57 protein-coding genes and 3 pseudogenes (2 of these 60 cut by a window edge) are annotated in these 55,956 nt (G+C 62.5%); 34 read left to right on the forward strand and 26 right to left on the reverse strand.

The genetic code is table 11. From position 1 onward, the window contains the following. On the reverse strand, positions 1-387 hold the 5' end (the start) of the coding sequence (locus K426_RS10985; protein ID WP_066556854.1) for an MFS transporter. It extends 1,590 nt beyond the left edge of the window; the window shows 387 of its 1,977 coding nt (coding positions 1-387); the start codon lies at positions 385-387; its stop codon lies beyond the left edge, outside the window. An 84-nt stretch (positions 388-471) separates the two neighbouring features. Between K426_RS10985 and K426_RS10990 the strand changes: the two genes are divergently transcribed. The 5 genes from K426_RS10990 to K426_RS11005 all read left to right on the forward strand — a co-directional run bounded on the left by K426_RS10990 (position 472) and on the right by K426_RS11005 (position 3,463). Continuing rightward, positions 472-1,200: a dienelactone hydrolase family protein gene (locus tag K426_RS10990; protein WP_066556863.1), complete on the forward strand. Its 729-nt coding sequence runs from the start codon at positions 472-474 to the stop codon at positions 1,198-1,200. Positions 1,201-1,234: 34 nt separating this feature from the next. Continuing rightward, positions 1,235-1,792: an NADPH-dependent FMN reductase gene (locus K426_RS10995; RefSeq protein WP_066556865.1), complete on the forward strand. Its 558-nt coding sequence runs from the start codon at positions 1,235-1,237 to the stop codon at positions 1,790-1,792. A gap of 200 nt (positions 1,793-1,992) precedes the next feature. Next, positions 1,993-2,517: a Dps family protein gene (locus tag K426_RS11000; RefSeq protein ID WP_066561677.1), complete on the forward strand. Its 525-nt coding sequence runs from the start codon at positions 1,993-1,995 to the stop codon at positions 2,515-2,517. Between the two features lie 29 nt (positions 2,518-2,546). Then, a complete protein-coding gene (locus K426_RS31815; RefSeq protein WP_158511738.1) occupies positions 2,547-2,687 on the forward strand; it encodes a hypothetical protein in 141 nt (46 codons plus the stop codon). Positions 2,688-2,812: 125 nt separating this feature from the next. Next, complete coding sequence (locus K426_RS11005; protein ID WP_066556867.1) at positions 2,813-3,463, forward strand: GNAT family N-acetyltransferase; 651 nt, start codon at positions 2,813-2,815, stop codon at positions 3,461-3,463. 19 nt (positions 3,464-3,482) lie between these two features. Here the strand turns inward: K426_RS11005 and K426_RS11010 are convergent, their stop codons facing one another. From K426_RS11010 to K426_RS11035, 6 genes and pseudogenes are all read right to left on the reverse strand, one after another. Then, the gene (locus K426_RS11010; protein ID WP_066556870.1) at positions 3,483-3,743 is read right to left on the reverse strand and encodes a hypothetical protein; all 261 of its coding nucleotides are present in this window, start codon (positions 3,741-3,743) and stop codon (positions 3,483-3,485) included. A 137-nt stretch (positions 3,744-3,880) separates the two neighbouring features. Beyond that, positions 3,881-4,045, reverse strand: a pseudogene (locus K426_RS30300) (tyrosine-type recombinase/integrase); the annotation flags it as partial. Between the two features lie 201 nt (positions 4,046-4,246). Continuing rightward, positions 4,247-4,555 carry a hypothetical protein gene (locus K426_RS11020; protein ID WP_066556876.1) on the reverse strand — a complete coding sequence of 103 codons (309 nt, stop codon included), beginning with the start codon at positions 4,553-4,555 and terminating at the stop codon, positions 4,247-4,249. Positions 4,556-4,557: 2 nt separating this feature from the next. Then, a complete protein-coding gene (locus K426_RS11025) occupies positions 4,558-5,268 on the reverse strand; it encodes a glutathione binding-like protein (RefSeq protein ID WP_066556879.1) in 711 nt (236 codons plus the stop codon). A gap of 55 nt (positions 5,269-5,323) precedes the next feature. Beyond that, complete coding sequence (locus K426_RS11030) at positions 5,324-5,965, reverse strand: peroxiredoxin (protein ID WP_066556882.1); 642 nt, start codon at positions 5,963-5,965, stop codon at positions 5,324-5,326. A 43-nt stretch (positions 5,966-6,008) separates the two neighbouring features. Continuing rightward, a complete protein-coding gene (locus K426_RS11035; RefSeq protein WP_197672700.1) occupies positions 6,009-6,596 on the reverse strand; it encodes a hypothetical protein in 588 nt (195 codons plus the stop codon). 293 nt (positions 6,597-6,889) lie between these two features. On the opposite strand from K426_RS11035, the gene K426_RS11040 reads away from it, so the two are divergent. Both K426_RS11040 and K426_RS11045 read left to right on the forward strand, forming a co-directional pair. Beyond that, complete coding sequence (locus tag K426_RS11040) at positions 6,890-9,523, forward strand: TonB-dependent receptor plug domain-containing protein (protein ID WP_066556885.1); 2,634 nt, start codon at positions 6,890-6,892, stop codon at positions 9,521-9,523. After that, positions 9,523-10,635, forward strand: coding sequence for a pyridoxal phosphate-dependent aminotransferase (locus tag K426_RS11045; protein WP_237229773.1), 1,113 nt, complete (start codon positions 9,523-9,525; stop codon positions 10,633-10,635). Before K426_RS11040 ends, K426_RS11045 begins: the two co-directional genes overlap by 1 nt. Positions 10,636-10,691: 56 nt before the next feature. Here the strand turns inward: K426_RS11045 and K426_RS11050 are convergent, their stop codons facing one another. Further along, a complete protein-coding gene (locus K426_RS11050) occupies positions 10,692-10,967 on the reverse strand; it encodes a PepSY domain-containing protein (protein ID WP_066556888.1) in 276 nt (91 codons plus the stop codon). A 292-nt stretch (positions 10,968-11,259) separates the two neighbouring features. Continuing rightward, positions 11,260-12,438: a helix-turn-helix transcriptional regulator gene (locus K426_RS11055; RefSeq protein ID WP_066556890.1), complete on the reverse strand. Its 1,179-nt coding sequence runs from the start codon at positions 12,436-12,438 to the stop codon at positions 11,260-11,262. 155 nt (positions 12,439-12,593) lie between these two features. Between K426_RS11055 and K426_RS11060 the strand changes: the two genes are divergently transcribed. Genes K426_RS11060 through K426_RS11080 form a run of 5 tightly spaced genes read left to right on the forward strand, consistent with a single transcriptional unit; the run spans position 12,594 to position 17,407 of the window. Continuing rightward, complete coding sequence (locus K426_RS11060; protein WP_066556899.1) at positions 12,594-14,612, forward strand: TonB-dependent receptor; 2,019 nt, start codon at positions 12,594-12,596, stop codon at positions 14,610-14,612. 11 nt (positions 14,613-14,623) lie between these two features. Then, positions 14,624-15,775 (forward strand): PepSY-associated TM helix domain-containing protein, encoded by a 1,152-nt coding sequence (locus tag K426_RS11065; protein ID WP_237229775.1) that lies wholly within the window; start codon positions 14,624-14,626, stop codon positions 15,773-15,775. Then, positions 15,775-15,969, forward strand: a complete 195-nt coding sequence (locus K426_RS11070; protein WP_066556901.1) for a hypothetical protein — start codon at positions 15,775-15,777, stop codon at positions 15,967-15,969. The genes K426_RS11065 and K426_RS11070 overlap by 1 nt, the downstream gene beginning before the upstream one ends. Then, positions 15,966-16,667: an O-methyltransferase gene (locus tag K426_RS11075; protein WP_066561681.1), complete on the forward strand. Its 702-nt coding sequence runs from the start codon at positions 15,966-15,968 to the stop codon at positions 16,665-16,667. The genes K426_RS11070 and K426_RS11075 overlap by 4 nt, the downstream gene beginning before the upstream one ends. A 2-nt stretch (positions 16,668-16,669) precedes the next feature. After that, positions 16,670-17,407, forward strand: coding sequence for a DUF6796 family protein (locus K426_RS11080; protein WP_066556904.1), 738 nt, complete (start codon positions 16,670-16,672; stop codon positions 17,405-17,407). A 230-nt stretch (positions 17,408-17,637) separates the two neighbouring features. On the opposite strand, the gene K426_RS11085 is transcribed toward K426_RS11080, so the two are convergent. The 4 genes from K426_RS11085 to K426_RS32125 form a co-directional block, all read right to left on the reverse strand. Further along, a complete protein-coding gene (locus K426_RS11085) occupies positions 17,638-18,303 on the reverse strand; it encodes an O-methyltransferase (protein ID WP_066556907.1) in 666 nt (221 codons plus the stop codon). Beyond that, on the reverse strand, positions 18,300-19,526 hold the full coding sequence (locus tag K426_RS11090; RefSeq protein WP_145907282.1) for an FAD-dependent monooxygenase: 1,227 nt from the start codon (positions 19,524-19,526) through the stop codon (positions 18,300-18,302). Before K426_RS11090 ends, K426_RS11085 begins: the two co-directional genes overlap by 4 nt. Positions 19,527-19,560: 34 nt before the next feature. Then, the gene (locus K426_RS32120; RefSeq protein ID WP_197672701.1) at positions 19,561-19,983 is read right to left on the reverse strand and encodes an SIP domain-containing protein; all 423 of its coding nucleotides are present in this window, start codon (positions 19,981-19,983) and stop codon (positions 19,561-19,563) included. Between the two features lie 72 nt (positions 19,984-20,055). After that, positions 20,056-20,304: a hypothetical protein gene (locus tag K426_RS32125; RefSeq protein WP_197672702.1), complete on the reverse strand. Its 249-nt coding sequence runs from the start codon at positions 20,302-20,304 to the stop codon at positions 20,056-20,058. A gap of 87 nt (positions 20,305-20,391) precedes the next feature. On the opposite strand from K426_RS32125, the gene K426_RS11100 reads away from it, so the two are divergent. After that, entirely contained in the window at positions 20,392-21,072 is a 681-nt protein-coding gene (locus K426_RS11100) for a TetR family transcriptional regulator (RefSeq protein ID WP_066556909.1), read from the forward strand. Between the two features lie 41 nt (positions 21,073-21,113). Here the strand turns inward: K426_RS11100 and K426_RS11105 are convergent, their stop codons facing one another. After that, positions 21,114-21,518: a hypothetical protein gene (locus K426_RS11105; RefSeq protein ID WP_066556911.1), complete on the reverse strand. Its 405-nt coding sequence runs from the start codon at positions 21,516-21,518 to the stop codon at positions 21,114-21,116. A 281-nt stretch (positions 21,519-21,799) separates the two neighbouring features. Continuing rightward, positions 21,800-23,119: an MFS transporter gene (locus tag K426_RS11110; protein ID WP_066561682.1), complete on the reverse strand. Its 1,320-nt coding sequence runs from the start codon at positions 23,117-23,119 to the stop codon at positions 21,800-21,802. Positions 23,120-23,292: 173 nt separating this feature from the next. Here K426_RS11110 and cyoA point away from each other — a divergent pair, with 173 nt between their 5' ends. Next, the gene (gene cyoA, locus K426_RS11115) at positions 23,293-24,396 is read left to right on the forward strand and encodes a ubiquinol oxidase subunit II (RefSeq protein WP_082748580.1); all 1,104 of its coding nucleotides are present in this window, start codon (positions 23,293-23,295) and stop codon (positions 24,394-24,396) included. A gap of 73 nt (positions 24,397-24,469) precedes the next feature. Here cyoA and K426_RS11120 read toward each other — a convergent pair. Further along, positions 24,470-25,237, reverse strand: a pseudogene (locus tag K426_RS11120) (IS110 family transposase); the annotation flags it as partial. Between the two features lie 139 nt (positions 25,238-25,376). On the opposite strand from K426_RS11120, the gene K426_RS11125 reads away from it, so the two are divergent. From K426_RS11125 to K426_RS11135, 3 genes are read left to right on the forward strand one after another with little or no spacing between them, the layout of a single operon-like run. Beyond that, positions 25,377-26,609 (forward strand): site-specific integrase, encoded by a 1,233-nt coding sequence (locus K426_RS11125; protein WP_048574961.1) that lies wholly within the window; start codon positions 25,377-25,379, stop codon positions 26,607-26,609. After that, positions 26,606-28,033 carry a tyrosine-type recombinase/integrase gene (locus K426_RS11130; protein ID WP_237229777.1) on the forward strand — a complete coding sequence of 476 codons (1,428 nt, stop codon included), beginning with the start codon at positions 26,606-26,608 and terminating at the stop codon, positions 28,031-28,033. Before K426_RS11125 ends, K426_RS11130 begins: the two co-directional genes overlap by 4 nt. Further along, positions 27,972-28,976 carry a site-specific integrase gene (locus tag K426_RS11135; protein ID WP_048574814.1) on the forward strand — a complete coding sequence of 335 codons (1,005 nt, stop codon included), beginning with the start codon at positions 27,972-27,974 and terminating at the stop codon, positions 28,974-28,976. The genes K426_RS11130 and K426_RS11135 overlap by 62 nt, the downstream gene beginning before the upstream one ends. A gap of 111 nt (positions 28,977-29,087) precedes the next feature. On the opposite strand, the pseudogene K426_RS11140 reads toward K426_RS11135, so the two are convergent. Together K426_RS11140 and K426_RS11145 are read right to left on the reverse strand one after the other, a co-directional pair. Beyond that, a pseudogene (locus K426_RS11140) lies at positions 29,088-29,345 on the reverse strand (IS110 family transposase); the annotation flags it as partial. A 78-nt stretch (positions 29,346-29,423) separates the two neighbouring features. Further along, positions 29,424-29,681, reverse strand: coding sequence for a GlsB/YeaQ/YmgE family stress response membrane protein (locus K426_RS11145; RefSeq protein WP_066556913.1), 258 nt, complete (start codon positions 29,679-29,681; stop codon positions 29,424-29,426). A gap of 319 nt (positions 29,682-30,000) precedes the next feature. Between K426_RS11145 and K426_RS11150 the strand changes: the two genes are divergently transcribed. The 4 genes from K426_RS11150 to K426_RS11165 all read left to right on the forward strand — a co-directional run bounded on the left by K426_RS11150 (position 30,001) and on the right by K426_RS11165 (position 32,783). Next, complete coding sequence (locus tag K426_RS11150; RefSeq protein ID WP_066556915.1) at positions 30,001-30,585, forward strand: DUF4142 domain-containing protein; 585 nt, start codon at positions 30,001-30,003, stop codon at positions 30,583-30,585. Between the two features lie 59 nt (positions 30,586-30,644). Then, complete coding sequence (locus K426_RS11155; protein ID WP_066556918.1) at positions 30,645-31,091, forward strand: ferritin-like domain-containing protein; 447 nt, start codon at positions 30,645-30,647, stop codon at positions 31,089-31,091. A gap of 69 nt (positions 31,092-31,160) precedes the next feature. Then, positions 31,161-31,550 (forward strand): PRC-barrel domain-containing protein, encoded by a 390-nt coding sequence (locus tag K426_RS11160; protein WP_158511739.1) that lies wholly within the window; start codon positions 31,161-31,163, stop codon positions 31,548-31,550. Positions 31,551-31,742: 192 nt separating this feature from the next. Further along, the gene (locus K426_RS11165) at positions 31,743-32,783 is read left to right on the forward strand and encodes a sensor histidine kinase (protein ID WP_066561683.1); all 1,041 of its coding nucleotides are present in this window, start codon (positions 31,743-31,745) and stop codon (positions 32,781-32,783) included. 381 nt (positions 32,784-33,164) lie between these two features. Here K426_RS11165 and K426_RS11170 read toward each other — a convergent pair whose 3' ends face one another. Both K426_RS11170 and K426_RS11175 read right to left on the reverse strand, forming a co-directional pair. Then, the gene (locus K426_RS11170; RefSeq protein WP_066556923.1) at positions 33,165-33,404 is read right to left on the reverse strand and encodes a hypothetical protein; all 240 of its coding nucleotides are present in this window, start codon (positions 33,402-33,404) and stop codon (positions 33,165-33,167) included. Between the two features lie 106 nt (positions 33,405-33,510). Next, the gene (locus K426_RS11175) at positions 33,511-33,873 is read right to left on the reverse strand and encodes a hypothetical protein (protein ID WP_066556927.1); all 363 of its coding nucleotides are present in this window, start codon (positions 33,871-33,873) and stop codon (positions 33,511-33,513) included. 164 nt (positions 33,874-34,037) lie between these two features. On the opposite strand from K426_RS11175, the gene K426_RS11180 reads away from it, so the two are divergent. Continuing rightward, the gene (locus tag K426_RS11180; RefSeq protein WP_066556928.1) at positions 34,038-34,292 is read left to right on the forward strand and encodes a hypothetical protein; all 255 of its coding nucleotides are present in this window, start codon (positions 34,038-34,040) and stop codon (positions 34,290-34,292) included. Between the two features lie 40 nt (positions 34,293-34,332). Here the strand turns inward: K426_RS11180 and K426_RS11185 are convergent, their stop codons facing one another. Beyond that, complete coding sequence (locus tag K426_RS11185) at positions 34,333-35,109, reverse strand: MucR family transcriptional regulator (RefSeq protein ID WP_082748894.1); 777 nt, start codon at positions 35,107-35,109, stop codon at positions 34,333-34,335. Positions 35,110-35,689: 580 nt separating this feature from the next. Here K426_RS11185 and dnaG point away from each other — a divergent pair. After that, positions 35,690-37,324 carry a DNA primase gene (gene dnaG, locus K426_RS11190; RefSeq protein WP_066556930.1) on the forward strand — a complete coding sequence of 545 codons (1,635 nt, stop codon included), beginning with the start codon at positions 35,690-35,692 and terminating at the stop codon, positions 37,322-37,324. Positions 37,325-37,585: 261 nt separating this feature from the next. On the opposite strand, the gene K426_RS11195 is transcribed toward dnaG, so the two are convergent. From K426_RS11195 to K426_RS11205, 3 genes are all read right to left on the reverse strand, one after another. Next, positions 37,586-39,976, reverse strand: coding sequence for a phosphoketolase family protein (locus K426_RS11195; RefSeq protein ID WP_066556931.1), 2,391 nt, complete (start codon positions 39,974-39,976; stop codon positions 37,586-37,588). 104 nt (positions 39,977-40,080) lie between these two features. Continuing rightward, entirely contained in the window at positions 40,081-40,752 is a 672-nt protein-coding gene (locus K426_RS11200) for an NAD(P)H-dependent oxidoreductase (RefSeq protein WP_158511740.1), read from the reverse strand. Positions 40,753-40,811: 59 nt separating this feature from the next. Beyond that, complete coding sequence (locus K426_RS11205) at positions 40,812-41,471, reverse strand: NAD(P)H-dependent oxidoreductase (RefSeq protein WP_066556937.1); 660 nt, start codon at positions 41,469-41,471, stop codon at positions 40,812-40,814. 921 nt (positions 41,472-42,392) lie between these two features. On the opposite strand from K426_RS11205, the gene K426_RS11210 reads away from it, so the two are divergent. The 11 genes from K426_RS11210 to K426_RS11255 all read left to right on the forward strand — a co-directional run bounded on the left by K426_RS11210 (position 42,393) and on the right by K426_RS11255 (position 53,880). Next, entirely contained in the window at positions 42,393-42,890 is a 498-nt protein-coding gene (locus tag K426_RS11210; protein ID WP_066556940.1) for a winged helix DNA-binding protein, read from the forward strand. A 324-nt stretch (positions 42,891-43,214) separates the two neighbouring features. Further along, positions 43,215-44,141, forward strand: coding sequence for a DUF7146 domain-containing protein (locus tag K426_RS11215; protein WP_066556942.1), 927 nt, complete (start codon positions 43,215-43,217; stop codon positions 44,139-44,141). A 125-nt stretch (positions 44,142-44,266) separates the two neighbouring features. Further along, the gene (locus K426_RS11220) at positions 44,267-44,563 is read left to right on the forward strand and encodes a type II toxin-antitoxin system Phd/YefM family antitoxin (protein WP_066556944.1); all 297 of its coding nucleotides are present in this window, start codon (positions 44,267-44,269) and stop codon (positions 44,561-44,563) included. Beyond that, on the forward strand, positions 44,560-45,072 hold the full coding sequence (locus K426_RS11225) for a type II toxin-antitoxin system VapC family toxin (protein ID WP_066556946.1): 513 nt from the start codon (positions 44,560-44,562) through the stop codon (positions 45,070-45,072). Before K426_RS11220 ends, K426_RS11225 begins: the two co-directional genes overlap by 4 nt. 56 nt (positions 45,073-45,128) lie before the next feature. Then, entirely contained in the window at positions 45,129-46,118 is a 990-nt protein-coding gene (locus K426_RS11230) for a nucleotidyltransferase and HEPN domain-containing protein (protein ID WP_082748582.1), read from the forward strand. Continuing rightward, the gene (locus tag K426_RS11235) at positions 46,115-47,038 is read left to right on the forward strand and encodes a HEPN domain-containing protein (protein ID WP_066556948.1); all 924 of its coding nucleotides are present in this window, start codon (positions 46,115-46,117) and stop codon (positions 47,036-47,038) included. The genes K426_RS11230 and K426_RS11235 overlap by 4 nt, the downstream gene beginning before the upstream one ends. A 75-nt stretch (positions 47,039-47,113) precedes the next feature. Further along, complete coding sequence (locus tag K426_RS31820) at positions 47,114-47,269, forward strand: hypothetical protein (protein WP_158511741.1); 156 nt, start codon at positions 47,114-47,116, stop codon at positions 47,267-47,269. Positions 47,270-47,576: 307 nt separating this feature from the next. Next, the gene (locus tag K426_RS11240; protein WP_158511742.1) at positions 47,577-48,110 is read left to right on the forward strand and encodes an RNA polymerase sigma factor; all 534 of its coding nucleotides are present in this window, start codon (positions 47,577-47,579) and stop codon (positions 48,108-48,110) included. A 26-nt stretch (positions 48,111-48,136) separates the two neighbouring features. Next, positions 48,137-49,105, forward strand: coding sequence for a FecR family protein (locus tag K426_RS11245; protein ID WP_145907286.1), 969 nt, complete (start codon positions 48,137-48,139; stop codon positions 49,103-49,105). A 117-nt stretch (positions 49,106-49,222) separates the two neighbouring features. Then, on the forward strand, positions 49,223-51,769 hold the full coding sequence (locus K426_RS11250; protein WP_158511743.1) for a TonB-dependent receptor: 2,547 nt from the start codon (positions 49,223-49,225) through the stop codon (positions 51,767-51,769). Positions 51,770-51,801: 32 nt separating this feature from the next. After that, the gene (locus tag K426_RS11255; RefSeq protein WP_257721816.1) at positions 51,802-53,880 is read left to right on the forward strand and encodes an Atxe2 family lasso peptide isopeptidase; all 2,079 of its coding nucleotides are present in this window, start codon (positions 51,802-51,804) and stop codon (positions 53,878-53,880) included. Here the strand turns inward: K426_RS11255 and K426_RS33070 are convergent. Both K426_RS33070 and K426_RS33075 read right to left on the reverse strand, forming a co-directional pair. Continuing rightward, a complete protein-coding gene (locus tag K426_RS33070) occupies positions 53,789-55,189 on the reverse strand; it encodes an asparagine synthetase B family protein (RefSeq protein ID WP_082748584.1) in 1,401 nt (466 codons plus the stop codon). The genes K426_RS11255 and K426_RS33070 overlap by 92 nt on opposite strands. A gap of 352 nt (positions 55,190-55,541) precedes the next feature. Further along, a protein-coding gene (locus K426_RS33075; RefSeq protein WP_082748585.1) for a lasso peptide biosynthesis B2 protein crosses the window boundary here: on the reverse strand, positions 55,542-55,956 show its 3' portion. It continues 290 nt past the right edge of the window; the window shows 415 of its 705 coding nt (coding positions 291-705); the start codon falls outside the window, past its right edge; it ends in the stop codon at positions 55,542-55,544.

The raw sequence follows: 55,956 nt of genomic DNA on the forward strand, positions 1-55,956 counted from the left end.
AGTCGTCACCATCAGCCCGCCCCCGCCGAGTCCCTGAAGCGCGCGGAACGCGATCAGCGCGCCCATGGAGCGGCTGAGCCCGCACAGTGCCGAGCCGGCCAGAAACAACAGGATTGCGCCCTGGAGCACGATCTTGCGCCCGAACAGGTCGCCCAGCTTGCCATAGAGCGGGGTGACGATGGTGGTCGCCAGCATATAGGCGGTGACGATCCACGAAAGGTGCGCGAGCCCGCCAAACTCGCCAACGATCGTCGGCAGCGCCGTCGACACGATCGTCTGATCGAGTGAAGCCAGCAGCATCACCAGCATCAGCGCCCCGAAAATCAGTCGCACCGATTGTGGCGGCGCTGCGGGCGCCGTCGGCGTGACCGATGTCTCCTTGAGCATGCGAACGCGATTCCCTCTCCGTTGCTACGCTCTTCCTCGGGGTCTACCGCTTGTCCTTCAAGAGCAAGTTGGGAGACAAACCGGATGCCCACAGAAACCCTGACCTATTCGGCCGATGGGCTCAAGATGAAGAGCGACCTTTATATCGACGCTTCACGCGCCGGGCCTCGCCCTGGCGTGCTTGTGTTTCCCGAAGCCTTCGGGCTCGGCGATCATGCGAGGTCGCGCGCAGAGCGGCTTGCCGCGCTTGGCTATGTCGCCTTGGCCTGTGACCTTCACGGCCAGGGCAAGGAGTTTGACGCCCTGGACGCCGTGATGGGGCTGATCAATCCACTGCGCGATGATCCGAGTCGAACGCGCGCCCGCGCACGTGGCGGGCTGGACGCGCTGCTTGCGCGGCCGGAGGTCGATGCCACGCGGGTGGCTGCGATCGGCTATTGCTTCGGTGGCACGATGGCGCTCGAGTTGGCGCGGGACGGCGCCGCCATCGTCGGTGCCGTCGGCTTTCACAGCGGGTTGGCGACCGTCGCGCCGGAGGATGCCAAGGCGATCAAGGGCAAGGTGCTCGTCTGCATCGGTGCCGATGATCCCGGCATCGACGCAGCGCAGCGCGCGGCCTTCGAAGCGGAGATGCGGGCAGGCGGCGTCGACTGGCAGATGAACCTTTATGGCGGCGTCGTCCACAGCTTTACCAACCCGGCGGCCGATCGCCTCGGGCGGCCGGACTTCGCCCGCTACGATCCCAAGGCGGATGCGCGATCCTGGGCCGAGATGCGCGCATTCTTCGACGAGATATTCGGCGAAGCCGCATGACCTTTCAAAACACCGCTGGCCGGGAGTTCCTAAAATGACGGCGATCGCAGTTTTCGTCGGAAGCATTCGCAAGCAATCCATCAACCAGCGCCTCGCGCGCGCCGTCGAAGCGCTGGCGGGCAAGCGGTTCGAATTCAGCTATGTCGATATCGGCGGCCTGCCGCACTACAATGAGGATTTGTGGTCGGACCCGCCGGAAAGCGTCCAGACGCTCAAACGAACGATCGAGGCGAGCGACGGCGTGCTGTTCGTCACGCCCGAGTACAACCGGTCGATACCAGGCATCCTCAAGAATGCGATCGACTGGGGATCGCGACCGACGGGTAAGAGCAGCTGGATCGGAAAGCCGTCCGCGATCATGGGCGCCTCGCCAGGCGCGGTCGGCACCGCGGTAGCCCAGTCCCATCTGCGCAACACGCTCTTGGTTCTCGACGTCGTGCTGATGGGCCAACCCGAGGCTTATCTGCAGCTCAAGCCGGACGCGATCGCCGACGACCTCACCATCGCGGACGATCATTTGCGCATCTTGCTCGAGCGGCAGCTGGACGCCTTCGAGGCGTGGATCGGGCGCGTCCGGCGCTGGCACGGCTGAGACACTATCGTTACGAATGGAGGCTCGCCGCGCGTTTCAATACAGCCCGCAGCCAAGCTCATGGACACCCTCCTCGCGTTCGGCGGAGCTGCCGCCACCGATGATCCGCGCGGTCGCAACGCGCGCGCTTCCAATGACTGATCCTCACGCTATGGTCTGATGGCGGGAGGGTGCGAGTCAAAAACTGGAAGGACAAGGACATGGCCAGAGCCGCCAGATCGAAAGCAACGCCACAAACGGTGGAAGGCGACGGCAATACGCTCAATACGAGCGTGGACAGCAATGTCCGCGAAAAGGTCGCCGAAGCGCTGACGAAAGCAGTCGCCGATAGTTACACGCTGTACGCCAAGACCTTGGGGGTTCACTGGAATGTGCAGGGCCCGAGCTTCTACGGCCTCCATAAACTGACTGACGCGCAATATAATGAGCTGCACCAGGCGGCGGACGCGCTGGCGGAACGCATCCGTGCGTTGGGCAAGCTTGCCCCGACCGGCAGCGAGACATTCCGTGCGCTCACGGTGATCGAGAACGAGACGCCGCACAGGCCGACCCCGGAGATGATCGCGGAGCTGGCCAGGGACAATGAGACGGTGGCGCGGCGGATGAGCGAGTTCGCCGAACTCGCCGACGAGGCCGGCGATCTGTTCACCCATGACATGCTCGTGGCGCGCATCGGCGTTCATGAAGAGAATGCATGGATGTTGCGCTCAAGTCTCGGCGAATAGTCCTCGGGCGGCGCGGGCGAGCGAGGCGCATGGTCATCGATCCCGACCGGTTCGACGAGGCGGTGCTCGCACTCCGGTGGCCGAAGCTGCTGCCGCTTCCGTGGTTCGCGATCATCCTGCTTATGGCCGCGTCCGCCGGAGGCGGCCTGACGGCAGCGCGGCCAGCCTGATGCTGCGCTTGATGCGATCAAAGGCAGGAGAAAGCTGGGTGCTGCGTCGTTACGGGCGGCCTCGCGCCGTCTGGCGCTAATGTCTCGGCCCACCTCTCGGCCATTGACGCATGTCAGGATGGGGCATGGCTGACGAAGACCTGGTGGCCGATCCCCGCATCGTGGCGACATGGATCAAAGGATGGACGCTCGCCCGTGAAACTCCACCCCCCGTCGAGGATCACGGCGGATTCCGTGTGGATGTCGGCTGGCCGCAACAGCGGGTCCGCTACGTCTTTCCCCGCATCTCGCCAGCGATGCGCGAGCTAGCGGCGGGGATCACTGAGCCTTGGGTCTTTGTGAAAGCCTGTGCCACCCCAAGCGCGATGCGGGCCGCGCTGCCAAACCGCTGGGCCATTCAGCCGCCGGGCTTCATGATGACCTGTTGCGGCCAGATGGCCGGCGGGGCCCCGCCTGATGGCTATTCGCTCGATGCGACGGACCCTATGCCGCTCGCGGTCGTGAAGGCGCTCGCTTCAAGCGGCGAGCTGGCGGCGATCGGGCGCGTCGTCCGCGTCGGCGAGTTCGCCATATATGATCGGATTGAAACCACCGCGGCGCATAGACGACGCGGGCTCGGCCGCGCTGTCATGAAGAAGCTCGAAACGATCGCGCGAGGTGCCGGCGCGACGCGGGGCGTATTGGTCGCCACGGCTGATGGCCGGGGCCTCTATGAAGCTTTGGGCTGGGAGCTACTTTCGCTTTACACCACCGCCGTCATTCCACCGCCGGCATGAGCCGATCGCGCTGCGAGCGTCAGCGCTGGCTGCATTTGAGGTCCATGGCTCGCCGATCAAGGTCGGAGAGGGTGCCGCCGATCCTCGCCGACTCGTCATCCAAACAACGCTGCTTAGGCGTGCGATCGTCCCGCTCCACTGGCACGACATACACGCCGTAAGGATATGCCGGCGTGGTGATGATGCGCCCTTGCGGCTTGGCATCGTGGCCGACCGTCATCGTCGAGCTGACGGGCGGTTTTGCGGAAAGCGGCGTGGCCGCGATCGCAAGCAACGTCATTACTATCGCCTGAGCGGTCGATCTATTCCGTGACATAGGCAGCATATTGCCCCGAGTGGGCCTCGTATCAAGTTAACGAGCGAATCCAGTTCAGCACGCGCGCCACCGCGCCCGGCCTCCCGTCACCGGGCCGCGGGTCATAGGGGCGGCCGGTCATACGGGTGGGTAGTGCGGGTCGAATAATGATGCGCCTTCGTCGCGGCGGTCTCCAGCGTGCCGCCATTTTTCGAATAGGTGCTAATGCCGGTCGCGCGGAGCGAAGGGTTGCCGATCGCCCTCGCAATCCCGGCCGCGCCTGTCTGCCCAACCGAAGGGGGCAGCCATGAGGTATCCATAAAAGGATTGCGCTCCCGTCAGTTGACCTCGCCCAAGCTCGGCATCGGGATCCTCGCGCGGGATGAGGACCCACATGGGTCGTATGCGGCCGGGTGGCCCCAGGCGACCCCGCTCGTCGCACCAGCAGGCCGACAGATCGCGGAGTACGAGAAAGTCGCCGGCCATCGCTAGAGGCTCTCGGCACAGGCAGCGGATTCGACCTCCAGGGTACCGACACCGCGAGACTGCGAGAACGCGGCGGGACGGGTCCGGCCAAGCGCCTGGCGATAGAGCGTGCTGGCCCCTTGGCTGATCGCCACGGCGCGTTCGGGCGGGCATGCGCGCAAGGGTAGGGGGCAGCGATCATGCGTTGCGATGCGGATGGGCGCCTCCGACGGTGGCTCTAACCCAAGGGCGGGCGGCCGACCGACCATTGGGCGCAGGGCGCCTGGCTGGATCTCCATCGCAGCGCCGACGATGGCGTGGCGACCGGGCATGGCTATCTTCCCCGCACCACGGCCGCGGTCTGGCCGTAGAGGATCCGCCGTGCTTCGTCGCTCTGCGGGGCGTTCGCGTCAGGGTTGATCCGCTCTACCAGCGCATAGGCGCGTTCGGTCGCTGGCCGCGCGCGGATCGCTTCGAACCAGCGCTTCAGGTGCGGGAACTCGTCAAGCGACTGGCCCTGCCGCTCATAGGGAACCACCCAGGGATAGCTGGATATATCGGCGATCGAATAGGACTCGCCGGTGAGGAAGGACCGGTCCGCCAGCCGTTTGTCGAGCACGCCGAACAGGCGGTTGGTCTCGTTGGTGTAGCGCTCGATCGCGTAGGGAAGCTTTTCCGGGGCGGCGTAGCGGAAATGATTGTTCTGGCCCGCCATCGGGCCAAGCCCCGCCATCTGCCAGAACAGCCATTGCAGAACCTCGGCGCGGCCGTGGAGATCGGACGGTATCAGCTTGCCGGTCTTCTCGGCGAGGTAGAGCAGGATCGCGCCCGATTCGAACAGCGAGACCGGCGCGATGCCACCGGCAGGCTCGGTGTCGACGATCGCCGGGATGCGGTTGTTGGGCGCGATCGCCAGGAAGGCGGGCGCGAACTGCTCGCCCTTGCCGATGTTCACCGGCAAGATCCGGTAGGGCAGGGCCGTCTCCTCGAGGAAGATCGTGATCTTATGCCCGTTGGGAGTGGTCCAGTAATAGAGATCGATCATATCGCGCCTCCTGCCGATGCTTGGCCCATTGTTCCGGCGATGTCGCCGCCGCTCTTCAACCGGTTGTCTCGGGTTGCCGTACGGTGCGCAGATAGGGTTTGTGGGTGGTCCATCCTTGCGGGAACAGGTTGCGCGCTGCATCGTCGTCGAGCGACGGCACGATGATCACATCGTCGCCCTGCTTCCAGTCCGCGGGCGTCGCCACCTTGTGCTTGTCGGTCAGCTGCAGGCTGTCGATCGTCCGCAGGATCTCCGGGAAGTTGCGACCGGTCGAGGCCGGATAGGTGAGGGTGAGGCGGAGCTTCTTGTTGGGATCGATCACCAGCACACTGCGCACCGTGGTGGTGTCGGACGCATTGGGATGGATGAGGTCGAGCAGCGTCGAGACCTTGCGGTCATGATCGGCGATCAGCGGGAAATTGAGCGCGGCACCTTGCGTCTCCTCGATATCTCGTGCCCAGCTCTGATGACTGTCGGCGGGATCGACCGACAGCCCCAGCACCTTGACGCCGCGCTTGTCGAACTCGGGCTTGAGCTTGGCGACCGTGCCGAGCTCGGTCGTACAGACCGGCGTGAAATCCTTGGGGTGCGAGAACAGCACGACCCAGCCGTCGGCCGCCCATTCGTAGAAATGAAGCGGGCCTTGGGTCGAATCCTGGCTGAAATCGGGAACCGTATCGGACAATTTGAGCGACATGTTGCATCTCCTTCGAATGGTTCATGGAAAATCGGATGCGGCCTCAACGTGAATCGAACAGGGCGGTGTTCGTCCAGCCGACCGCGACCGGGACGGGCGGCGGGCTTCGGAGCCAGGATCGGGATGGCGCGCATTCTTCGACCGCCTCGCGCACCTTCGACAGCAGCGTCCAGAGCCAGCGCGCATCCGCGGCGGCCCGGTGCCGCGCCGGACATAGCCGGTCCGCCTGCCCTTGCGCTGAGAAGATCTGCTCGCTTGTGGCGCCCAGCTCGTCCAGGACGCAGCGGACGTGCTCGATCGGCGAAGGCAGGCGGACCGCTGTCGCATCAACCAGCGTATCCCACCAATAGGTATCAATACTGCTGTCCGCGATGACGCGTCTGCCCCGGACGGACCGGCTGAGTTCGGCGACGACGACCTCCGCTTCGAACCCTTCCTGGTCGAGCTGCTCGCGCCGGATGCCGTGCAGATCGAGGGCTTCATCGGTCCAGTCCCAGTCCCGCCAAAGCGGGTCCGGCTTGATGAGCCAGGATCGCGTACCCGCCTGATCGGTGATCGCTACCTCGATCGGAAAGGATCGTCCGTGCCGGGGCAGGCAGCTGGCTTCGAAGTCTATTGTCACATAATCCATCAGAGCTATCCCGACTGCTATTTGCAGTTTAGGCCTCCCCGTTGCCGGTCGACCTGCGATGCCCCCTTGGTTGTTTCCGCGCCGCTGTTCGCCCGAATGTTCAGTCTTGTTCGAGTTTGCTTTATGCGGGCGTCAAACTCCTGGTTCCAGTGCTTGCACGATTCCCTTCCGAGACTGAGGCTATGCGATTCCCGGCATCATAAAAGACCAATCTCTTCGCAGGCGTGATAGAATTTCTTTCTTTCCCTACCAGATCAGTAGAGTATCCAAATGGGGAAAACAGGGGGTTCCTCATGGATAAGAAAACAACGTGGCTCCTTGCCCTGGCGCTCGCTCCCGTTCCCGCTTTCGCGCAGGATGTCGAGGCCTCCAAGGCAGGCCATGCGGCAGATGACGAGATTGTCGTGACCGGCACCCGCTTTGGAGATCGCACGGTCACGACGTCGCCCGTCCCGATCGACTCGCTTCGCGGGGACGATCTTCGTGCCTCGGGGTATCAGGAAACCACCGAGGTGCTCCGCCAGCTGGCCCCGTCGTTCTCCTTCGCCACGCCGACGACTCCCGACGGCAACACCCATATCCACTCCGCGTCGCTGCGCGGGCTGTCGCCCGACGAGACGCTGGTGCTGGTGAACGGCAAGCGCCTTCACAACGCCGCCTGGGTCAACACCGGCGGGACGATCGGCAAGGGGGCGACCCCGACCGACCTCAACCAGATTCCAGCCGCCGCTATCGGCCGGATCGAGATCCTGCGCGACGGCGCCTCGGCCCAATATGGCTCCGACGCGATCGCCGGTGTCATCAATATCCTGCTGCGCGAGGATACGGCGATCCATGGGACGGCGAGCGCGGGCACGACCTATGACGGGGGAGGGGACGCCTACGAATTCTCACTCGGCGGCGGCATCAAGCTCGGCGACGATGGCTTCATCAATGCGACCGGCTATTATCGCGACCATAAGGGCGCGAACCGGGCGTTGCCAGACACCCGCCAATTCTACTTCGGCCTCTCGCCGACCGGCACGCCGCAGCCCCTCTCGGCGCGCTACGGCGCGGGTCTCGGCCTCACTCCGCCCGGCGGCGTGGCCGGCACCACGATCGATCCGCGCGAGGCGACCGTCAACCGCAATGTCTGGCGCTTCGCCGACGAGGGCGACACCAAGGACGCAAGCGCCGTCGTCAATCTGAAGAAGCCGATCGGCGACGCCGAGCTCTATGGCTTTGGCGGCTATCGCGAGAGCAAGGCGCATTCGAACGCCTCCTTCCGCCGCGCCGGCCAGGACGAGAATGTCCGCGCGATCTTTCCCGACGGCTTCCTGCCCTTCGTCGACACCAAGAGCATCGACTATTCGGCGGGGCTCGGGCTGCGCGGCGACCTTTCGGGCTGGGATTGGGACCTGTCGTCGGTCTATGGCGGCAACAGCATCGAATACCGGCCCAACAACACGCTCAACGCGACGCTCGGCGCGGCGAGCCCGACCAGTTTCTACGCCGGCAAGTTCACCAACTGGCAGTCAACGACAGACCTCACCTTCTCGCGCGATTTCGACGCGGGGCTGGCGGCCCCGATCGGCCTCGCGGTCGGCGCGGAGCTTCGCTACGACGGCTACAAGATCTCGCCCGGCGAACCCGACAGCTATGCCTTCGGCACTTCGCGCGTGCTTGACGGCCCCAGTGCCGGCGCCATTCCGACGATCGGATCGCAGGGCTTCGCCGGCATCCAGCCCGGCGACGCGGTCGATGTCGACCGCCATGCGATCGGCGCCTTTGCCGAGCTCAACACCGAGGTGGTGAAGGGCTGGCAGGTGAACCTCGCCGGCCGCTACGAGGATTATAGCGACTTCGGCGACACCTGGAACGGCCAGGCCTCGACGCGAATCCAGCTGCCCGCGGGCTTCGCGCTGCGCGGTTCGGTCAGCACCGGCTTCCACGCTCCTTCGCTCGCCCAGCAATATTTCAGCTCGACGAGCAGCCGGACCATCGTCAACAACACGACGGGGTTTCCCGAGTTCGTGCTTGTGCGGACAGCGCCCGTGGGTTCGGCGCTTGCCCAGGCGCTCGGCGCGCAGGATCTCAAGCCCGAAAAATCCACCAGCTTTGGCGGCGGCCTGACCTATGCGGGCGGCGGGCTCACCGCCTCGGTCGACTATTATCATATCGACATCGACGATCAGATCACGCTCTCCTCCAACTATGTCGACGCGTCGGGCAGGCGCGCGCTCCGCGATTATCTCGCCTCGATCGGGATACCGGGGGTGACCAGCGTGCGCTACTTCACCAATGCGATCGACACCCGCACCCAGGGCGTCGATGTGACGGCCGCCTATACGACCGATCTGCGGGACTGGGGCGCGCTGCGCCTGAGCGCGGCCTATAATTACAACCAGGTTCGTCTCCGCCGGGTCGGCGCAACGCCCACACAGATCACCGCGCTGGGGATCACCACGCCGCTCTTCGACATCAACGAGCGCACCCGCATCGAGCATGGCCAGCCGCGTGACAAGATCGCGCTGGGAGCGAACTGGAAGGTCGGTCCGATCACGTTCGATGCGCGCACCACGCGCTACGGCCGGGTCGAGCAGGTGGCGCTCACCAACCAGACGCCGGCCAATGTCGCACTGATCGCGCAGGGCTCGACGCCATTCCGAACGGTGCCGACCGAATCCGGCACTGCCGGCAATGTCGACGTGATCCAACGTCTCAAGGCCAAATGGGTGACCGATTTCAGCTTCACCGGCGAGGTGACGCCCAATATCACCGCCACCGTGGGCGCCAACAACATCTTCAACGTCTATCCGACCAAGAACATCGCCTCGACGCCGCTGCTCACCGGTGCCGACACGTTCGGCGTCTTCCCCTATAGCGAGTTCTCGCCCTTCGGCTTCAGCGGGGCCTTCTATTATGCGCGGGTGGGGTTCAGCTTCTGATGTCGGGCAATGAAGGATTTGCCCTGACCCGCCGCGACTGGCTGGCGGCGGGTGGCGTTGCGCTTCTCGCCGGCGCGCCGGCCCTCGCGGGCACCCCGACCGGATCCGGTGCGACCCAACCGATACGGCTTGATCTCAACGAAAATGCCTTCGGCCCCTCGCCGAAGGTCGGCCGGGCGATAGCGGCCCATCTCAGAGGCCTCGAACGCTATGTCGGCCAGAGCGAGGTCGACGCACTTGTTGGGCAGATCGCCGCGCTCGAACGGGTAAGCCCCGAACAGGTGGTGATCGGCGAGGTGCTCGAGCCGCTCGGGCTCTACCTTGCGCGCCAGCGGCCCGGCGGCGGCAACTTCGTCTATTCGTCGCCGGGCTATACCGCGCTGATCGATGCAGGCGCCCCGCTCGGCGGCATCGGCATCGCGGTTCCCCTCAATGAGCGCCTCGAGAACGACCTGCCCGCGCTGGCGCGTGCTGTCGACGATCGGACCCTCGCAGTCAGCCTGGTCAACCCGCATAATCCCTCCGGCACCATCAACGACCGAGACGCCCTCGACAGCTTCATCCGGGACATATCGAAGCGGACCCTCGTCATCGTCGACGAAGCCTATCTCGAATATGACGATCTCGCGCAGCGAAGCGCGATCAGACTCGCGCGCGAGGGCGCTAATGTCCTCGTCTTCCGCACGCTTGCGAAGATCTATGGCTTGGCCGGTCTCTCGATCGGCTATGCCGTGGCCCCTGCATCATTGGCGCAAGCCTTGCGCGCAGCGGGAATCGGCGCCCCGCATTCCCTTAGCCGCCTTGCGCTGGTGGCAGCATCAGCGGCGCTGGGAGATCAGGCCCATCTCCGCGACATACGTGCGCGTACCGCCGCTGAACGAACGCGGCTCACGCGAGTACTCGACAGTCTCAGCCTCGAGCATACGGACAGCAAAGCGAATTTCATTTTCTTTCGCTCGCCCCATGTGACCGACCTTCGCGGCCGACTCGCAGCCGCCGGAATTGAGGTGGGAAGGGCGTTTCCGCCCTTGTCCGAATGGATTCGCATCACCGTAGGCCTACCGCGCGAAAATGAGGCGGTCATTGCTGTGCTGAACGGCCTCCACGGATAGCCCGAAGAGATATCTGCGGTTATTCGTCCTTCCGCTCGTGGGGCTGACCGATGCAATCAGTCGTCCCGTTCCCGCTTCACGATTTGCAACGTCTCTGGAGTGAGCTTCAAATCGAATTTTCCGGCTGCCCGGTTCGTCGTTCGCGCATCATCGACTTCCCAGCGCGGTCCGTCATCGTCGAGTTCGATTTCTTCCCAGCTGGCAAAGCCGTTTGCCTTCAGGACCGCCTCTATCGCCGTCCGCTCCTGGGCGGTCGGCGCCCTGTCTGCCAACGCAGGGGTCGCAGCGACGAATGTGGTACCCGCGATCACGGCCGCCAATTGCCTTCTCACCTTTTCTCTCCCTCGATTCAGGACCGGACTATAACTTGAGGACTATCGTCAGGTTCCTGGATCGAGAATGATGATTTCTGAAGACCAACCCCTCGCGACACTTCCATTGTGCGCCAAGGCGCCAACTGCCAATTATCAGATGCCTCTCGGAACGATCAAAACCGCCATGGCCAATCGCCTATCCCACGTGGGCCCTCCCACGGCCTGTCCGAGCGCTGACTGCTCGACAACGATCGTCGAGCGCAACCGCAGTCAGCGATTCGCCGCCACGCGCCGTTTCATCACCCAATCTCTAGCCGTCCGTCGTCAAGGCGCCATGCCTTGTCGCAGGAGATGCCAATGCAGAGGCGATGCTGACGTTCGAGGTTTCGATCCGCTGGATTCGTTCGTCGCAGCCGCAATTCGCGCCGGCGGCCGATCCCGTTCGCGGCCAACGCTCACGCCGCGACGGCGGATGTCCGAAATGCCGCCGGTATGCCGCCGTGAAGGCCGCGGCATTTGTGAAGCCTACCCTGTAGCCCGCCTCAGCGATGCCGAGACCATGCTCTACGATGAGAATATCCGCCATCGCCAACTTGTGGGCCCGAACATAGCCGAAGATCGTCGTCCCGAACGCCTGCTTGAATTCTCGCTGGAGACTCGTGACGTTGGTACCAACCATCCGAGCAAGGTCGAGCGTCTTGGGAGGATGTGTCAGCGAATTGTCCAGGATATCCCGCGCGTCGCACAGCCGCTGGGTTCGACGCCGGCCAAGAAGTCGGCCAAAATCCTCCTCGTCGCGCATTCGCGCGCTTGCCTCGACAACGAAACGCAGGGCCAGGCTCTCCTGGTAAAGCCGCCCGAGCTGTCCGCCGTAACTGGGGTGGAAGAGCTCGCCCGCGAGCGCAGCTAGTACGAGCGGCGGCTGACGGATGACCTCGTCGGCACCGGGATCGATTAAGCCGCGGAAAGCAGCCAAGCCGGCGTCCGAGACATCACCCTCGAAACGCTCGAAGAAGGTGGGCTTGATGGTAAGTGCAAAAGCTCGATTGCGCTGGCCAGTGCGATAGTGCCGCATGCAGCGGGTACGGGCACTGAAACCGATCAGCGCGACCTCGCCGACGACATGCCCGATCGGCGAACGGCGCGGAAGCAGCATGGGCTCCGTTTCGCCTTCGACGAGCAGGGCGCACATCAAGGAGCGCTCCACTTCCGCCTCATAGCTGCCGTCGCAAAGATAAACGAGATCATGAGCCGCCACGGCGAGACCCGGCTGTATGTCTTCTGCAACGACGGTGCCGCGCATCATCGGTGCATCGACATGCGTCATTGCCGCGTGCTGAACGGTAACGTGCATCGACCGTTCAGCGGCTTCCCGAAGAAGGTCGGAAGCGGAGAATTCGCCGGTTTTCCGGAACACTAGGCCCATCGCGGCGGCCCCTTCGCCATATTTCGTTGCGCGATACTTTTCGAACGTCTCGACATAGCCCAAGCGATAGCAGATCGCACGGACACTTGCTAATGCGAACAAGTCGCAGTCAGGCGACGGACGCTTGTCGCGTGGCCGGCGTCATCACGCGGCGCAGGCGGTGGTTCCCAATCCCTTCGATTGTGCCGCTTCGCGCAGCACAGGGGGGTGGTTCACTGATGCCGTTTCGTTCGCAGCTTTTCGTCACCGCCGGCGCGCTTGTCCTGCTGCCGACGAGCGCCGCCTGCGCTGCCGAACAAGACGGCGGCACGCTCGACGAGATCGTGGTGACTGCGGAGAAGTCGAACCGCAGCCTGCGCGAGACCGCGTCGAGCGTAACGGTCATCACCGATGAGGCGGCCGAACGCATGGGGGTCTACGGTACCAACGAGCTGCTCGACCGCATGACGAACCTCGTCAACATCAAGCCCGGCAATGCCGCCCCGACCGTGCGCGGCATCGACGGCACGGGTCCGGCGCAGGGATCCGACGCCTTTTTCGCGGGCACGCGCCCGCGGCTCAACTACCAGCTCGACGGCCGAACGCTCGGCTTCAACGAATCGATCTTCCAGAACGGGACGCTGTGGGACATTGGCCAGGTCGAGGTCTATCGCGGCCCGCAGAGCACCCTGCAGGGGCGCAATGCGATCGCCGGCACCATCGCGATCCGCACCGCCGATCCGACGTTCGATTGGGAAGGGCGGGCGCGCGCGCTCGTCGGCAGCCAGGACGAACGGCAGGTCTCCGGCGCGCTGTCCGGACCGATCGCGCCGGATCTGCTCGCCTTCCGTCTGAGCGCCGACTGGCGCCGCTCGCAAGCTTATGTCGACTTCACCCCCTACCCCGAAGAAGCGCATCCCGGACGCTTTCAGAACCTGACCCTGCGCGGCAAGCTGCTCTTCACGCCGACCCCTGACGTGCGCTCGCTCCTCACCGTCGCCTATGTCGATGGGCGGGCTCCGCAATCGGAATATGTGCTCGGGCCGGACTACAGCCAGAAGGTCCCGCAGTCGGCCCCGCAGCCGGTGTTTCGCTCGCGCAACACGACGGGTATCACGGACACGAGCTGGAGAGTCAGCGATATCGTCACCCTGCAGGCCTATTTGTCGGCGACGGATTTCAGGACCGATCGCTATGCGCCGGCCACGACCGGCAATGCCCGGATCGACGGCAGGGAATATGTCGCGGAACCCTTCGTCCGGCTGCGTTCGCCCGACGACCGGTTCAGCGGCTTCGTCGCGGCCTATATCTTCAGGACGCACCAGAGCGAGACGATCGATCTCTACGGCGGCGGCGCGTTCCGCGACCGCACCCGGACCACCGCCGCTTTCGGCGAGTTCACCGGCAAGCTCACCGACGCGCTGACGCTGGTGCTGGGCGGGCGCTACGAGGTCGAGCATCGCTTCCGCACCGGCTATGCCGGCCCCTTCCTCATCGACTTCGACGAGACCTATCGCGAGTTCCTGCCCAAGGCGACGCTGTCGCTGCGCGCCACCGATGCGATCACGGTCGGCGTCACCGCCGGGCGCGGCTATAATGGCGGCGGCGCGGGCTTCACCTACTATCCGCCCTATGTAAGCTACACCTACAAGCCCGAGTTCGTCTGGAACTATGAGGGCTTCCTGCGCAGCTCGCTCGCCGGCGGCAAGGTGACGCTGACCGCGAACGTCTTCTACAACGACTATAAGGGTCTCCAACTGCCCTACAGCCTCGGCGTCCTGTCGACGGTGATCCGCAACGCCGACAGGGCGACGACCTATGGCGCCGAGGCCGGGATCAGCTGGAACCCCTCGATGGGCAACCAGATCTACGCGAACGTCGGCCTCCTGAAGACCAGGGTGAACCGCTACGACGATCCCGCGGTTCAGGGGAACGACCTGCTGCACGCCCCGGCCTTCAGCAGCGATGTCGGGTTCAATGTCTCGCCCGATGGAAAGTTCGAGATGGGCGGCGACGTTCGCTACACTGATTCCTATTTTTCGGACGTGTTCAGCAACGCCCGCGGCAAGGTGAGCCCCTATGCCGTGCTCAATGGCCGGGTCGCCTACAATCTGGGACCCGCGCGCCTGTCGCTGTCGGTGCGCAACCTGCTGAACAGCGGCCATCCCGTCGACTATGTCATCTATGGCGGCGCGGTTTACGGCGCGACGATCCTCCAGCCGCGCACCGTGACCGGCGGCGTCGAGCTCCGGTTCTGATCGGGCCCGCAATGGCGATGTCGCAGACCACGATCCGGCGATGGTATCTCGTCCACAAATGGACGAGCCTCGTCTGCACGGTCTTCCTGCTGCTCCTCTGCCTGACCGGGCTGCCGCTGATCTTCCACGCCGAGATCGACGGGCTGACGCGGGCGCCGGCCATCCCGGCTGCGGTGAAGCCGGCGCCGCCGCCCAACCTCGACGCGATCGTGGCCGGGGCCCTAGCCAACCGGCCAGGCGAGGTGATGATGTTCCTCAGCCGCGATCCGGACAAGCCGATCTTCTATGCGATTACCGCGCCGCGCGTGGACTCGAAGGAAGAGGAGACGCACATCGCGCAGTTCGATGCGCGGACCGGCGTGCTGCTGATGGCGCCGCCGCTCGATACCGGCGTGATGCACTTCCTGCTGGAGCTGCATTCAAGCCTGCTGCTCGGCCTGCCCGGGGAAATGGTCATGGCGCTGGTCGGGCTGGTCTTTCTGGTCTCGCTGATCTCGGGCGCCGTGGTCTATGCGCCCTTCATGCGCAAGCTGGCCTTCGGGACAGTGCGCAAGGCCCGCAGCGCGCGCCTCAAGTGGCTCGACACGCACAACATGGTCGGCATCGTCGCGCTGGCCTGGCTGGCGGTGGTCGGCGCGACCGGGGTGATCACCGCGCTTTCGACGCCGATCGCCGGCGTCTGGCAGATGGGCCAGCTCGCCGAGATGACCGCGCCCTACAAGAACGCGCCGCCGCTTCGCCGGCTCGGATCGGTCGACCATGCGGCGCGAGTCGCCCACGCCGCCGCGCCTTCGACGTCGGTCAGCGTCATCGCCTGGCCCGGCACCTTCTTCAGCTCGAAGCACCATTATGCGGTGTTCCTCAGCGGCAACACGCCGCTAACCAGGAAGCTGATCAAACCCGCGCTGGTCGATGCGGAGACCGGCAAGCTCACCGCGATCGAGGAGATGCCGCTCTATGTGAAGACGCTGTTCCTCTCGCAGCCGCTCCACTTCGGCGACTATGGCGGCCTTCCGCTCAAGATCATCTGGGCGCTGCTCGATATCGCCGCGATCGTAGTGCTCGGAACCGGAATCTATCTCTGGCTCGGCCGCCGCCGCGTGCCGATCGAGAAGCGTATCATGGAACTGAACAGTGGCGGCGTGCTGGAGCCTGCAGAGTAATGAGCGACCGCAGGAGCGTTTCGCAGACCAACTGGCGCGTCTTCCGCTGGCCGTTGCTGATCGGAATCATGAGCTTCGTCGGCCTCCTGTCCGCGCTCGTCGGCGATGGCTGGTATGACGCGCTGTCCTGGCTCTGCCTCGGCGCTTGCGTGTTCCTCATGGTCGTGGCCTGGCGGGGATGGTCCGCGAAATGACGGACGTTCGCCATGCCGATCCGTTCGCGGTGATCGCCGACGAGCGCATCGCGGACGTGCTGCGCCGTCTCTACCGCGAGGCCAATCGTCAGCACTTCTCCGTCGTCCGCCATCTGTCGCGCCACGCGCTGTCCTTCCTGCGCGGCAGGGCGGTCGACTTTCCGATGGCCGAGATGGCCGGGTTCTGGAGCGACAAATATATCGCCATCGTCGAACCGCAGGGCGCCTTCTGCTACCTGACAGCCCGCGCGCGCCGAGCTCGGACAATCGTCGAGTTCGGCACGTCGTTCGGCGTCTCGACGCTGTGGCTCGCAGCGGCCGTCAAGGCGAACGGCGGCGGAACGGTCGTCACGACCGAAATCGTGCCGGAAAAGGCTGCCGTCGCACGCCAAAATTTTGAGGAGGCCGGCGTCGCCGACATCATCGACCTTCGCGTCGGCGATGCGCTCGAGAGCCTTCGGGAGGAGCCATCCGACATCGACTTTCTGCTGAACGACGGCTTTCCCATGCTCGCGCTCGACGTCGTGCAGTTGCTTGCACGGCGCATGCGCCCCGGCGCGGTGGTGTTGACCGACGACGTCGGCGGGCTGGCGGGCAACTTCCGCGACTATGTCGCCTGGCTTCGCGATCCCGCCAACGGGTTCGATTCCACCCTGCTGCCGCTCAAGGGCGGCAGCGAATATTCGGTGCGGAGATAGGAATGACCGATACTGCCTCACTCCGCTGGCTGCGCCTGGCCGGAATCGCCGGCATCGTAGGGGCGATCCTCTGGACGCTCGGCGATGCGCTCATCGTCGGAGGAAAGGCGGCCGCGGCGGACTACCCGCTGCTCTTCCAGACCTATGCTCACCAGATCGAGCCCGATCTCGCGGCCGCGATGGTTTCGTCCTCGGAGACGCGACTGGCGGCCGGCGCCCTCGTCGCCGACATCGGTATCGTCTTCTACCTCGCCGGAAGCTGGCATCTGTTTCGCGGCCTGCTGCCGGCGGGCGCCAAATGGGCATGGCCAATCTTCGCATTGTTCATCTGCGGCAATGCCTGGTCGCCGCTCGGACACGCAGCCTTTTACTATCTGGGCATGGCCTACAAGACAGTGCTGGTGACGCCGCCAGCCGCGCACCAGGCGCTGCTCGATCTCGCCGCGCGTTTCCATGCCGTGCTGCTGATCGCCTGGCTGCTGCCGATCGTCACGCTCGGTCTCGCACTGCTCGGGCTCGGGGTCGTCATCGCATTCGGCCGGACGGCTTGGCCACGCTGGTTCGCGCTGATCGCCAATCCGGTGTCGCTGGTGCTGCTCGGCATGGTGATCGCATTCATCTCGCCCAAGCCAGTCTCGATCTGGCTCGACGGTGCGGCATTCAATCTCGGCTGGCTGGCAGTCTATACCCTATCGACGATTCTGCTCTGGAAAGGAGAGCGACGGACGTGCCCGCGTTGAGGGCTGCGGACTGAGGTTCCTTAACATGGGAATGGGCAAGTACGAGGCTGCCGGCGCATTCCTGAGAAGGTGGCGAGGCGGCAATGCCGCGGAGGACGTCGAACTGGGTCGCGCAGATCGAGGGCATCACCGCCGGACGACTGCCGCGCGGCGCGGCCGAGCCGCGGTGGTCGTGCGGGACGTGTCGCACTCATAACTCGACCGGGATGAGTCGCATCCGCATGGCCGATTCACCCGAACCGCATCGACAGCTCGACATCACCGCCGAACGGCACCGACATGTAGCCGTGATCGGGCGAGCGGACCCGCGCCAGATAGTCCTGGCTCCAGTCGGCGTTGTCGGCGACGATGAAGGCGCCGGGACGCAGGCGGCCCTCGACCAGCGCCAGCACGGCCGGATAGAGGCCTTTCGCGCCATCGAGCAGCAGGATGTCGATCCGGTCGGGCAGGTCGCGCGCCAGCGTCTCCAGCGCGTCGCCCTCGCGCAGCTCGATCAGATCGGCGAGGCCGCCGGCCGCGAAGTTTGCGCGCGCGCGCGCAACCTTGGACGGCTCGAACTCGCTGGTGATGAGCCGCCCGCCGCCATTGTCGCGGAGTGCGGCGGCAAGATGGAGGGTCGAGATGCCGAACGAGGTTCCGAACTCGACGATGCTCTTTGCGCCGGTCGAGCGGCCCAGCATGTAGAGAAGCGCGGCGGTCTCGCGCGAGACGGCCAGGTGCGCGTCCTTCATCCGCGTGTAGAACGCGCGGTAATCGGTCTTGCTCGCCATCATCGCGGCGCGCTCGTCTTCCGGCATCTCCATGATGGTCGGCAGCACTTGCGCGGTGGTCGCTTCGGCATCGGCGAACAGCCGGTCAAGCAGCGGGGCCAAGGGTGTGGCTGTGAGGGTCGTCATGAGGAGTCTCCGAATTGGTGGGAGGCGCTAGGATGGCCGCGCCAGAGCCTGGTAATCCTTGAGCGTGATCGGTTGGACCAGCAGGCCCAGGTCCGGGACGCCATTCGGGTGGCCAGGATCGTCCGGCGCCGTGGACTCGCCCAGCGTGTCCAAGGCCTCGGCGCTGACCGCCAGCGCGCTGTCCGCGTGGCATAGTCGCGCAGCTCGGCTTCGTAGGCGGCCGCGGCGGCCTCGAAGTCGCCTCGGTGGGCGGCAAGCTCTCCGGCGAGGATGTAGGCGCCGACCATCGCGACGCTCGTGCCCTGGCCCGTGGCCGGCGACACGCAGTAGCCGGCGTCGCCCACCAGGACGACGCGCCCGCGCGACCAGCGGTCCATGCGAATCTGGCTCATCGTGTCGAAATAGAAATCGGGCGCGGCCCACATATGCTCGACGATCTGCGGGAATATCCATCCCGCGCCGGCGACCTGATCGGCCACCAGCCGCTTCTGCGCATCAACGTCACGATAGTCGTAGCGCGGCTGCTCGGCATCGAAGCCGAAGCCGAAGCCGATATAGGTTCTGACGTCGAGGTCGGCGCGCAGGCCGAGAACGCCGCCGAAGATGCCGGCGTGCTGATGGAAGACCTGCAAGCGATCGAGGCCGAGGAAGTTCGGCATCGGGAAGACGGCCAGGCACCCGCCGATATAGCGGATGAACTCCGCCTCGGGTCCGAAGGCGAGGCGGCGCACGCCCGAGTGCAAGCCGTCCGCGCCGATCACCAGATCGAAGCGGCGGGGCGGGGCGCTGGCGAAGGTGACGTCAACGCCGCCCTCGTCCTGGGCGAGCGCGGTGATCCGGTCGCCGAACAGATACTCGACCGCGCCCGCGGCGCGGTAGAGGACGTCGCACAGCGCGTCGCGCAGGATCTCGACGTCGGGGCTGTCGAAGCGTCCGCCGGTCAGCGTGCGCTCGGTGCTTCGGAAAATCTCCTTGCCGTCGCCATCGACCACCGACATCCCGGTCTGACCCGTGCTGCGCTGGCGGAACGTGTCCAGCACGCCCATCCGCTCGGCGACCTCCAGGGCCGGGCCGCGCACGTCGAGCGCCTGTCCGCCCGGACGCAGATGCGGCGCGCGCTCCACCACCGTCACCTTGAAGCCATAGCGGACGAGCCAATGAGCGACGGTGAGGCCCGCAACGCCGGCGCCGGAGATGAGCACATTCACATCATTCTTCATCATCGATCACTCTTTGCTGGCAGCGGCTCGAAACGGATCAGTCGAGACCCGTCTTGCCGGGCGCCCAATAGGCTTTGGCGAGGATGCGGGCCGAGCTGACACCAGCAGCCTTCAGGGCGCGGCTTATCCGCTGGATCGACTGCGCCTTGCCGGTGAGGATGAAGCGGACGTCGGCGTCGGCGGCGCGGCGCACGATTTCGACTTCGACGTCGCCCAGATGCGCGTCGCCGGGGCGGCGCTCGCTCACCGTCGCCGTGACGCCCAGCCGGGCGAGAACCGGCGCGCATTCGGCGGCAGAACTCGCCTCGAACAGGAACGTGCCTTCGCCAAGGCCGGCGACGGACGCCGCCAGGCCGAACGAGGTCTCGTCGCCGAATAGGACGAAGCGGCTGCTCAGGTCCGCGAGGTCGAGGGAGGCGCGCGGGCCGAAGAACTGGCATTGCTGTCCGGCCGCCAGCAACCGAATCCAGGCGCTGGCCGGCCCGTCGCCATGCAGCCAGGCGAGGATCGAAGTCGCGCCGCCCGCGGCGTCTCAGGCGATCGGCGTATAGGTGCGCGCCGTCAGGCCGCCGCCGATCTTGATCTGAATCTTCTGTCCCGGCCGCCACGCCGCGCCGCGCAATCCTTCACCCGTAAACCCGATCAGGCGGAAGCGATCGGACAGCGCTTCGACGGAGGCGACGGTCGCGGACCGCATCAGCCATCGGACCAGGGCGCGGGTCAGCCGACCATCGGTCTGCGGCGGGGTCGCCATATCGGCGCCAGCGGTCTCCCTGCTCAACGGATAATCTCCTCGGTCGGGCGTCTTGCCTCCTCACATAAATACGACTAATTCGTCGCATTTACTATTCGCGTTCCCGAGACCGCCATGACCAGTCCAGCAACGTTGCGCATTTCCTCGCGAAAGCAGCCCAAACAGGAGCGGTCGCGCCAGCTCGTCACAGACATTCTGGCGGCCGCAGGTCGCGTTCTGGCGCGCGGGGGCGCGCGCCGATTCACCGCCGCGCGAGTCGCCGAGGAGGCCGGGGTCAGCGTCGGGTCGCTCTACCAGTATTTCCCCAACAAGGAGGCGATCCTGTTCCGCCTCCAGGCCGACGAGTGGAAGGCGACCGGCGGGCTGCTGGCAGGCATCCTCGCCGATGCGTCGCTGGCGCCGCTCGATCGCCTGCGCGTGGCGGTCCGCGAATTCGTGCGATCCGAATGCGAGGAGGCCGGAATGCGTATCGCGCTGGGCGACGCGGAGCCGCTCTACCGCGATGCGCCCGAGGCGCGCACGCTTCGCCTCGCCACCATGCGGACAGTGCGCGCATTCATGCGCGAAGCCCTTCCTCATGCGCCCGAGTCCAGGCGTCTGGTCGCGGCGGACATCATCATGATGTCGCTGGCCGCGGTGGGCAAGCAGGTGTCGGAGGACGGATATGCCCCCGCCGCGATCGACGCCCGGGCCAGCGCGCTCGGAGACATGTTCTGCGCCTATCTTGAAAATATGGACGCGAACGCCGTCGCCGGCCAGCGGCCGAGAGCGCGCGGCCAAGCCCGTCCGACATGAATGCGGCTGGCGCCGATCCATGCTGCCCTCCTGTACGGCGGTCATGGAATCGCCTGCGTGGCGGGCCGCTCGATCGTCAGCGCCATCATGATCCGCGTCGAGCAGAGCGCGCAGTCGAGGGCGGTCGCCGCGCCTTCGGGACAGTCGATGTCAGCGGGCCTTGGCCTTGATCCATCGAGCAGGCCGAGCAGCAGATGCTCGTCGTCGGATAGCGCCGGCGATTTGCCCACCGTCATGGGCCGGCCGAGCGCCGCTTCGTAAAACAGGATCAGGCTATCGAAGACGGGCGCGAGCATCGCGCAGTCATGCGCCGCGAGCGTCCTTGAAAGGCACGGCTGGACCGATCTCCCGCTGTCGCGCGCCTCCCGCCAGCATCGCGCCGTGTCGATCAGGATCGCGGCCGGGAGGATTAAAGGGCTTGGCGATGGCGAAAGGGCATAGGTCATCCGGCGTCACTTTCCTGCGTGGATCCCCTTTCTCTTCTTGAGAATTATTCGCAACTGGCTATCGGATCACAACGCCGCGTGCAAGGAGAGGCGCGTTGGCCCGTGTGGATCGCGGGTCGGCCAGGAACCGAAGTTAATACATCACTTGGTTCCCTGCAGGTCTCCATCGAGTTCGAGAGGTGCCGTGGCCGATGCCAACGAGCGCCGGTTCTGGGCGACAAGGTCGCGATCCCAAGCGGCGGCGGCGCCGCATCGTTCATCTCTGCCCCCGAAATCTCGATTCAAACCGCCTTTCGGCCCCATTCGCGGTTGATGCCGAGCGCGGCCAGGGTGCAGACGGCGCCCGAAAGGAGATAGGCGCCCACGGCAAGCAGTCCGAAGTGGGAGGCAAGAAGGAGCGCCGCCAGTGGCGCAAAGCCCGCGCCGATGAGCCATGCGGCGGTCGCGGTGGTGCCAGCGCCGGTGTAGCGGTGCCTGGACGAAAAGCTCCCGTTCACGACGCCGGACGATTGTCCGAAGGCGAGGCCGAGCAGCAGGAATCCAAGCAGCATATAGGTCCACTCGCCAGCACTGCCCTTCGACAGCAGCTGGGGCGCAAACCCGCTATAGGCTGCAATGAGCGCGGCCGACACGCCGAGCACCGTCCGCCGTCCGATCCGATCCGCGAAGAGGCCGGAAAGCACGACCGCTAACACGCCCACCACGGCGCCGACGATCTCGATCACGAGAAAGCGAACGGGGGGTTCATGCGTATTGAGCATGACCCACGACAGGGGAAATACGGTGACGAGATGGAAGAGGGCGAAGCTCGCGAGCGGCGCGAAGGCGCCGAGCACGACGGTGCGCCATTCGTCCCGGAACATCTCCAGCACCGGCGACGGCTGGAGTTCCCGGCTTTCGTACAGCCGCTCGAACCCGGGTGTCGAAATCAGGCGGAGCCTGGCAAACAGGGCGACGACATTGATCGCGAACGCCACGAAGAAGGGATAGCGCCAGCCCCATTCGAGAAAGTCGGCCGTCGACAGGGTCGTCAGCAGGAACGCGAAGACGGCGGATGCGACCAGCAGGCCCAGCGGTGCGCCAAGCTGCGGGATCATCGCAAACCAGCCGCGCCGCTCTGGCGGCGCATTGAGAGAAAGCAGCGAGGGCAGGCCGTCCCACGTCCCTCCGGTGGCGAACCCCTGACCGAGCCGAAAGAGGCCGAGCAAAAGGACGGCGAAGATACCGGCTGTGTGATAGCTCGGCAGGAACGCCATCGACATCGTCGATCCGCCGAGGAGAAAGAGCGCGATCGTCAGCTTCACGCCTCGGCCGTGGCGGCGATCGATCCAGAGAAACAGGAACGCGCCCACAGGACGGGCGATGAATGCGAGCGCGAACATCGCAAACGAGTAAAGTGTTCCGGTCAGCGCATCGACGAAGGGAAAGATGACGCTCGGGAAAACCAGCACCGACGCGATCGCGTACACGAAGAAATCGAAGAATTCCGAGGTGCGGCCGATCACGACTCCGACGGCGATTTCGCCCGGTTTGACACGGTGCTCGCGCGCGTTGACGAGCCGCGCGTCGCGCTCCAGGGGGGTGGAACTGGCCGGTCCCATGGTCGTGCTCACCATCCCGTGCTTTCCTCATCCCAGATCAAAATGTAGTGTGCGCCAGCAGTTTAACACCGACGCGAAGATTCGCGATCTGTTTAATGACGATGGCCGACTCGCGATGGCGATCACTTGATTCCCGTCAAAGTCGCGGCAGCCAGGGAGGGCTATCGGGTCCTATGCCAGGAAGAGAACCCACAATTCGCGGCGTGACTCGAGCCGTTTCCGCCGCCGGCGCGCTTGCCTTGCTCGGTGGCTGCAACATGGTCGTGATGAACCCGACCGGCGACATCGCCCTCCAGCAGCGCAACCTCATCCTCGTCGCGGTCGGCCTGATGCTGATCATCATCGTTCCCGTGATGACGATGACCGTGGTGTTCGCCTGGCGCTATCGTCGAGGCAACCCCAACAAGATATACGACCCCGACTTCGATCATTCGACGACCCTCGAGCTGGTCATCTGGTCCTGTCCGCTCCTGATCATCATCGCGCTGAGCGCGGTCACCTGGACCAGCACGCATCTGCTCGATCCTTTCCGTCCGCTCGAGCGCATTGGCCCCGGCAGACCCGTTCCCGCCGACGCCAAGCCGCTCAAGGTGCAGGTCGTCGGGCTCGATTGGAAATGGCTGTTCATCTATCCCGAGCTGGGCATCGCCACGGTGAACGAGCTCGCGCTCCCGGTGGACGTCCCCGTCCACTTCTCGATCACCTCGACCAGCCAGTTCAGCACCTTCTACGCGCCCACGATGGCCGGCATGATCTATGCGATGCCAGGCATGCAATCGCAGTTGAATGCCGTCCTCAACAAGCCGGGCGACAGCTGGGGCTACTCCGGCAATTATACGGGGCGCGGCCATTCCGACATGCGCTTTCAGCTGCATGGCATGGCGCCGGCCGACTTCGATCGCTGGGTCGCCCGCGTGAAAAAGGACGGGGGCGCTCTCACGGCGGCCGATTACCTCAGGCTCGAGCAGCCGAGCGAGAAGGTCCCGGTGATCCGCTACGCGGCGGTGCAGCCCCAGTTGTTCGACCGCGTCCTCAATCGCTGCGTCGAGCCGGACAAGCCCTGCATGAGCGACGTGATGGCGCATGTGTGGACGGCCCCTGCGGTGCAAGAGCTTTCGTGTAGCGATGAGCACCGGTCGGGTGCATCCATGTGTTCGGCCTGTTCGCGCAGCACCGCATGGCTGCTGGCCCTGATGAAGTCCGCGGATCGGATCCCTAATCACGTCATCGCGCTCGAAGCGCTCTGCTCCCCTGGGTTTGTTCGATCCCCGGTCTGACCGGTTTGTCATCACCACTCAGCTGCCCTTACACCATCCCTCCGCTCGCTTCAGCGGGCAATGAGGAAAGCGGTCACGCAGCGGGCGCTGCGTAGACTTCCTTGTGCGCCATCACGGCCCAGGCGATGCGGGCTGTCTTGTTAGCTAGGCCTACGGTCGCGATTTTCACCGGCTTGCGCTCGAGCAGTTGCGCAATCCATGGCTGTCTGGTGGTGTCCTTACGCGCCATCCGCATCACCGCGGTCGCACCGACGACCAGCAATTTGCGGAGGTACCCGTCGCCCTGCTTGCTGATGCCGCCAAGCCGCTCCTTACCGCCAGAGCTATGGGGCCTCGGCGTAAGCCCGAGCCAGGCAGCAAACTGCCGGCCTGACCGAAAGAGCGAAGCATCAGGCACGGCCGCAGCGATGGCCGACGCGGTAATCGGACCAATGCCAGGGATGGTTGCAAGCCGGCGACTAGTTTCGTCGGCCCGGTGCCAGGCGAGAATCTGCGCCTCGAGCCGGTCAATCTCGCTTGCCAACGAGCGTAGTTGAGACCCGATGGTATGCAGCGCTGAACGGGCGTGTGCCGGCAGCTTCGCCTGCTCCTCGTGAAGGAGTTTCATCAGCACGGTGACGCCGCCGGGCCCCTTGCCACTGACGATGCCGTACTCCGCCAGGTGCGCCCGCAAAGCGTTGATCAATGCGGTTCGCTGTCGCACGAGCAGATCGCGAGTCTTGTGGAGCATCAGCACCGCCTGCTGATCAACACTCTTTACCGCTACGAACCGCATCGTTGGCCGGGTCACCGCCTCGCAAATAGCCTCGGCATCTGCGGCATCGGTCTTCCCGCGCTTCACTAATCATCAGGTTCTCAAAATGCGAAGGAATGCGGGCTCGGTGTAGGAAATCCGCGCATTTCTGGCTTGGATCGGCAATTTGCTCCGCATTATTTTGCTGCGAACCTCTGCGGTCGTTTGACCAGCAGAGGAGGAATTGATGTTGCAATCCGAGCATGAGCTGCTCACCGAGCTCAGAGCCATACTGACAAACCAGCGTTACAATCCGACGGTAATCCGAAATCACTGTACCTATGCGCAGGAGTTTCTCGACTATCTCCAGCATCGAGGAATCTGTGTCACGGACGTGACTGAGGCGCAAGTTGAGCGATATCTGGATTATGCGATCGCGTTATTCCGGAAACGTCGTGGCAGGCATCCCAGCGAGCGCTGGCACGCAGTTCCGCGATCTGCAATTCACGCGTTGCTACGGCTTGGGCAGGGTCAGTGGCCACCCTCTGAAAAAGTAACATGCGACGCCGATGCGCTGCGGATTACGATCTGCAATGAATATGAAACCTGGCTTCGTGAGGAGCGTGGCCTTGCCCAGGCCAGCATCGACGCGTTCCTGTGGGAAGCGCGCTACTTCCTTGCCTGGCAACTCAACCGGTGCGGGGCCGATGGCCTCGAGGCAGTGACCGTGGGTGAAATTGACAGCTACATGGACTTGCGCGGTTCGAAACTGACGCGCAGTTCTCTGAAATCCACAGCCGAGCGGCTGCGCTCGTTGCTGCGTTACCTGCATTGGACGGCCCGCGTTGCGGAAGACCTGACACCGCATATCATCGCGCCGCGGCTCTACGCTTACGAAGGGGTGCCGTCGATTTTGGAGCGCGACCAGATCGCCGCGGTTCTGGCAAGTGTGAGCAAGGACAAGACGGCTGCCGGTTTGCGTGACCACGCGATATTACAGGTCCTCGCCACCTATGGCCTTCGCGCAAGCGAAGTCCGCAACATGCGGATCGAAGACATAGACTGGCGGGCCGAAGTCATCCGCGTCCGCCACAATAAAACGCAAGCCTACACGTTCCTGCCATTGATGGGACCGGTTGGCGAAGCGATCCTCGCCTATCTGCGGTCTGGTCGGCCCGCCACTGATGCCAGGGAACTCTTCATCCGAACGCGCGCGCCCTATTGCAAGCTTGAGAAGATATACAGCCTGATTCGGCAGCGGCTCCGGGATGCCGGCGTCAAACCCTCAGGCAGGAGCGGGCCTCACATCTTCCGTCACGCTCGTGCGACCGAGTTGCTGCGCGCCGCAGTGTCGAAAAAGGTAATCGGTGATCTGTTGGGACATCGCTCCGTTGGATCGACGGCGCCCTATCTCAAGCTCGCCACGGAGGATCTGAGAGCCATCGCTCTGGATGTGCCGGGACCGGAGGTGCTGGCATGACCTCCCGTTGGCCCGATTCCGATCGCGCGTGCATTGGCCGCTTTGTCTCAAGCCTTGATCTGCGCAATCCCAAAAGCCGCGTCTGCTATCAACAGGTCCTGCATAGCTTCCAGGATATTGTCGAACGGCATGGAGCGCTCGATCAGCAAGCCCTGCAGGCCTGGTTGCGCGAATTAGCCACTCGCTGGGCGACATCTACCCTTCTGCATCGCACCCGAATCATCGACCGGTTCCTCGATCATCTGCTCGCAACCGGGGGGATCGATCACCACCCGGTCAAAGCTCTACGCGAGGCATGTCATATCAAGCAGTGCATGCCGATCTGGCGCGCGCTGATATCGCGTGATCCAGAACAGGCTCTTGCCAGACTGCGCAAGCCCAAACCGTTCGGCAGCGTGCTGGGCGAGGCCATGGCCGAACATGTCGCGATGATGCGGCGCAGGGGGTACAAATATACTTCGCAACCCGAGCGGTTCTTGCAGTTCGACCGGTTCCTACAGTTGAATCCGCAACTGGAAACCGAGCCGCTGAGCGTTATGATCGATCAATGGGCGGCCACAAAGGGCACCCGCAACCATGCATATGAACGCGAAAACCTCGAACGTATCTTCGCAAAAATCCTACGGCGCCGCGACCCGTCAGTTCCTCGGCGTCGGCCGGATCCGCGACCCCGGAAAGAGGTGCGCAAGCAGTGGCGCCAGCCCCATATTTACTCTCCTGGTGACGTTCGGCGAATGCTCGACATTGCCCGTTCGTATCCCTCGCCACGCGCAACCCTTCGACCATTGTGCATCTACACCATGCTGTTGCTGGCCTACTGTGCGGGTCTGCGACGCGGAGAACTGGCCCGGCTGGATCTTGGTGACGTTAATCCCCGAGACGGCACCATCACGGTTCGGCAGACCAAGTTCTTCAAGACCCGAATCCTGCCGCTCCCCGACAGTGTGATGAACGAGTTGCGGACCTACATCGCAGCCCGACGTCGGGCTGGTGCATCGCAGGATCCGCACTCCGCCCTGTTCTGGCACGTCCAGGGTAGGTCCCGCTACACGCCCGAAATGATAACCTGGGTGCTTACAGACGTCATACGTCGCGCCGGGTTGAAGCCATTGCAGGGGCACGACGGACCTCGCGTTCATGATCTTCGGCACTCGATGGTCGTGAACCGCATCCTTGAATGGTACCGTCTGGGGATCCAACCCGCAGGATCGGCCTGCCGTTCCTCGCGACCTACCTCGGACATCGAGATATCAACTCCACGCTGGTCTACATCACCGTTACGCAGGATCTGCTGCATCTCGCGAACGAACGCTTCAGGGCCCTGGGCGCGCCATGCCTCAATCCTGAACGGGAGGTGCGGCCATGAGCAGGACCAATCCATTCCCGGAACTGATGCGCGCATTCTTCTACGAATGGCTCGTTGAGCAGCGCAATGCGTCGGTCAACACGGTCCGTTCCTACCGCGACACTTGGCGGCTCTTCCTCCGGTTCGTCGCTGATCGCGCGGAAAAGAAGGTTGCGATGATCTCGCTGGCCGATCTGACTGCCGCGCAGGTCACGGCGTTCCTGAGGCACGCCGAGCACGAGCGCGGTGGTACGATCGGTACCCGCAACTGCCGGCTTGCTGCAATCCGCAGCTTCTTCAACTTCGTGGCTACCAGGGATCCCGCATCGATCGCGCAATGCGTCGAAATCCTCAACATCCCGATCAAGCGGGCGCCGGTATCGGAACCCTGCTATCTGGATCCGCCGGAAGTGGCGGCGATCCTTGCCCAGCCAGACCAATCGACCCTAAAAGGCATGCGCGACCATGCGTTGCTCTCGTTCCTCTACAACAGCGGCGCGCGAATACAGGAAGCGCTCGATGTGTGCCCCGAAGCGATCCGGTTCGATAGTCCCAGTTGCGTCCGACTTATGGGCAAGGGCCGAAAAGAGCGCATCTGCCCGCTTTGGCCGGAAACCGTACTGTTGCTGGAAAGGCTGCTTGACCGGCAGCCGCGAGCACCAGACCAGCGGCTGTTCGTTAACCGCTACGGCGAGCCGCTCAGCGCTTCGGGCGTCCGGTTCAAGCTTGCCGCCTATGTGAAGGCGGCGGCTGAAACCATGCCGTCGCTTCAAACAAAGCACGTAACGCCTCACAGCTTCCGCCACGCGACCGCCGTCCACCTTGTATCGGCGGGCGTGGACATCACGGTCATCCGCAGTTGGCTTGGACATGTGAGTCTCGACACCACCAATCACTATGCCAAGGCCAATCTGGAAACGAAGCGGAAGGCGCTGGAGCAGGTCGCCGTGCCGTCGGCGACGGGGCGTTCACCATCCTGGAAACGCGATACGAGCCTGCTCGCCTGGCTTGATACGCTGTAAAATAATGCGAAGGAGTGTTGGGCAGAAACGCCGATAATCGGCCGATCTGTCCACGTTCCTTCGCATTTTGAGAACCTGATGATTAGTGAAGTAATGCTCACCTATCCATTACTTGACGTATGGCTTCACATAGGCGGGCGGCATCAACCGGACATCATGGCCCAGCGCCAGTAGCTCTCGACCCCAATGGTGCGCCGATGCGCACGCCTCCATCCCAACCAGGCACGGCGGCAACGATGAGAAGAACTTCACCACTTCGCCGCGCCGAAGCTGTCGGCGCACCAACACCTTTCCGTCGGCCCCGATTGCATGAACCTGAAACACGTTCTTCGCCAGATCGACACCGACGGTCACAACATCCTGCTGCATGGATCAACTCCTAGACGTGGCTCAACGACCACATCATTGCACAGCTACGCTGGTGCAGGGGCCGTCCACCCCATCACGTCAGCGCAGCGAACCGCGGCGCACCAGATTGACGATGGCAAGCAATATGACCGCGCCCGCCAGCGAGACGAGGAATGTCGTGATCGTCAGCGGCGCATTGTTGATCTCGCCTCGGGCCAGGATCAGGCCGCCGATGAAAGCGCCGACAATGCCTACCACAATGTTCAGGATGATGCCCTGCTGGCCGTCGGTCCGCATGATGAGGCTGGCAAGCCACCCGATGACGCCGCCGACGATGAGCCACATGATAATTCCCACGCCATTCTCCTGTCATCCAGAAGACGATTTGGCCACATCGACGCATCGTACCCGGAAAGTCCATAACCCCCAGTCGCTGATAGCGTTCCTGACGCTCCTTTCGGCTCCTCCGGACAAGAATTTGTCGGCTATCTTCAGGACGATGGCCGAAACTAGAAATAAAAGCGAACCAGCCTGTAACGATTCTATCGGCTGATCGTTATCAGGCAGCTCCAAGCGATACCTTTCAATTCCGAAGGCGCGTCTTCCAGCCAACGAACCGGTGCGTCCATTCTTGCAGGCAAAACCTGTCGGTTGCCGCGCCACGAAGGAACACGACATGAAACTTACTGTTTTTGCCCTTCTCTTGGGAACGGCTACCCTCGGCGCTGCGACGATTGCAGCGGCCCAGTCCACCTCCCCGGCCACGACCGGCAGCTATTCGAACGCGAACGCCGGCGTTGCGCCCATACACGGCCTCGATGGCGCGGGATTTTCCGCGGCAGCGTCCGACGGCAACCAGTACCAGATCGCGGCCGGTCGTCTCAGCTTGACCCGTTCGCAGCGCAGCGACGTCAAGGATTATGCCCGCCGCATCATCTCGGATTCAGAAACTGCCCAGCAGACGCTCGTCGCCTCGCTCAGCAACGATCAGCGCAAGATCACCAGGCCGACATCCAACCTGTCTGCCGAACGCGCCTCGATGCTCAAGCTGCTCCGCAAGACACCTCGCGGCTCGTTCGACAATCTGTACCTCACCCAATCTGCACAGGTGCAGCAGGCCAGCTGGGCCACGTACAAGGGCTATGCCGAGGATGGCGCCGACCAGTCGCTGAAACAGGTCGCCGGAAATGGCGTTCCGATTATCGAGCAGCAGCTTCAGCAGGGCAACGCGCTCCTGCCTTCGGCGCTTTCGGCGAACTGAGGGTCAAGGCCGGGCAGAGCGCTGTCCGGCCGGCTTCTCGACGATCAAAGGATTCGAATATGAGCGATACGCACGACGTTTCCGTCCTCAATGGTCTTATCACCACGACGCTCGACAGCATCAAGGGCTTCGAAGACGCAGCCGAAGATGCTAAAAGCACGCGGTTCGCCACGATCTTCGCGGACTTCGCGCGTGATCGGGCACAGGTCGTCGCTTCTTTGCAGGCCAGAGTTCGAGCGCTGGGCGACAAGCCGGAGGAGCGCTCCAGCCTTCTGGGCGCCGCACATCGCAGTTTCATGAACCTCAAGCAGGCGCTCACCGGCAAGAACGACAAGGCGGTCGTGGAGGAGGTCGAACGCGGCGAGGATCACATCAAGGCAAAGTTCGGAGAGGCTCTGAGGGATCCGGACCTGCAACCGGCCACGCTCGCGGTGATCCGGGAAGCCTCCGCTTCGGTCAAGGCAGGTCACGACCAGGCCAGCGCGCTGAAGCACAGCCTGGTTTGACGCTTGCACGATGACCGGGCGGCGGGCGCGTGCCTGCCGCCCGGATATTCCTTGGAATGGAGAATGGCCGTGGCCACCAATGCAGAAATTCCCATCGAAACTGCCATCGGCACGACCATGCTGATTTGCGCCGAGGATGTCCGAGGCATGGCTGTCCATGGCCGTGACGGCGACAAGCTTGGCACCATCGACAAGCTCGTTCTCGACAAGCGGACCGGCCAGGTCGCCTACGTGATCCTGTCTTCGGGCGGTTTCCTGGGCCTGGGTCAGAGCTATCATCCCATTCCCTGGGCGACGTTCCGCTATGAAGAGAAACAGGACAGCTATGCAGTGGCGATCGACAAGCGACTGCTCGAGGGCGCCCCCAGTTTCCGGCCGGATTCGGCTCCGGTCTTCGATGAGAGCTACGGTCGGCGCGTCACCGACTATTATCGGCTGCCGCCCGATGGCGCCGCCTGATTGCTCGCTTCCCGGCACGGTCCAGGAGGGAAGATTGATCCGGTGTCGAATAGACGCTGGTTTGCGCACGATCCATGCTAGGATAACGCTGCGATTCCATGCTCCCGGTCCGAGGGGCGACTCAATCGCTGTTACCCGGACACAGCTTTCACCCCGCGAGCTTTCCGGTTTTCCCCGGAAGGGGTGAAGATCGTGAACCGAACCACCCATCCCGATGTCGGGCATAATCTGGCGCTCGCGATCCTGGCTTCGACGGCCGCGCCGGCGCTGCTGCTCGACGGGGATCTGGGGGTGATCGCCGGCAGCGCATCCTTCTATCGCACCTTCTCTCTTGATCCCAAGAATGTGGCTGGAAAGCCGCTGTTCAAGCTTGGTGCGGGCGAGTGGGATGTGCCGCAGCTTAGATCCCTGCTCAACGCAACGCTCTCCGGGATTGCCAGGATCGAGGCCTATGAGATGGACCTCAAAGGCGATGCAGCGCCGCGACGGCTCGTCCTCAATGCCCAGAATCTCGACTATGGCGATGCCGAACAGATACGGCTGCTGCTCACCATTTCCGACGTCACCGAGGCGCGGATCAGCGAGAAGCTCAAGGACGATCTGCTGCGCGAGAAGGCGATCCTCCTCCAGGAGCTGCAGCATCGCGTCGCCAACAGCCTGCAGATCATCGCCAGCGTGCTCATGCAGAGCGCACGGCGCGTGCAGTCCGAGGAAACCCGCAGCCATCTCCATGACGCGCACCACCGGGTCATGTCGATCGCCACCGTTCAGCAGCAGCTCGCTGCATCGAGGCTGGGTGAGGTCGAGTTGCATGGCTACTTCACCCAGCTTTGCCAAAGCCTCGGCGCATCCATGATCCGCAACCATGATCAGGTGTCCATTGCGGTGACCGCAGATGGCAGCAGCGTAAGCGCGGACATCTCGGTGAGCCTCGGCCTCATCGTCACCGAGCTGGTAATCAACGCGCTCAAGCGTGCCTTTCCAGGCGACCACAGCGGCAAGATCCTCGTCGACTATCACTCGCACGAGGCCGAGTGGAAGCTATCGGTCAGCGACGATGGCGTCGGAACACCCGAGACAATGGCGAGTGCCAAACCAGGTCTCGGTACGAGCATTGTCGAGGCTCTGGCAAATCAGCTTGATGCGACCGTTCAGACCGAGGCCGGATATCCGGGCACGACAATCTCGATCGCCCATACTGCCTCCGGGATTCCGGCCCGCGAACCTTTATGACGGCCCATCCTCCCCGCGGCCCGATGGGCCTTGAGGGCTCGACAGGCTGAGAGAGCCGCCGTTCGCTCCAATGTCGCCGGGCTGGACATCCGCGCCAGCGGCACAGCGCAGGCTCTGTTAGGCCGGAGCATGCCATAACTCGGCGCCCGCGGCTAAGACGATCACCGGCTGTTTGCGGATGAGGTCATCCCCACATGCATCTTGGGCTGACCGAAAAAGGCGGACTGTGAACATTCGACCTATCGAAAGGCTTGCTATCGACGCAATTTTCGCCAACCGAATATCAAACGAATAGTTGGCGGCAGCCGGAACTGGGTGCCTTCAAGGGAAACGCAGATCCGACAAGGCAATGGGTCTGGCGCCATCGGGCAGCTTCCGAGCCTAACCCGCTCCGACCGAGAGAATTACCAGGTCGACAAAATCAAGCCCATGATGAGATGACATATGGTCTTGTATGATCGTATAGCCCTCGCCCTCATGATCCCGCAGCCGCCGAACAATGGTCTGGAACGACGCGACATCGCCGCCACGGTCGCTGACTGGCCGGAATGTCGCCCGCCTTTCGCCGCGCTCGGCGATGAAGTGTCCGCCGTTTTCCAGCAATTCGTCAATAAGACCCAAGTCCACCCCCAGCAGATTGATCGCTCTTACCGTAGCCGGTGACTGGCCCCGGCACGTCGAATGCGGCGACGCACCTCGCTTCCGGTTTGCGCTCCAGGCGCCGGAATCAGCTGTCGATCCGGGCGATGATCTTCTCGGCATAGCGATCGTCGCCGGCATCATAGTCCTGAAAAGGAAAGAACGGCTCCGAAGTAATAACCGGACCCTTCAGACTCGAGAACTTCAACATGTCCAGCTTAGGTTCGGCCGGCCTTTCACCATTTCTTTCGATCACGACAGCGTCCACGAACCGCTCGCCCCCGCGCGTGAACACGACATGCGGAGCAAGGATCATCAGGCCGCGATTGTGGGTCACGCGCACGCAAAGGTGATTTGCGATCGCATGCGCAAATACATTTTCATCCGGATCATTTTCGGCCGGCTCGTCATCTTGCAAGCACAGGGACAGGATTCGTCGATTCTCGCTCATGCCTTGTGGCTATCTCGCACATCGGCTCCTCGCAATCGAGAATAAGACGTAGAATAGGAGCAAAATCCACGCACAGCCCTCCGGGACGGCCGGTGTCGATCAGATGGAAGAGGAGAGCCGGGCAGGCTGATCACACTGAACGATCGCGATCCGGAGATCCCTACATGGACGAGAAACCCATGTCCGACAAATGCTTCGCCGGTGCCTTCAACATCGCCCTTGCGACGCTTGGCAGTGCGGCCGCGATCGAAATCAAGAAGCTGACCAGAAGCCGCGACGTCGTTGACCTTCCCGATGACGATGGAGAGTTTGCCGCGCTATTCACCGCCACGGCTTCACCCCAGGGTCGTCGCGCCGCCTACCGCCTCTGCACGCAGGTTGATCGGCGCGGTAGGCAAAGACTCGATGACCGCCCGTGAGCGACCCGACCCTCGGCCGCTCCGCCGAAGGCCAGAACCCCTATTCTGCAGGCTGCGGCGAGGCTGCCGCTGCGTCGGTATCGCCGGCATTCACCGGCGTCTCAGCGGCCGCGCCGCGACTCCGCCGCGTTCCTGCCTTCTTGCCCGCCGGCGTCTCGCCTTCCCGGCCAAGTTTGGCCTTCACCGTCGCAAGTTTTCCGGGCCGCGTCTTTCGTGCTTTCGTCGCGCTTGCGGAGGTGTCGGCCGCGGCTTCGCCCGTCGGCGGAACGGCTGCCACGGCCGCGGGCGCGGTCTTTGCTTTTCGTATTCGGCTCGGCTGTTCTGCGCGCGCTCTCGGAGCCGACACAGGGCCGGCCGGCGCCTCCGCTTCCACGGGCGCCTCCGCCTCTCTGGGCGCCGCCGACTCCGTAGGCGCCGCTGCCTTTTTGCGTCCGAGGCCGAGACGCTGCGCAACCTCACGCCGCTGTTGCGAATAGCCCGGCGCGACCATCGGATAATCCTTGGCAAGCCCGAAGCGGACCTTGTACTCGTTCGGCGTCAGCCCGTGCGACGAAAGATGCCGCTTGAGGCTCCTATAAGGTTTGCCGTCGATCAAGCTCACAATATGGTCGGGCGATGCCAGGCTTTTGCGCACCGAAACGGCTGGGGCGTACTCCGGCTCGGACGGCGGCGCGGGAACGGCTTCCCCTCCCAGCGCGGCTCGCGTCGTCCGAATCAGCTCGGCGAGCTCAGAACTCGGCACGGTGTTGTTCGACACATAGGCGCTCAGGAGCTCCACGGTCAGATTAGTGAGATCGGGCTTCTCTGCCTCGGCCATGATCAGCTCCATGCATGGTGGGAACGCGAACGCCGATAAAGGCGACGGCTTTCGAACAGGCAAAGGGGACTCCTGCCGTCAGCCACCGGCGAAGTCAAAGGGAAGAGGTGAAAAAATCAGGCGACAAGGTCGCAAGCAGCGCAATCCTGGTCGCCGATCCGCGCGGCCTGTCGCGCCGTGGGCAAGATAGCGCGCGGACTCAAATTCACTATTGCGTGGTCTCATGCTGCCGAGGGGCCGAGCGATAGAAATCCGCGTCATCGCACCAATGCCCACTGCCGGTGGTCGCATCGGCGACGAGGAGATCCTTGCATCAATTCATGCGAGCGCGGCCGGTAGAGAATGATTGCCTCCAACGAGCGCCGTGACGTTTCTCTCCATCCGGCGCGGAATGCCGCCGGTCCAATCGCGCGCGAGACATGCCGCATCTCTGGGGGTCCGACGCGGCCGGGGCGACAACGGAACCTGTCCGTTCGAACGATAGAGCAATCCGGCCTCTTGGAATCGTCTGCCACTATCCTCAAATATTTCTGGGCAGTCGTATCCACCTCCCGAGCTAAGGCCACCACACGACACTCCGATGCGCTTCCCGCCCGCCTTTCTCGATGAGGTTCGAGCCAGGACCAAAATCTCCGACGTCATTGGCCGCTCCGTCAAGCTGATCAGGGCGGGCAAGGAGTTCAAGGCATGCTGCCCCTTCCATAGTGAGCGGGATCCGAGTTTCACCGTCAGCGACGAAAAGGGCTTCTTCCATTGCTTTTCGTGCGGCGCGCATGGCGATGCCATTCAGTTCCTGATTGAAGCGAACGGCTTGGGATTTGTCGACGCCGTCAGGGAGCTGGCGGCCGCCGCCAAGCTCGAGCTTCCCGCCGCCGATCCCCGGGCCGCTGAACGTTCGGCCTATCGCCAAAGGCTGTTCGACGTCCTGGCCGAGGCGAGCCGCTGGTTCGTCGCGCAGCTGGCGGGGCCGCAAGGGCATGCTGCCCGCGCGTATCTCGACGCCCGCGGCATTACGCCGGACACGCGCGAGGCATTCACCCTCGGCTACGCGCCCGCAACGGGTCAGGCTCTTCTCGAGGCATTTCAGCATCGCAAGCCTGGCTTGCTTGTCGACGCCGGGCTCGTCATCGCGCTCGCCAATCGCGCGCCCTATGATCGTTTCCGCGACCGGCTGATCTTCCCGATCCGCGATATCCGCGGCCGCGTCATCGCCTTTGGCGGGCGCGTCCTCGACGACGAGCGCCCAAAATATATGAACTCGCCCGAAACGGCTCTGTTCGACAAGGGAAGCACGCTTTTCAACGTCGACCGGGCCGTCGTGGGAACCAGGCGATCGGGACGGCTGCTCGTCGTTGAGGGCTATATGGATGTCATCGCGCTCGCCCAGGCTGGCATCGAGGAGACCGTCGCGCCCTTGGGTACTGCGCTCAGCGAAGCGCATATCGAACGGCTCTGGACCATCGCGGACGTTCCTTTGCTCTGCTTCGACGGGGACGCTGCCGGCCAGGGGGCCGCCGTGCGCGCGGCGCTCCGCGCGCTGCCGGGGCTCGTACCCGGCCGTTCGCTCGCATTCGCACCGCTGCCAGAGGGTCAGGATCCCGACGAGATCGTCCGCAGCGGCGGGCGCGCCGCAGTCGAGCTCCTCATCAAAGCGCAGGCTCCGCTCGCCGATCTGCTCTGGCACCATGAGTTCAACAACGCCCAGACGGCGACGCCCGAGGGCCGCGCCGGGCTCCAGCAGCGCCTGTCCGACCATGTCGCGAGCATCCGCAACGCAACTGTCGCCGATCAATACCGCATCGAATTCACGGCGCGCTTCAATCGACAATTCCCACCGCTTGGTCCCCCTACGGAAAGCCAGGCAACTCATTCGGTCGGCGCCTCCCACTCCGGGGATATCCTCAATCGCTGCATCCTCGCGGGTCTCGTCCGCTATCCAGAACTCGTGCCCGACCACCTTGCCGCCATCAAGGCACTCCCGCTGGGCGATGATTCCCTTCGACGTATTCGGGATATCCTCACCGAAAAAGGCCAGGCCGGCCATGACCTTGCGGGCGGCATCACACGGGCGGGGCTCGGCGATGCCGTCGTCGCGTTGATGCACGCGGCGAGCCTGCCTTTCTCCTTCCTCCGCAAACCACCCTCGGAGCGAGGACGAGCCGACCTCGCAGCCGCGATTAACGCCCTCGAGCGAGAATTCTCGCGCTTCAGCTGAATCCCCGCCCGTCGATCCGGTTTGCCGGTGGTGGACGTTACCCCTCCCGGCAATCGCCTCGTGGGGGACGAACATTCGCCGAGCTATGAAGCGCCGGTCGCGGCAGCAGACGTCGCCCCCGGTGCCTCGCCGCGGACCATCCCAATGCCCGAGACAATCGCGGACCATAAGGCCAGGCTGCGATCGATCCTACTCAATGCGCGCTGGCATTCCTGGCCGAAATCCAAAGGTCCCCGATGCCGAGTATCGCGCTCGCCGTCGTCAGTCCGACCAGGTCCAGTCCCTGATCTCCGGCAGATCGTCGAAATGCTCGCGGATGTAGGCCTCATGCTCCGCGAGCAGAGCGTTGCAGCGTTCGATCAGGTCGCTGTTCGCGGTCAGCGCACCCGATACGTAGCGCAGCGCGTCAAGGCAGAGATGCAGGCGGCTCATCTCGTTGAGGACCACCATGTCGAACGGGGTGGTCGTCGTTCCTTCCTCCATGTAACCACGCACGTGGAACCGCTCATGCGCCGACCGGCCATGCAGCAAATCGTGGACGACGCCCGGATAGCCGTGAAAAGCGAACACCACCGGCACGTTGGCTGTGAAAATCTCCACGAAGTCGGCATCGCTCATGCCGTGCGGATGCCGATCAGCGGGGGCCAGCCGCATGAGATCGACGATGTTGACCACGCGAACCTTGAGGTCGGGGGCATGCCGTCTCAGCATCCAGGCAGCGGCGATCGTCTCTTGCGTAGGCACGTCGCCGGCGCAGGCGAGCACGATGTCCGGCGCCTCGGGCTGATTGCTGTACATGTCCCACACACCCGCACCGCTCGCGCAATGCGCCTCGGCCTCCGCCATCGTCAGCCATTGCAGTTGCGGCTGCTTGTCGATGACGATCAGGTTCAGATAATTGCGGCTCCGGAGACAGTGGTCGGCGACCGAGAGCAGGCAATTGGCGTCCGGCGGCAGGTAGACACGGGCGACAACCGGCTTGCGATGAATGATCGTATCGATGAAGCCCGGCCCCTGGTGGCTGAAGCCGTTATGGTCGTTGCGCCAGCAGGTCGACGTCAGCAGATAGTTGAGCGAGGGTATGTCGGCGCGCCAAGGCACCCGGCGGGCATGCTCGATCCATTTGGAATGCTGCATCGCCATCGAATCGATGATCATGGCGAAGGCTTCGTAGGTCGCGAACAGGCCGTGGCGGCCGGTGAGCGTGTAACCTTCGAGCCAGCCGTGGCAGCAATGCTCGCTCAGCACCTCCATCACTCGGCCGCCGTGCGAGATATGGTCGTCGCCCGGTTCGATCTCGCTCACGAGACAGCGATCCGAGGCGTCGAACACCGCACCCAGCCGGTTCGAATTTGTCTCGTCCGGACAGAAAAGGCGGAAATTGTCGGGATTGTCGCGATAGAGGTCGCGCAGATATTGGCCGAGAACGGCGGTGGAGCCGATCCGCTCCGCAGCGCGCCGCTCGAACCGGACCTGGTATACCGTATAAACAGGAAGCTTGAGCGGCTTCGTCAGCAAGCCGCCATTGGCCTGCGGGTTGGACCCCATTCGACGGTCGCCCTCCGGCGCCAGCGCGGCGATCTCGGGCTGGAGCCGTCCGTCAGCATCGAACAGCTCTTCCGGGTGATAGCTGCGCAGCCAGTCTTCCAGGATGCGCAGATGCTCGGGGTTGGTCCTGACCTCCGAGACCGGCACCTGGTGGGCGCGGAACGTACCCTCGATCTGCACGCCGTCGACGATCTTCGGGCCGGTCCAACCTTTTGGCGTGCGCAGCACGATCAGCGGCCAGACCGGGCGATCTCCGAGGCCGTTCGCACGCGCTTCCTTCTGGATATCCCTGATCCCGAGGACCGCGGCCTCCAGCACGGCCGCGAACTGCTGATGGACGACCATCGGGTCGTCGCCCTCGACGAAGACCGGCGCATAGCCCTGACCTTCGAAGAATTTGGCCAGGTCGGCATCGCTGTGTCGGGCCCAGACGGTCGGGCCCGAAATCTTGTAGCCGTTGAGATGGAGGATCGGCAGCACCGCGCCGTCACGCGTCGGGTTGAGAAAGTCGATGCTTTTCCAGCTTCCGGCGAGCGGCCCGGTCTCGGCCTCGCCATCGCCGACCACCGCCGTCACCAGCAGGTCGGGATTGTCCATCACCGCCCCGAAGGCATGAAGCAGCACATAGCCAAGTTCGCCGCCCTCGTGGATCGAGCCGGGGGTCGGCACGCTGACGTGGCTCGGGACGCCGCCCGGGGTCGAGAACTGGCGGAACAGGCGCAGCATGCCCGCCCCGTCGCGTGTAATCTCGGGATAGAAATCGCTATAGCTGCCCTCCAGCCAGACATTGGCGATCAGCGCCGGGCCACCGTGGCCGGGACCGGCCATGTAGATGGTGTCGAGATCATATTTGCGGATCAGCCGGTTCATGTGGACGTAGACCAGGTTGAGTCCTGGCGACGTACCCCAATGGCCGAGCAGCCGCGGTTTGATATGCTCGATCTTCAGGGCCTCCCGAAGCAGAGGATTGGCCGACAGATAGATCTGCCCCACATTGAGATAGTTGGCGGCCCGCCACCAAGCGTCCATCCGTTTCAACTCGTCGGCATCGAGCGGGGCGGCCGGATCGAACGAGCCATGGCGGACATCTGTGTCGTGGGTCATCGGGGCTCCCGTTAAAATCGTTTCAAAGCGGCGCGCGTGGGCGCTCGCGACCGCGACATCCTTATCGGATAGCCAACGCGTGCAACCGCGGAACGTCTCGGCGGTCAGCTACGATCCGAGACGGATAACGATGCCGATGCGGCGTGCCGTTCCGCCGCGAGCATGGCGCACACCTTTCTGGCGCGCTCATGAACTTCATAGAGAGACTGATCGACAAACCCTTTGTCGAGACCTTCAACGACACCGCCGAGGTGGAGATGCTCGCACGATTTCATGCCGAAGGCATGGAGGAGATACTTACCGATCAAGTTGCGCAGCGATTCGACTTGGCCCTGCTCGTCGAGCCAGACCTCGCGCGTTCCCGAGCTGGTAATGCTCAGCATGTGCCGTCCGCTAAGCACGCTTTCCCCGGCGCGATCCTGAATCTCATTCACAGTGATCCCCGCGCCCAGCACCCGGTCGATATAGCCCGTCAACATCGCCGGCGGCATCGCAAACCAGATCGGATAGACCAGTGTGTAGATGTCGGCTTCGGCGATCGCGGCGAGTTCGGCCTGCACATCCGGTGAAAGCGCGATCGCTTGCGCATGGGGTCGCTCATCCGCTTTCAGCGCCGGATCGAAGCCGATCGCGTAGAGATCGCGAACGATCGCCTCCTGTCCGCAGGAGCGGACGGTTTCGCAATAGGTCCGAACGACGCTGGCGTTGAAGCTGTTCGGATCGGGATGCGCAAGGACCACCACGTGACGCGGGTGGGCGGTGGATTGATCAGACATCGGTTTCTCCTTTCCCGGTTCGGCAACCCGACTTCTCGCCGGGTCAGCGGCCAGGATCATCACGTCGCAGTTTCGCCAAGAGCCGCGCGTTCGGCTGCGACGGCCGCGCAGATGCTGCGGGCGCGCTCGTCGACGACCCCGATATTCTGGTCGACATAGTCCTGCTCCAGGCCCTCGACCGTCTCGCCGAAATGAAGATCCTGGTAGTCCGTCATCGCGAAGGCATGCAGCAGATAGCGGCCAAGCACGTTGCGCAGGGATTCCATCTGGTCCTGCTGGTTGAGCCAGCGCTTGCTCGCCCCCGACGACGTGATGCTGACGAGCCGACGGCCTTTCATCAGGGTCAGAGCGGCGCGATGCTGGACGTCCTGCGGCGTCACCCCCGCTCCGAGCACCCGATCGATGTAACCCTTCATCATCGCGGGCGGCATGCCGAACCAGATCGGATAGACGAGAACGAAGACATCGCTGCCCCTGATCGCATCGTGCTCGGCCTCGACGTCATGGGAGAGGCTGAATCCCGGTCTGCCGGGACGCTCGTGATCCTTGAGGACGGGATCGAAGCCCATGGCGTAAAGATCGCGCACGATGGCTTCCTGCCCGCAGGCGCGCACGGCCTCGCAATAGGCATCAGCCACAAGGCCGTTGAAGCTGCCCGCAATCGGATGAGCGAGGATGACGACATGGCGCGGCTTATAGAAGGCGGGCTGCCTGGACATTAGAATCTCCTTTTCCCTCACCAAGCGCGGCTTCGTCCTGCTAGCGCCTCGCTCCTCATAACACGCTTGGGGATTCTACGGAGATGGCGACGCGCAGCACCGCGGCGATGCGTACCAGCGCCATGCACCAAAGTCTGATGGACTCGCCGCTCAACGTTCGAAGCTAGCACAGGCCCTGAAACTTCCGGCTTGTCCGACTCGAGGAAGAGCTCGAGGTCGCGTCAATCGATACGCGCCACCCTCCGCGCCAAACGGGACATCGGGCATCTGCGAAAGAGGGGGGTGGTGCAATCATTGATACACCCTGGAGTAAATCTCACTCGCTTCAGGAAGGAGCGAAGGCCGTAAGTATCGCGACCTCTCGCAGACACGACGAGTTCAAGCAAATGGGTCACGAAAAGCCCGAGACCGGCTTCGGTGCCGGCTATCAGACAATGTCCTTCTCCACGCCGGCGAGGCGCCTACGGGCCGATCCCAACGGGACAGTTCCAACCATCCGCGCCGCCGACCAGGAAGAAGCGATTTCCGATATGGCGGCTGTTCGCAGCCGGCTCGACGTCCTCGTGGACGATTTCATCGTGGAAGCTGCTGGCACAGGACCCGGACATCTTTCACCTGATCGAACGCGACGGGATACCGGCCGATCACGCAGCCTTGCTCGCCTATCTTCCCGTGACCCCGGAAGGCGCCCAGGCACTCGCCGAGGGCGCCTCCGGACAGCGGTCCAGATGTTACCGGTGATATGCACGCCGAACGAAGCCCCCGTCCCGAACGTGATTGGAGTCGGCCTGCCCCCTGACCCGTCCGCTGCGCCAGTCCGGTCGCAGAAAGGCCAGGATTAAAGCCAATGTCGGACCGTCCGACCGCGCACGGCCCCCACATTGCGAGCAAAAACCTACGATAGGCAGAGGAGCGGGGCGAATGAGCGAGGAAAGTGCCAACGCGTCCGGGTTGCGAGACAAAGGGAAGGGCGCCGGTAAAGACCTAGCGAAAAACGATCATTCCGATGGGCAGGTGCCTGATGACGAGCAGCATCTCTCGCCTGCACCGAACGACCCTGTCTCACATCCAGCTTATCTCGAAGGCGTGAGGATCGCGCACCTCTTCCTGTCGGCGCTGCGCCTGCGCGAGGACATCTTTGGCGAGGGCCTTTTCGCCGATCCAGCCTGGGACATTCTGCTCGACCTCCACGGTGCCGAGGCGCGCGAGGAGAATGTCAACGTCACCAGCTTTTCGCCCATGGCTCCGAGCACGTCGGCCCGCTGGGCCCAGATACTCTCGAAGAAGGGGCTCGTCGTTCGAACAAGAGACCCAAAGGACCGGCGCAGAATCCACCTCAGGCTCACTCCGCAAGGGCGTGCCCTCATGCGGACCTATTTCGACACGCTGATCCAGAGAGGAGCTGGCCTGACAAGGTAGAACCCGGCTTCGGCCCTTTTTGAGCGTCGAGCGGGACGCGGACGCGCTCGGCCACGACCGCCATCGGCAATTACCTCTGGCCCGCTCAATAGCGGACATTGGACACCGCTTCCACACCACGCTCTGTCCGGATCGATCAGGGTCCTGGAAATCGTCGCCAATAGCATCCGCATCATCGAATTCGAAAAAGGGCACCACCGTGCCCCATCTCCTCTGCCTGCGGAACGCGTGTCCTCCGGAAGGCGGATTTCGCCCAGTGCCGCATGAATTCGGCCGGAAGGAGGAAAGGCGGGCGGAGGAGTGCGAACGACCGGGAGTTCGCATGTGTCCCAATCTCTCCTCACCAATCGAAACCTCGAGCTCGAGGCTCTGGGGTCCGGTCTCGTGAAGCGTCTTGGCGGCGTCTGGTCCTCGGACAGAGGTATGTGCCTTTGCCCTGCGCATGACGACCGCAGTCCAAGCCTATCAGTCCGCATCGGCGACAGCGCGCTGCTCTTCAAATGCTTCGCGGGCTGCGACACGCGCGACGTCCTTCGCGCCATCCGTCGCCTGGATCGCAATGCCCTCCAATCACTTCCGTCCGAGGATCGCGCACCCACCAACCAAGATTCGTCATTTTGGCTGCGGCAGCGCGCGCTGGATCTCTGGGATGCTTCGATCCCGCTCGCCGGGACGCCGGCCGAGGAATATCTCCGGCGCCGATCGTTGCCGGCAGTCTCGCGTGCCTTGCGCTATAACCGCTATACGCCCCTTGGACGAGGCAAGATCGCTACCTTGCGTCCGGCCCTCATCTCCGCGCTGCACGAGAGAGGCAATTTCGTTGCGGTTCAGCGCACCTTTCTTGATCCCAGCGAACCTCGTCGCGCGCGGGATCTGGCTAATCCCCGCCGAATGCTCGGTCGTCCGCTGGGGGGCGCGGTCACGCTTGCCCCAGCCGGAGATACGCTCGGCCTGGCCGAGGGCATGGAGACGGCCTACTCGGCCATGATCCTTTTCGATCTGCCCGTTTGGGCGACGCTTGGAAACGAACGCCTTGCGGGCATCACGATCCCCGAGACCGTCACGCGCCTGCTGCTCCTTCCCGATAACGATCGAGGCGGAAGGATTGGTGCGACCAAGGCCGAGCAGGCCTACGGAATGCCTGGCCGGACGATCGAGACAATCTGGCCGCCGCCTCGTTTCAACGACTGGAATGACGTCCTGCGGAAATATGGGAAGGGCGGGCCGCAGGAGTTGCGCCGGGCCGCTTGAGCAGCTGGCATCCACAGGCAGGAAATACTCGGCCGACCCGGTCCAAGCAACGAGGTCAAATAGACGATTGATTCCCGAACGGTGCTCCGCCATATTCTAGTCATGCTGACTAGTAGGATGTGACTGTGGGAAAACGCGCTAATCCGGAGACGCCGGCGCCGCCAATTCGAACGCGGTGGCGGCTGCAGGATGCGAAAGCAAGGTTCAGCGAAGTCGTACGACTCGCACGCGAAAATGGCCCGCAGAGGGTAACCCTGCATGGGCGCGACGCGGTCGTGATCGTGTCGGCGGAGACCTGGGACAAGGAACGCGCGCAGCGTAGCGGCCGCCGTCTGGTCGACCTTCTGGCCGCTTCGCCGCTCGTTGATGTCGAATTCGACCGGCCGTCGGTGGACGGGCCGGTGAGGAACGTCCATCTGTGAGCGGCTTCCTGCTCGACACGAACATCCTCTCGGAATTGCGGAAACCTCGGCCGGAGGCCAACGTCGTCCGGTTCGTGGCTGCGCAGGGCGAAGATGATCTGTTCGTCTCGGACGTGACTTTTGCGGAGATCCGGTTCGGGATCGAGCAGCTGGCGGACGCGGATCGCCGGGCGCACATCGCAAGCTGGCTCGATCATGAGCTACGGCCGCTGTTTGCGGGCAGGACGCTTGCGATCGATGAGAACGTGCTGTTGCGTTGGCGGCTCCTTCTCGAGGCTGGGAGACGTCGCGGTCACGTTTTCGGACAGCTCGATCTTCTGATCGGGGCCTGCGCGGCCGAGAATGGTCTGATCGTGGTCAGCCGGGATGTAACGCATTTCAAGGCTGCCGGCGTGCCTGTTCTCGAGCCCTGGAAGGCCATTTTCATCCCTTCCAAGAGCGTCCCGATCAATGTCGACGATCTCGCGAATCCTAGCCTGTTGTCTAGCCTCCTGGCCCAGCGGGGGTGAAGCTTGACTATCGTTTCACTCCATCCCGCGAAAGCTCCACCAGAAGACCAGCACTGATGCGGACCGATCTGGATCATTTGCCGGCGGATCGACGACGCGAACTGGGGGATTTCGTGCTACGCACGATATTGACCGCGTTCGAGGATGCCCATGCCAGTTCGGTGACCGGCTGGAAGAAAAAAGGCCGCATCCACAAGATCGTGCTTTATGGCAGCTTCGCGCGCGGCGGCTGGGTGTACGAGCCCCACACCAAAAAGGCCTATTCGTCGGACTACGACCTTCTGGTCATGGTCAATCGCAAGCAGGTCGTGGACAATATCGCCTTCTGGTCCGCGTTGGAGGACCGATTCCTCAAGGCGTGCGCTGCCGGCCGCATAAAGAGCTTGCCTTCGATGATCGTCCACACCCGTCAGGAAGTTCACAGCGCCCTGTCCAGAGGCCGTTATTTCTTCATGGATATCGTGAAAGACGGTATCCTGCTGTACGATGCCGACGATGTAGAATTTCCAAAACCGAAACCTAAGACGCCCAGCGATAAAGTGGCATTGGCAGAGGAATATTTTGGAGAATGGTATCCGAGCGCCGGAGAGTTTTATGATGATTTTTCGCGCAATTTGGAATTGTCTCGAACTCACAAAGCCGCCTTCGAACTACACCAATGCGTCGAGCATCTCTACAATGCCGTGCTTCTGACCTTAACATTCTATGCGCCGCGCAATCACAATATAAAAGCATTGCGGGGAATGGCGGACAAGCTCGATCGTCGCCTCGCCTATGTTTGGCCAAGCGACTTTCATTGGCAGCGGGCTGCGTTCAACATCCTGCGCGATGCCTATGTCAAGGCACGCTACGCCAGACCGGGCTACAAGATCACGGTGGAACAGTTGCGCTGGCTGGGCGAGATCACGCAGAATCTCTCGGAAGCGGTGCGCATCGTGTGCCAGGAACATATCGCTGCGCTGAAGGCGGAGGCAATGCATTCGGTCGACGCGATACCTGTCTCGGTGCGCAATATCGATAGAGCGGTCGAGGAGGAGAGCGAATGAGGCATGGCATTGAGCATGTCGCAGTCACGGAGCGGCCCGAACTCGAACGCATAATCGGCATGATCCTTGAGGAGTTCGAGGATGTGCTGTCGCTCGCGCAGCAAGAATGGCGATCGAAGGGTCGGATCACAAAGATCGTTCTCTATGGCAGCCGTGCGCGCGGGGACTGGGTGGACCTGCATCACACCCATGTCGGGAAGCATTCCGACTGGGACCTGATCGTTATGGTCAATGATGAACGATTGACCGACCGCATCAAATATTGGCGCAACGTGACCGAGCGGCTCTATCGGGAATATCGCTTCACGCACAGACTGCGATCACCGGCCCATTATTTCGTATACACGATAGAGCAAATCAATGCATCGCTCGAGAGCGGGCGTTATTTTTTCATCGATTTCCTGCGTGACGGCATCGTCGTGTACGAGACCGATGACGCCGCACTCGTTGAGCCGAAACCCATGTCTCCCAAGCGCGTGCTGAAATTAACCCAGGAGTATTTCGAGGACTGGTTCAAAAGCTCGATCGAATTTTACGACGATTACATCGGGAACGTGGAAAAGGATCGGATCAAGAAGGCGGCATATGAGCTCCATCAATGCGTAGAACGGCTCTATCATTCAGTCCTGCTGGTCTACACGCTGTATACGCCCCACAGCCACAATATCGTCGAGTTGCGCAATGCCGCCGAATTGCACGATCCCGCGCTCGCTTCGGCATGGCCACGCGAAGAGGATGCGGATGTCGCCGCGTTCGAGAAGCTCCAGCAGGCTTATGTGAAGGCGCGTTACCCGAGGGACTATCACATTTCGGAGGAGCAGCTTGCCTGGCTCGGCGAGCATGCCGAGCATTTGATCAAACTCGTCGAGGCGAGCTGCAAGGCCCGGATCGCGCGGCTCGAGGACGACGCGCGCAAATAAATCGACGCCTTCGGCATAAAGCCGAGCCCCCAGACGTCGCTGCTTCCGCCCTAACTTTGTTTGCGGAGGTGCGAGATGGATGACCGGGTAGCGGCTGCGCTGGGTCTGATGGAGCGAGCGCTGCATCTGCTGGACGATGCGCAGAACTATGACGCCGCGGCCGAGTTGCAGCGTTTAATCGACGCGTTACGCGGTTCTGGGGACGTGGATGCAGGAGTCAATGAGCTATGACGGCGCGTTCCGACGCGACAGGGCAGCTCTCTTGCAATTCGCGGGAACCCTCAGCATGATTAGCTGGCAGCTCGGCACGTCGCTGGCAACCGATGCTGTGGAACTATCCAGCGAGGCACACACGCCGGTCTCTGACTGACAGGCGGCCGTTCCGGACCAGGGCGTCATTGCCCAACGGCGGCATTCCTCTGCGAGCTCGATGAGCCGGCGCCCGCCGGCCGATGGGTTTTGCCGCGCACGGTCCGGAATCGATGCATGAATTGCTTGGCAAATCTTTGCCACTCCGCTGCGTTGGGCGATGTTCGTCGTGAACGGCCCGCAAGATGGCGCCGCGCCTCGGCTGGTTTCAGAGGCACATGGCGACGCCATCGAGGCGCTGTTCCGCGTCGAAGGGCCTCGGCTGCAACGCTATATCCGCCGACGGTTACACTCGGGCGAAGATGTCTGCGATCTCGTTCAGGAGGCATTTGTGCGACTTGCCCAGGTCGCGCGTGAAGCCATGCCGGCGCGGCCCGCCGCCTATCTTCAGCGCATTGCAAGAAACCTCCTGATCGACCGCTCACGACGAGAAATCCACTCAGCCGTTCTTCGCGTCGTCCAGGACATTGCCGTGCCGGCAACGCAGGAAGACGGCTTGCGCCTGAACGATGTGATGCAGACTTATGAGGCCACATTGGCGGTCATGCCTGAGCGCACACGCACCGTGTTTCTGCTCTATCGGGTCGAAGAGCTGTGCTACCGGGAGATCGCGGCGCGGCTGGGTATCAGCATCCCGGCCGTACAGAAGCACATGGCGAAGGCATTGGAAAGAATAGCGCTTGCGTTGCTCGATGAGGCTTGAGAGTGCGATCTCCTGAACGATCCGCGTTGCGTGACGCTGCAACCTGGCTCGCGCGGATGAAAGGGCCGGACGCCTTGGCCTGGCAATCCGAATTCGAGCTATGGCTCGGCGCCGATGACCTGCACCGCATGGCGTACAGCCATATTGCCGAGACCTACAGTCTCGGCAAGAACCTCAACCCGACGAAAATCGAGTTTCTTGTCCAGGCGGAGGAGGAAACAAAGGCGCGCCGGCTGCGTCGCCTCGCGGCGATGGTCGGGCTGGCGATGGTCGTGATGACCCCACTCATCTATCTGATGCGTCCAACGACCATCGCCGAGCGTGGAACGGCTGCACCGCCGTCCCAGTTCTCGACGCGGATCGGCGAGATCCGTTCGGTCGACCTCGCGGACGGATCGATCGTCACCCTCGACACCAACACGTATCTGGACGTCGTATTCGGCCGGGATCGGCGCGAGCTGTGGCTCAAGAAGGGACGCGCAAGGTTCAACGTGGCACATGATGGACGGACATTTGTCGTCCACGCTGGCGCTGGCACCGTCGTCGCCCACGGCACTGTGTTCGATGTTCGGGTGGACGGCGCCAGGGCGATGGTTCGGCTCATTCAGGGGGCGATCGATGTCCACGTTCCGGGCAAGGTACAGTCGGAAGGCGTGATCCACAGGGCTTTGCCTGGACAGGCAGTCGCCTTCGATGACTCGCATGGTGTCGTTGCTGTTGCACCGTCCCAAGAGACGGAAATCGTTCAGACAACATGGCCAGACGCGCTACTCGATTTCGACGGCGCGACGCTGGGAGAAATGGCGGCGGAGGCCAATCGGTATTCCGACGAAAGGTTGATCATTGCCGATCCAGCGCTGGCGACAAGACGGGTCTCCGGCACATTCCGGGTCGGCGATCCGGAGAGGCTGGCCGATCGCCTCGCGATCCTTCTTGATGCTCGGGTCGGCCGAACTCCCGATGGCGATATCACGCTGAATGGACAATCCCGCTAAATTTAGGAGAGCAAGCGGTTAAAAAACCCAACCCTCTGCGTCGCATGCCCCTGAAAGGCCGGAAATTCATCCGGCCCAGCGTCATTCGGGGGACACATGGGGTTCAGGAAAGCGATTGTGAATGCGTTGCTTGGTTCGACGCTTCTGGCCAGCACGGCGGTTGCCGCTGCCGCCGAAGGGGAGCCGACGAGGCAGTCATACGATGTTCCCAGCCAGGATCTGGGCGCAGCTCTTCGCGCAGTGGGCAGGGCCGCCAATCGTGAAATCATTTTCGAAACGGATGTCGTTCAAGGGAAGCGGGCGCCTGCCCTTGACGGTTCATACACGACGAGAGAGGCGGTCGAACAGCTCCTCCGCGGTACCGATCTCGTAGCGGTCGAGCGAGGCGGGGCGATCCTTATCCGGAGCCGATTTCGGGAAGCTTCGGCGGAACTGAGTTCCAGTGGCGGCAGCTCCGACATTGTTGTCACGGGATCGCGGATCAGAGGCGCAGAATCCCCGTCAGCAGTCTACGAATATTCGGCAGCGGAAGTCAAACAGCAGGGCGTTACAGATCTGCGTGAACTGGCTTCGATCATACCACAGAATTTTACAGGTGGTCAAAATCCTGGTGTCGGGCAAGGCCCCGGTCTTTTCGGTAGCCAAAATGGGGATTCGTCGACGGCCCTCAATCTCAGAGGGCTCGGCCCCGACGCGACGTTGACACTCCTCAACGGTCGCCGAATGGTCTACGGCTCCATTACACAGGGAGTGGATTTCTCCAGCATTCCGCTCGCCGCAGTTGAACGAGTAGAAGTCCTGCCAGATGGCGCATCAGCGCTGTACGGTTCCGACGCTGTCGGCGGCGTTGTGAACATCCTTCTCAAGCGAAACTATCGAGGGTTGGCTTTTGATACGGCTATCGGGGCGTCAACCGATGGGGGGAATTTTACGCAAAATTATAGCGCCGTTGGCGGGACCCAATGGTCGGGCGGCGGCCTCGTCCTGACTGGGAATTTTGCTCGCAATTCGGCCATCACCGCCGGCCGGCGATCTTACACTGCCGCGATGAATCCGAACGCGACATTGTTTCCCATGATTCGCACAGTCAGTGTCGTCGCAAGCGGCCACCAACAAATCGGCGACGTCTTGAGTTTGAATGCGGATGGCTATTACACCAGCCGTGATACGGCGACGGACGCACCAAATCAAACCACCGGCCCTCTGACTGATTTCGGCGTAATCCTTCGATCGAAGAGTTGGACCTATGGCATCATGCCGGCCGCAACAATCGATTTATCCCCTTGGAAGATATCCTTGAATGGTGTCTTCGGTCGTAGCTTTTCGCCCATAGTTACTCGGGTATTTCTCCAAGGTTCGCAGCTACTGCGCAACGAAGTGATCTATGACAACGAAAATCGGGTCGTAGAAGCGGGTGCAGAGGGCCCGCTGTTCGATCTTCCCGGCGGACGAGTAAGGCTTGCTTTTGGCGGTGGATGGCGTCGCAATGAGTTGACAACGACCCGAGCGACGGTCGTCCGTCGCGGAGACCAATCAGCATATTATGGGTATGCCGAGCTTAATTTGCCCCTGGTGGGGGAGCAGAATGCCATGCCGGGCGTGGAGAAGCTTCGTGTAAGCGCTGCCTATAGATACGAGCGTTACGATGGTCTATCAAACGTGGGAACCCCGCGACTTGGCCTGATTTGGGCCCCCGTCCGCGGAGCTGAAATCAAATTGTCGTGGGGCCGTTCTTTCAAGGCTCCCACTCTCGCGCAGCAGCTTTCTATTCCTGCCGCCACGCTGCTGTCCGCAGCATCTGGCGGAAGTACGGTCCCGAGCGGACGAACCCTGCTCTCTCTCTCAGGCGGAAGCACGACGCTGAGGCCCGAACGCGCAACGAGCTTCTCAGCAACAATCGACATCCGCCCACCGACGTTACCCGGTCTCGCGGTTAGCGTGAGCTATTTCGACGTTCGTTACCGTGATCGCATCGTTGCGCCGGTCGGCTCGATCGAGACGGCGCTACTGAGTCAAGCCTTTGCTGAATTGGTCGAGTTCAGGCCGTCCCTGTCTGCGATTCAGGAGGCGGTGAGCGTTTCGCCAACGGGTTTGAACAATCAGACAGGTAGACCGTTCGACCCGGCCTCGGTATTTGCTATAATCGATGGCCGATTTCGTAACATTGCCAGCACATCTTACAGTGGCGTCGACGGATCAATATCCTATCGCTTGGAATTTGGATCGCGGAATTCCCTCTCATTCCGGGCCGATGCGTCATACCTAACCTCAAGCCGTCAGCTCGTTCCCTTGGAACCGAGCGTCCAACTTGCCGGCACGATATTTAATCCGCCGCGGTTCAGGGCTCGCGGCGGCCTCTCCTGGACAAATAGTGGGGGCGTGGGAGCGAATCTCTTCGCGAACTATCTAGGCAGCGTCCGCGATAACCGCACAGCATCAACTTATTCGACAGCCTCCATGACGACGTGGGATATAACCGCTCGATACAAGTTAAACGGAGAATCCAGCCGGTCCAACTGGGAAGTGCAGATGTCGGTACTAAATTTGTTCGATAGGAAACCGAGCTTTATCCGAACGACAAGCGCGCTTTTCGAGCCATATGATTCGACGAATTACTCGGCGATCGGCCGATTTGTTAAGTTCTCACTTTCTGCACAGTTCTAGTGATGTTCTCACTGGCGCTCATGCTTGCAGCGATGTCTGCGGTGTCGGCCCCATGTGCGTCGTCTTCCGAGTCCGGATCGTCGCGCAACGTCCAAGCGCGAGATTTGGTCTCATTGCGGGATATTGGAGGGATGGCTGATACCGAGCCTCCCTTCAGCATATCGCCGGACGGTCGCAAGGTCGCCTTGACCGTGCGCCAAGGAGATGCCGACAGGAACGTGTATTGCACCACGCTTTATATTATCGATATCCGCAGTCGAAAGATCGATCTTGAACTCCCTATCGATGGCGAGCCGATCTTGGGAACTTTCGACAGACCGCCAGTTGCAGATTTTGGCACCGGGGCCATCGAAACAATCATCCCGAGATGGTCCCCGGATGGTGAGAGGCTCGCCTTATTGCTGCGTCGGGAGGGCCGGACCCAGGTGTGGATGCTGCCAAGCGCCGGCGGTACTCTCGCTCTGCTCTCGCGCTCCACTGAAGATGTTCGTGGATTTCGTTGGAGCGAGACTGGCGCGCAAATAATATTCACTGTGAGGACACCCCCGCATCAGACGCAAGAGGGGCTTCAGGGCTATCGATACGATGATCGATGGTTACCAAATTGGGGACCGGCCCCCCGGCCTCCGGCAACCCCGTTTCAAACGTTCGCGATCGGCGTGGAGGGGCGCCATGACGTGCTGCCGATAGAAGCGGAACGCATAGCTGCAGAACCGCGTCGTCAACGTGCATCTACCGGCGCCGAGGCATGGATCGGGTCAAAGGATCCAAGGTTTGTGAATTCTGCCACCACGATCGTCATCCGCCGGAACGACGGAACCGAGATGACGTGCGCCGATGCCATATGTTCGGACGTGGAGCAGATCTGGTTCGGCGATAATGGCAGCACCCTATTTTTCCTTTCGCGCGCTGGGTGGGCACGCAGCCTGACGAAGATTTACTCCTGGCCGGTAACGCGCGCTCAACCACGCCTCCTATATCAAACTCGCGACCTCATCAGCGGATGTGCAAGTTCCCGAACGGATATCATCTGCGCCGCTGAGTCTGCAGCGGTGCCGCGACGGCTGATCACTATCGGCAAAGCCACGGGCGATCGCACGCTCCTGTTCGACCCCAATCCGCAATGGCATTCCCTGAAGGTCGGATCCGTAAGACATCTCGAGGATCGCAATCAATATGGTTTGCCGTACTTTGCTGAGCTTGTCCTTCCGCCCGGAACCGGCGAACGCCCGAAATTGCCGCTTGTGATCGTCGGCTATTATGCGCGGGGATTTTTGCGAGGTGGTGTCGGCGACAGCTACCCGATCTTCCCTTTGGCGTCCGCGGGCTATGCCGTTCTAGTATATAATCGGCCCGTCTACTACGGTCTCGCGCAGCCAGTGAAGACGACGGAGGAAAGCACCCGGATCGGTGTCACGAATTGGATGGACAAGCGCAGCGTTTCATCGGCGATACTAACTACCGTAGATCGTCTTGTTCGCGAGGAAATCGTTGACCCTAAACGGATAGGCATCACTGGATTCAGCGATGGTGCTGACAAAGCACGCTATATGCTAGTTCATTCGCCGATCTTCGCGGCCGCCGCAATTTCCTCCTGTTGTGATGACCCTGTGTCCCTTCGAGCGATGCTGGGTCCGCTGCTTACGAAATCGGCGCTAGCGATGGGCTATCCAGGGTTCGATTACGGAAACGTGGAGCGTACAAAAGAATATTCCCTCGCGGCAAATGCGCATCGAATAAGATCGCCCCTCCTGATTCAGACATCTGATCGCGAATACTTGTACGCTCTGGAAAGCGAACAGGCATTGCGTGCTAACGGTAAGCCCGTCGCTCTCTACGTATTTCCCGACGAGTATCATATTTTCTGGCAGCCTGCGCACCGGTTGGCTGCCTATGATCGAAGCATAGCGTGGTTCAATTTCTGGATGCTCGACAAATCATCAGGACCAGCCTCAATGATAACGGACATCGGATCTTGGCGGTCATTACAGGAAGCGTCGACATCGCTTAAGATTGGAACTAATGAAGCAGCAGGCCTTGTTCCGTCCAGAAACGGCACCAACTCTCAACGTCAACCAGTTCCAAGATTCGCAGAAAGTCCAAGCCCCTAGACGGCCCCTCGCTTTTGCAGCACCGAGCAACGGCATCGCGGTCGAGTAGGTTCCGGTCAGCGAGCAATCCATTGGCGAGATAGTCACCGAGGCTTTTCCTATGCGCTTCAAAGAAGCGACTATGCAAAGCTACTGGTGTTCCCTTTGTCGTGCGAGATACCAAGCTGGCAGGGAGGAGGTCGGAACAGGCTTTGCGCGCGATGAATCTGTCAAGGTCATTCTCGAACCACATCCATGTCGGAACAGATATTGCTCGCTCTACGATGGGCGAAGTCAGAAGTGGCGATACGCTCGTTACGTTGTCTGCTTGGGCGAAGCGTTCAAGATGATTATGCGCGACGACAAGCGATGCGACGTGGGCAGCCTTACCGGGCATGGTCGCCTCGGCTCGCATCAGCCAGGGATGTAGAATCGCGGGCCGCTCGATCTCCCGCAAAGTCGCGCCGAGCATGCTGCTATTGCGTGGCCACCGATAGCCGGTCGAGCCCGATAAAGCTCGTGCAACCCCCCTTAGCGCCGCGCTCCAAATCTGTGAGTATGATGCACCTGTCAAATTGGCGAGGGAACGAGATACACGCCCCGCCAATTTCAAGCTGCGCCCATGGAGTATCGCATCAGAAAGGGGGCGGGCTGACCGTAAAGAGCAAAATACGTTGTCGCCACCGTAGCCGTTAAAGATCATGCATGACTCTTCTTTGCACGCCAGTTTCCGTAGCGTCGAATCTACTCCCATCGCTAGGCCTCGATTTGTAGGCCGAGGCAGGAATGCGCGCATCGTCAAGCACGTTTCCAACTCTGGTGCGACGTAGGGAAGTACAAGCAACTCACATTTTAAATGCTCGGCGAGCCCTTGGGCGTAACGCCGTTCGTCCCCATACGGATCATCGGTGTAGAATGTCACAAGTGTTGTCTTTGTGCAATCTCGAGAAGTAAGTGCAGCGATGATGGATGAATCCAGGCCCCCAGATACTGTTACAAGAGATTGTTTTGACACAGAGGACAGGCCTCTGTGAACCGTCTCCAGAGCACCTCTTAATTCGCGTGTGGCATCCTCATAGGTCATCTTAACGTCGACCACGATGTCCCAAGGAGACCAGACCGTACCGATGCTTATTCCGTTCCGTGTGATGGTTGCCTGCTCCCCAGGCAATAACTCTGTAACCCCGCGCAAGGCAGTCGCGGCATGAAAGTTTCCCGGGAACAGAAGCGTTTCTCCGAGGACTGCCCAGTCGATGGCTGGTGTCAGGAACCCTCCCTTGACCAACAGGTCTACGTCTGACGAGAAGACAAACGCTCCGTCCGCCTCCATGAAGTAGCAAGGCTGGAGACCGGACGGGTCGCGGACGACGCTAACCCTACCGTCTACATGTCTTTTGATTGAAACAAATGAACCCCAGCGTTCACGAAGAATTTCCGCATGCTTGTCACACTTACGAATTTCGCTAACTGAACGCTGATCGCCGGACGGCGAGAAGCTCAAACCTATTGTGTAAATGTCGCCGTCGACAGAATGCTGGGACTTCGGGATATCATTACAATACAATGTAGCTTGTTTGAAAGCGAACGCAAGTTTCAGGCCCGCACTTTGGAATGGTAGCGCAGAATGTTGTCTTGGCTCATTATTGTCAATTGCTACTCGGCAGATGAAGCGGCTCACGACGCTATACGCCCAGGATTGGTGTGAAGGTTGTTACCTTGTCAAGTTCGTCGTTCAGGACGCAGTGGTCGCGTTGGAGCCAGCAATGGGCTAGAAACGGCGTGGAGCGCACGCCCACGACGACAGTGCATCTGATACGGGCAATTCCAAGATGCCACGCAGCCGCAAGGGACTTTTCCACGCAGCGGTCATGTCGTCCGGCGAATAGGGCTGCCTTTCGGTGTGCCGCTATTAGGAGCGCGGTTCGAGCCCCGTCATTCGACAGGTATGCTTCATCACGTCTTACCCAACGCAGGGTTAAGGGGACTGCCCTGATGCCGAATTGCTTCAATGCTATACGTGCTGCCAATTGCAGCACCAATGCAACAGCAATTGAGAGCCCGCTTGGTCTTAATTGGGCTGCTTCACCAAGTGTCGTT

The sequence above is a fragment of the Sphingobium sp. TKS genome (genome assembly GCF_001563265.1).
GTDB lineage: Bacteria > Pseudomonadota > Alphaproteobacteria > Sphingomonadales > Sphingomonadaceae > Sphingobium.

What these genes read in the sequence shown, in the direction of transcription:
- K426_RS11000 (WP_066561677.1), top strand. Translation starts at nt 1,993, where the DNA reads ATGGCCAGAGCCGCCAGATCGAAAGCAACGCCACAAACGGTGGAAGGC.
- K426_RS11255 (WP_257721816.1), top strand. Translation starts at nt 51,802, where the DNA reads ATGTCTGCGGTGTCGGCCCCATGTGCGTCGTCTTCCGAGTCCGGATCG.
- K426_RS11125 (WP_048574961.1), top strand. Translation starts at nt 25,377, where the DNA reads ATGTTGCAATCCGAGCATGAGCTGCTCACCGAGCTCAGAGCCATACTG.
- K426_RS11060 (WP_066556899.1), top strand. Translation starts at nt 12,594, where the DNA reads ATGCCGTTTCGTTCGCAGCTTTTCGTCACCGCCGGCGCGCTTGTCCTG.
- K426_RS11110 (WP_066561682.1), bottom strand. Translation starts at nt 23,119, where the DNA reads ATGGGACCGGCCAGTTCCACCCCCCTGGAGCGCGACGCGCGGCTCGTC.
- K426_RS11010 (WP_066556870.1), bottom strand. Translation starts at nt 3,743, where the DNA reads ATGACGTTGCTTGCGATCGCGGCCACGCCGCTTTCCGCAAAACCGCCC.
- K426_RS11135 (WP_048574814.1), top strand. Translation starts at nt 27,972, where the DNA reads ATGAGCAGGACCAATCCATTCCCGGAACTGATGCGCGCATTCTTCTAC.
- K426_RS11235 (WP_066556948.1), top strand. Translation starts at nt 46,115, where the DNA reads ATGAGGCATGGCATTGAGCATGTCGCAGTCACGGAGCGGCCCGAACTC.
- K426_RS11155 (WP_066556918.1), top strand. Translation starts at nt 30,645, where the DNA reads ATGAGCGATACGCACGACGTTTCCGTCCTCAATGGTCTTATCACCACG.
- K426_RS11090 (WP_145907282.1), bottom strand. Translation starts at nt 19,526, where the DNA reads ATGATGAAGAATGATGTGAATGTGCTCATCTCCGGCGCCGGCGTTGCG.
- K426_RS11210 (WP_066556940.1), top strand. Translation starts at nt 42,393, where the DNA reads ATGAGCGAGGAAAGTGCCAACGCGTCCGGGTTGCGAGACAAAGGGAAG.
- K426_RS11180 (WP_066556928.1), top strand. Translation starts at nt 34,038, where the DNA reads ATGGACGAGAAACCCATGTCCGACAAATGCTTCGCCGGTGCCTTCAAC.
- K426_RS11085 (WP_066556907.1), bottom strand. Translation starts at nt 18,303, where the DNA reads ATGACGACCCTCACAGCCACACCCTTGGCCCCGCTGCTTGACCGGCTG.
- K426_RS11025 (WP_066556879.1), bottom strand. Translation starts at nt 5,268, where the DNA reads ATGATCGATCTCTATTACTGGACCACTCCCAACGGGCATAAGATCACG.
- K426_RS11035 (WP_197672700.1), bottom strand. Translation starts at nt 6,596, where the DNA reads ATGGATTATGTGACAATAGACTTCGAAGCCAGCTGCCTGCCCCGGCAC.
- K426_RS10995 (WP_066556865.1), top strand. Translation starts at nt 1,235, where the DNA reads ATGACGGCGATCGCAGTTTTCGTCGGAAGCATTCGCAAGCAATCCATC.
- K426_RS11200 (WP_158511740.1), bottom strand. Translation starts at nt 40,752, where the DNA reads ATGTCTGATCAATCCACCGCCCACCCGCGTCACGTGGTGGTCCTTGCG.
- K426_RS11175 (WP_066556927.1), bottom strand. Translation starts at nt 33,873, where the DNA reads ATGAGCGAGAATCGACGAATCCTGTCCCTGTGCTTGCAAGATGACGAG.
- K426_RS11130 (WP_237229777.1), top strand. Translation starts at nt 26,606, where the DNA reads ATGACCTCCCGTTGGCCCGATTCCGATCGCGCGTGCATTGGCCGCTTT.
- K426_RS11080 (WP_066556904.1), top strand. Translation starts at nt 16,670, where the DNA reads ATGACCGATACTGCCTCACTCCGCTGGCTGCGCCTGGCCGGAATCGCC.
- K426_RS11030 (WP_066556882.1), bottom strand. Translation starts at nt 5,965, where the DNA reads ATGTCGCTCAAATTGTCCGATACGGTTCCCGATTTCAGCCAGGATTCG.
- K426_RS11070 (WP_066556901.1), top strand. Translation starts at nt 15,775, where the DNA reads ATGAGCGACCGCAGGAGCGTTTCGCAGACCAACTGGCGCGTCTTCCGC.
- K426_RS31815 (WP_158511738.1), top strand. Translation starts at nt 2,547, where the DNA reads ATGGTCATCGATCCCGACCGGTTCGACGAGGCGGTGCTCGCACTCCGG.
- K426_RS11195 (WP_066556931.1), bottom strand. Translation starts at nt 39,976, where the DNA reads ATGACCCACGACACAGATGTCCGCCATGGCTCGTTCGATCCGGCCGCC.
- dnaG (WP_066556930.1), top strand. Translation starts at nt 35,690, where the DNA reads ATGCGCTTCCCGCCCGCCTTTCTCGATGAGGTTCGAGCCAGGACCAAA.
- K426_RS11020 (WP_066556876.1), bottom strand. Translation starts at nt 4,555, where the DNA reads ATGCCCGGTCGCCACGCCATCGTCGGCGCTGCGATGGAGATCCAGCCA.
- K426_RS10990 (WP_066556863.1), top strand. Translation starts at nt 472, where the DNA reads ATGCCCACAGAAACCCTGACCTATTCGGCCGATGGGCTCAAGATGAAG.
- K426_RS11230 (WP_082748582.1), top strand. Translation starts at nt 45,129, where the DNA reads ATGCGGACCGATCTGGATCATTTGCCGGCGGATCGACGACGCGAACTG.
- K426_RS11185 (WP_082748894.1), bottom strand. Translation starts at nt 35,109, where the DNA reads ATGGCCGAGGCAGAGAAGCCCGATCTCACTAATCTGACCGTGGAGCTC.
- cyoA (WP_082748580.1), top strand. Translation starts at nt 23,293, where the DNA reads ATGCCAGGAAGAGAACCCACAATTCGCGGCGTGACTCGAGCCGTTTCC.
- K426_RS11205 (WP_066556937.1), bottom strand. Translation starts at nt 41,471, where the DNA reads ATGTCCAGGCAGCCCGCCTTCTATAAGCCGCGCCATGTCGTCATCCTC.
- K426_RS11045 (WP_237229773.1), top strand. Translation starts at nt 9,523, where the DNA reads ATGTCGGGCAATGAAGGATTTGCCCTGACCCGCCGCGACTGGCTGGCG.
- K426_RS11150 (WP_066556915.1), top strand. Translation starts at nt 30,001, where the DNA reads ATGAAACTTACTGTTTTTGCCCTTCTCTTGGGAACGGCTACCCTCGGC.
- K426_RS33070 (WP_082748584.1), bottom strand. Translation starts at nt 55,189, where the DNA reads ATGGAGGCGGACGGAGCGTTTGTCTTCTCGTCAGACGTAGACCTGTTG.
- K426_RS11065 (WP_237229775.1), top strand. Translation starts at nt 14,624, where the DNA reads ATGGCGATGTCGCAGACCACGATCCGGCGATGGTATCTCGTCCACAAA.
- K426_RS11100 (WP_066556909.1), top strand. Translation starts at nt 20,392, where the DNA reads ATGACCAGTCCAGCAACGTTGCGCATTTCCTCGCGAAAGCAGCCCAAA.
- K426_RS11075 (WP_066561681.1), top strand. Translation starts at nt 15,966, where the DNA reads ATGACGGACGTTCGCCATGCCGATCCGTTCGCGGTGATCGCCGACGAG.
- K426_RS31820 (WP_158511741.1), top strand. Translation starts at nt 47,114, where the DNA reads ATGGATGACCGGGTAGCGGCTGCGCTGGGTCTGATGGAGCGAGCGCTG.
- K426_RS11040 (WP_066556885.1), top strand. Translation starts at nt 6,890, where the DNA reads ATGGATAAGAAAACAACGTGGCTCCTTGCCCTGGCGCTCGCTCCCGTT.
- K426_RS11005 (WP_066556867.1), top strand. Translation starts at nt 2,813, where the DNA reads ATGGCTGACGAAGACCTGGTGGCCGATCCCCGCATCGTGGCGACATGG.
- K426_RS11105 (WP_066556911.1), bottom strand. Translation starts at nt 21,518, where the DNA reads ATGACCTATGCCCTTTCGCCATCGCCAAGCCCTTTAATCCTCCCGGCC.